The following is a 55,429-nucleotide window of genomic DNA, read 5'->3' as shown; positions in this document are numbered from 1 at the left end:
CGCGGGCAATATTGTCGAACTGCTTGAAGAAATCATAGGAATTCTTGGTCGCACTCGCATCCACAAGAATGTGCTGGCGGCTGATCATCCGATCGAGGCGCAGCCCTCCCGTCGTGCTCTGGACGTTGTCAGAAATCTTCGTCGTACCCAACGCGGCCTGAGCAGCCTCCGGGCTACTTACTCGCAGCAGGTTATCGTCATGCAAATAGTTGTACTGCACATACGGAACAACCACCTGACCGGGGTCTGCCGCGTATGCAAGAGGGCAAGCCACCGACACCATCAGAGCGCACATTTGCACCCGGGTCTTGCGCTTGCTGCTGTTGCGAAACTGCCGTGGCATCACGAATCAGAGCCCTTTCTTTTTTAGTTCTACTTTTAAAACAATGGCAATGTTTGGCGTCCGCATTGCTGCACCGCAACACAGAAAAAATTAGAAGTTATCATGCATGATTTTTCTGAATTAGGCAAAAAAATGTGTAGAAGATTGCCACATAGAAAAGAATCACGTAAGGATACTCGCCACCAAAAACGGGGCAATCAGACAAGAGAGAATGCCCTTGTAGGACAAATGGAGAATTTGTAATTCAACAACATACTCGTCAAATCACATAAACTATTTATATCGCAATGCAACAAAAACTGAACGTTTATCTTGCGACAAGACTCACAGCGCTTTCTCCCTGCCCCGCAAATCGCTAAGATGCCTTGGCGAATCTCCGCCCGCCGCCTCCCCGGCATCCACCACCTTTAACTTCATTGAATGAACTGGCACACCATTACATTTTTCGGCGACAGCACCATGACCATTCCCGGCGCGTGCATCCTGGCACTCTGGCTGGGCATCAACCGCATGTGGCGGCCGATGCTGGCCTGGTTGCTCGCTTTCGGCGCAGCCATGATGATCGTGGTCATCAGCAAGCTGCTCTTCATGGGTTGGGACATCACCCTGCCCATGCTCAACTTCACCGGCTTCAGCGGCCACACGGCCTCTTCCAGCGCCCTGTATCTGTCGATTGCCTTGCTCCTTACTCAGGACAGCAGTCGCTGGCGGCGCGCCCAGGTGCTGACGCTGACCGCGTTCCTGGTCACCGCGGTGGGCCTGTCACGCCTGATGATCAAGGTCCATTCCGAATCCGAAGTGCTGCTCGGCCTGCTGGTGGGCGCCACCGCAGCCTGGGCTTTCGGGCTGTCGCTGCGACAGTCGGCGCCACCCTTGCGCCACCTGCTTCTGCCATTGGGCCTGGCGGTTGCCCTGATGATGACCGGATTCGACAAGCCCGCCCCGACCCAAAGCTTCCTGCAGGAACTGGCGAAGAATCTGTCCGGCCGCACCGAGGTCTACATGCGCCATGAGCCGCTCTGACCCCCTCCCCTCATGAAAAATGCCGTCCAGCGCATGCTGAACGGCATTGGCGATGCCCCGTCGCGCTCCCGGAAATCAGGCGGCCAGCATGCCTGAAGCTGCAACGCGGCGGCGACGCAATGCAGCCGCCCCGACGACGAGCACCAGGCCCGCCACCATCAAGAGGTATTCTTCCGGCTCGGGCACCGGCGCCACTGCAGCCAGGTTGCCCGTAAAGGCTTGCAGGTGGAGCTCGCCATTCTGGGTCAGGCTGTTGACGAACACGCCGCCCTCGATGTTCTGGTTGTTCGTCAGGCTGGCGCGGGTTGCCAGGATGGAGCCGCCGAACTGGTTGTTGATGGTCAGGCTGGTCGCGTTGTAGAAGTTCCAGACAATGGACTTTGCCAGGGATTGTGCCTGCCCACCCAGGAAGTTGGCACCGATGACGGCTGAACTCACGCTCGAATTGATGATGATGGTACTGGCGCCATTGGCAGCAAACGAAAACTCACCCGCCGAAAAGACCGAGGCGCTGGTGATGTTGTTCAGGTCGAATACCGCCACACCCTTGTTGTTGGCCACGGCATTGAAGGTCGCCTTGTTGCCCACGACGGACACCGTGCTGTTGGCCACGGCGCTCTTGAGCGTATTGGACAAGGTGGACAGGGTGGTGCCGAAATTGGTCGAAGCAGCCGCCGATGCGTTGGTCTGGATCAGTGCACTCGGGGTTGATAGCCGGGGACCATTGAAGTTGGTCCCGTTGCTGCCACCCACTACATAGGACGCGCCATTCAGGTTGCTGTTGCCGACCGCCCCACCGATGTAGCTCGAACCGCTGTTGACGGTGGAATTGGTGAAGGATCCACCAATATACGAACCCAATCCGTTGACGTGGACATTGCTGGCGCTGCCCATCACGGTCAGTCCGGCATAGTTGGAGTTCGGCGTGCTGCCGGTATGCTGCACATAGTCGCCGCCACTGACCGAGCCTCCGATCCAGGCGCGACCGTCCACGTGGGAGTTGGAGTTGACATTACCCAGGGTGATCAGGTTGAACTGGTTGAGCGCCTCGGCACCAGTGAGCGGGGAAGTCGCCGCATGGGCAGCTTCGGTCAGCGCCAGGGTAAAGATGGGAAGAACAGCAACGCTGCACAATACCGACTTCGAAAAACGCGACATGAATCGTTACCTCTATAACGGACGCCGCCTGTTGGTGTCGGATCAGGGGCAGGACTGAACGATGGCGTTACACCGACGCAAATCTACACAAATAGTTGTAAATTTTTTATTAATTTTAATGCAACTATTGTTATTTGATCAAGACCAAAGTGCAATTGCGCTGACGTGATATTTTTGCAACACGTATCGCGATTGCCGCCCTATCCAACTGCGGCGATCACCCGTTGAGATTCTTCGTCATGTAGAGGGCATCTTCGCCATAGCTGGCCAGGTGTTCCCGGCCCTGGACCGACACCTGAGCATCGTCCAGAAATCCCGCTGCCCGCCAATAGCCACTGGACCCGTGCACAGCGACCAAGGCCGCCTTGGGCAAGCCATGGGTCTGGCAAAGTTCAGAGAGCGCCTCCACCAAATGGCGACCCAGACCGGAACCCCGCGCTGCAGGCAGCAGCGCCACATCATGCAGATGCAGGCAATCGGCCGCCGGATCCAGTCGCCCCAAGAAGGTGTTGAGGGCCGGAGGAAAACCTTGGCGCGCGGGATGCATGAAGGCATAGCCGATCACCTCTGCCGCCCCCGCCCCTTCCCGACGCACGGCGATAAGGCATCCGGATGCAAACAGTGCGAGGCGCTCCGCGAAGACCTCTTCAGCTTCGAAATAACCGACATGAACTTGTTCGGCAATCGCCATCACATGTGGCAGATCCTCGGCCCGCATGGGGCGCCATTGGTAACGCATCACGATGAGTCCTCTACGCGCCGGTCTGCCGGCATGGCCCGAAAATGAACACGCCACACGGCGGTCACGAAGACCGGCGTGTGGCGCGAAGAATAGGAATCGGAGAAATCGGCCAAGCCTGTGTGGGCTCAGGCAGCGGCCCCCGGCTTGAGCATTTCCAGCACGGCTTGCAACTCCGCGCGCAGCGCATCGATGGCCGCCTCGTCCAGGCTGATGACGGGAGGCTGCGGCTCTTGCGGCTGCTCGGCCTCGTGCGTGCCGTCGAGCTTGTTGCGAGCGCCACTGATGGTGAAGCCTTGTTCATACAGCAGTTCACGGATGCGGCGGATCAACAGCACTTCATGGTGCTGGTAATAACGCCGGTTGCCGCGGCGCTTCACCGGTTTGAGCTGGGTGAATTCCTGTTCCCAGTAGCGCAGCACGTGCGGCTTCACACCGCACAGTTCGCTGACCTCGCCTATCGTGAAATAACGCTTGGCCGGGATGGGCGGCAAGACGATGGCCGCCGGTTTGTTGACACGATCGTTCATAGATTAGACGGACATTTCAACGGCGTCGCCGCTGGAGAGTTCCACCATTTCCTTCAATTTCTGGCTGGCGTGGAAAGTCACGACGCGGCGCGCAGTGATGGGGATTTCCTCGCCAGTCTTGGGATTGCGGCCAGGCCGTTGCGGCTTGTCGCGCAGCTGGAAATTACCGAAGCCGGACAGCTTGACGGCCTCGCCACGTTCGAGAGCGTTGCGGATCTCGTCGAAGAAGGTTTCCACCATGTCCTTGGCTTCGCGCTTGTTCAGACCGACCTGCTCGAACAAAAGTTCGGCCAGCTCGGCCTTGGTCAGCGTCGGCAGGTTCTTGTCGGCCTGCGAACGTGCCTGGGATTCCAGTACGGCACGATGCAGGTCGGCGTCCAGCACGGATTGAAATTCGTTCGAATTCACGTTGTTCATGGCGATGAATGACTGGGCCTCAACCGATTCCGGTCTGTAATTATTTTCGCTCTCGGACATCACATCAGGCACGCAACCTGGCACCGAGCTTGGCGCTCGCCGCGGCCACCAGTGCATTCACCGCAAGGTCAACCTTGTCATCCTGAAGGGTGTTTTGAGTATCTTGCAAGGTGCAGCGGAACGCAAGGCTTTTTTCGTCCGCTTCGAGACCACGGCCTTGATATTCATCAAATAAAACAAGGGCTTGCAAGATGCCGCAGTCCGGATTAGCCTGCTTTTCGGCGGCAAAAACATCCAGCAATTGCTGAGCGCCGACCGACTGTTTCACCACCAGCGCGATGTCGCGGCTGACCGCCGGGAACTTGGAAATTTCCGAGTAGGACGGCAGCTCACGCTCCTGCAGCGCCTCGACATCCACCTCAAAGACCACGGGCGCCAGCGGCAGGTCATACTTCTGCTGCCACTTCGGATGCAGCTCGCCGATCACGCCGACCACCTTCTCGCCCAGCAGTACGTGTGCCGTGCGTCCCGGATGCAGCGCCGGATGTTCGGCCTTGACGAAACGCAGCGCGCGCGGCGCGAACAGCGCTTCGAGGTCGGCCTTGACGTCGAAGTAATCGACGTTGCGGGTCGGCTGGCCCCACTGTTCGTCAGCCACCGGGCCATAAGCCAGCGCGGCTACGCGCTTGGGCTGCTCGAAACCGGCGACGGCCAGCGGGCCGTCGGTGATGGCGGCGTTCTTGTGGAACACGGCACCCGCTTCGAAGACGCGGATACGTGCCGCCTTGCGGTTGACGTTGTAGCGTGCATTGGCGACCAGGCCGGCGATGAGCGAAGAACGCATCACGCTCATCTGGCTGGCGATCGGGTTCAACAGCTTGATGGGGTCGGTGTTGCCGGCGAAGTCGGCTTCCCAGGCGCTTTCCACGAAGCTGAAGTTGACCACTTCCTGGTAGTCCTGATCGGCCAGCAGGCGACGGATGGCGAACAGCGAACGGGTGTTCTCGGGCGCAATGCGCATGGCATTGGCGGCCACCGGCGGCAGCGCCGGGATGTTCTCGAAACCGTAGACGCGGGCGACTTCCTCGATCAGGTCTTCCTCGATCTCGATATCGAAGCGATAGGACGGCGGCGTCACCGAGAACAGCCCAGGCTGGTAGTCGGAAGACAGGCCAAGACGTTTGAAGATATCCGACACCATCTCGTCAGTGATCTCCACGCCAATCACCTTGGCTGCGCGCGCGGTGCGCAGCGAGACCGGTTCGCGCTTGGGCAGGTTGACGATCTGGTCGTCCACCGGGCCCACGCGGGTCTCGGGCGTGCCGCAGATTTCCAGCAGCAGCGCCGTGATGCGCTCGATGTGATCGACCACGGTGGCGAAGTCCACGCCGCGCTCGAAGCGATGCGCGGCATCGGTCGAGAAGTTGTAGCGGCGCGCACGGCCCTGGATCGCCTGCGGGAACCAGAATGCGGCTTCCAGGTAGATGTTGGTGGTCTCCAGCGAGACCGCAGTGGCGTCGCCCCCCATGATGCCGGCCAGGGATTCGATTTCCTTGTCGTCGGAGATCACGCCGACCCACTCATCGACTTCCACGGTATTGCCGTTGAGGAGCTTCAGGGATTCGCCCTTGCGGCCCCAGCGCACGTCCAGGCCGCCATGGATCTTGTCGAGGTCGAACACGTGCGAGGGACGGCCCAGCTCCAGCATCACGTAATTGGAGATGTCCACCAGCGCCGAGATCGGTCGCTGGCCGCTGCGCTCCAGGCGCTGCTTCATCCACTGGGGGGTGGCGGCCTTGGCATTGAGGCCACGGATCACGCGGCCGGCAAAACGGCCGCACAGGTCGGGCGCGGAAATGCGCACCGGCAGCTTCTCGTCCAGGTTGACGGCGGCGGCCTGATAGACCGGGGCCTTCAGGGGCGTGCCCGTGAGCGCAGAAACTTCACGTGCCACACCCAGCACCGACAGGCAGTCCGCCTTGTTGGGGGTCAGCTTGATGGTGAACTTCAGATCGTTCAGTTGCAGGTAGTCGCGGAAATTCTGGCCCACCGGTGCATCGTCGGGCAGCTCCAGCAGGCCGCCGTGATCTTCCGACAGCTTCAGTTCGCGGGCCGAGCACAGCATGCCCTGCGACTCCACGCCGCGCAGCTTGCCGACCTTGATCTCGAAGGGCTTGCCATCGGCACCCGGCGGCAGCACGGCGCCGACCATGGCGCAAGGCACCTTGAGACCAGCGCGCACGTTGGGCGCGCCACAGACGATGTTGAGGATGGTGCCGGTATGAACATTGACGCGGCACACGTTCAGGCGGTCCGCATCCGGATGCTTGGAGACTTCCAACACTTCGCCCACCACCACATTGGTGAAGGGAGGTGCGACCGGTTCGACTTCCTCGACTTCCAGGCCGGACATGGTCAGCAGGTGCGACAGTTCATCCGAGGTCATGGTCGGATTGACCATGGTACGCAGCCAGTTTTCAGAGAATTGCATGATTCAGACTTTCAGCTATCGGCTTTGAGCTATGAGCCGGAGGCACGCCGCGACAGCGCGGCGCCCTGCGTGATCGAATTAATTGAATTGCTTCAGGAAGCGCAGGTCGCCTTCGTAGAACAGGCGCAGGTCGTTGATCCCGTAGCGCAGCATGGTCAGGCGCTCCAGGCCGGAGCCGAAGGCGAAACCGATGTACTGCTCGGGATCTAGGCCCATGTTGCGCACCACCGTCGGATGCACCTGCCCGGCACCGGAGACTTCCAGCCAGCGGCCCTTCAGGGGACCGCTGCCGAAGGCGATGTCGATCTCGGCCGAAGGTTCGGTGAAGGGGAAATACGAGGGACGGAAGCGCACCTGCAGGTCGTCGGTCTCGAAGAAGGCCTTGACGAAGTTGAGGTACACGCCCTTGAGGTCGGCGAAGCTGATGTCCTCGGCAATCCACAGGCCTTCGACCTGGTGGAACATCGGCGAGTGGGTGGCATCGCTGTCGACGCGATAGGTGCGGCCCGGTGCGATGACCTTGATGGGCGGCTTGTTCATGCGGGCGTAGCGCACCTGCATCGGGCTGGTGTGGGTACGCAGCAGCAGCGGCTTGCCCTGGGTGTCGTTGCCTTCGATGTAGAAGGTGTCCTGCATCGAGCGCGCCGGGTGGTTCTCGGGGCTGTTCAATGCGGTGAAATTGGTCCAGTCGGTCTCGATCTCGGGACCGTCGGCGACATCAAAACCGATGGAGCGGAAGATTTCTTCGACGCGCTGCCAGGAGCGCATCACGGGGTGGATGCCGCCCACGCCACGGCCACGGCCCGGCAAGGTGACATCGATGGCTTCCGCATTCAGGCGCGCCTGCATCTGGGCATTGGCCAGTGCATCGCGGCGTGCGGTCAGCGCGGTTTCGATCTGTTCCTTGGCGACGTTGATGATCGCCCCTTGTACCTTGCGCTCTTCCGGCGCCAGCTTGCCCAGTCCCTTCATCTGCTCGGTGATCTGGCCGGTCTTGCCGAGGTACTTGGCCTTGGCGTTTTCCAGTGCGGCGGCGTCGGGCGCGGCGGCGAAATCAGCCTGCGCCTGCGTGACCAGTTGGCCCAGGAGTTGGTCTAGGGGATTCATGCGGTAAGTCTCGCTCCAATCGAAAATCCGACGACGAAGTCGAAAAGGAAAAAAATCCACGAAACCGTGGATCAAAAACATACGGGGCATCGGTGTATCACCTCTGCCCCGCAGGATTTTGCAGCGCCGGCTGCTCGTCTGACTTGCGTCCGATGTTGCGGCCGGCTACCGCAAACACGCTGTCGATTTAGGCGGCAGCGATGTTGGCCTTCACCTGGTTGACGATGGCAGCGAAAGCAGCCTTGTCGGTGACAGCCATATCGGCCAGGACCTTACGATCCAGTTCGATCGCAGCCTTCTTCAGGCCGTTCATGAACACGCTGTAGGTCACGCCGTGCGAACGCGCAGCGGCGTTGATACGGGCGATCCACAGTGCGCGGAACACGCGCTTCTTGTTACGACGGTCACGGTACGCGTACTGACCAGCGCGCATGACTGCTTGCTTGGCGATACGGTAGACGTTTTTGCGACGGCCGCGGTAACCCTTGGCGAGTGCGAGGACTTTCTTGTGGCGGGCACGTGCTGTTACCCCACGTTTGACTCTAGGCATAGTAGCTCCTTAGTGTATGGTGAGGTTAAGCGAACGGCAGCATTGCGCGAACGGAATTCAGGTTCGTCTCATGGACGCCCTCGGTACCGCGCAGTTGACGCTTGTTCTTGGTGGTCTTCTTGGTCAGGATGTGACGCTTGAAGGCTTGACCGCGCTTGACGGTACCGCCCGGGCGGACGCGAAAACGCTTCTTCGCGCTGCTCTTCGATTTCATCTTAGGCATAGCAACTCTGTCCTTTCGGACAGCTCCATTTTTTGATGATTGCAGGTGGCAGCACGCTCGCTGCTCTTGGATGCCTGCTCTCACTTATTTGACAGCGGGTGAACCCGCTGCTTTTGCCTGGCGCAATTGCCTGCGCCCTGCAAATCCTTTGTCGGCCCTACACTGCCGCCACCGCCGGGATTGCCCCGATGGTTTCGGCATGGACGACACCGGAGGGGTGTCGTCGTGATACGGCTAGACTGAAATTGCGACGTACAACCTGGAAAACTGAAAAAAAATATAAACGCTTTAAACGATATAAACGCTATAAACGATTTATTTCTTTTTCTTGGGCGCCAGCACCATGATCATCTGGCGGCCTTCCATCTTGGGAAACTGCTCGACCTGGCCATACGGTTCCAGGTCAGCCTTCAGGCGCTCCAGCACGCGCATGCCGATTTCCTGGTGAGCCATTTCACGGCCGCGGAAACGCAGCGTGATCTTGGTCTTGTCACCCTCTTCCAGGAACTTGGTCAGGTTGCGCAGCTTGATGTTGTAATCGCCATCATCGGTACCCGGGCGGAACTTGACTTCCTTGACCTGGATGACCTTCTGCTTGAGCTTGGCCTCGTGTGCCTTCTTCTGCTCCTGGTACTTGAACTTGCCGTAGTCCATCAGACGGCAGACCGGAGGTTGCGCGGTAGGCGCAATCTCGACCAGATCGACTTCAGCCTCTTCGGAAAGCCGTAAGGCTTCGGCCAGGCTGACAATGCCCAAAGGCTCGTTGTCGACACCAGAAAGGCGCACTTCTGGCGCAGTGATCTCGCGGTTGAGGCGATGCGACTTGTCAGTAGCTATTGCAGTTTCCTTTTAAAATCCAATGAATTAAGCCGTGCTCTTGCGCTGGGAGGAAGCCCTAGGCTTCCCCGTCTCAGGCTTTGGCAGCCACCTCATCCTTGAGGCGTTCCACCAAGGTGTCGATGGACATGACGCCCAGATCGACATTGCCCCGCGCTCGCACGGCCACAGTGTTGGCATCCCGTTCTTTATCGCCGACAACCAGGATATAGGGCGGCTTCTGAATGGAATGCTGCCGTATTTTATAGGTAATCTTCTCGTTGCGCAAATCGGTCTCTACCCTAAACCCTTGTTTTTTCAGCGTTTGTGCAACGTTCTGCACATAATCCGCCTGCGCATCGGAAATATTCAGGATGACAACCTGCGTTGGCGCCAGCCACAAGGGCATGGCACCGGCGTGGTTTTCGATCAGGATGGCGATGAAGCGCTCCAGCGAGCCGACGATAGCCCGGTGCAACATCACGGGCACCTTGCGGTTGTTGTCTTCCGTGACATATTCCGCACCCAGGCGTGCCGGCATGGAGAAGTCCACCTGCATGGTGCCGCACTGCCAGGAACGGCCGATGGAATCCTTCAGGTGGTATTCGATCTTGGGACCATAGAAAGCGCCCTCGCCCGGCAGCTCTTCCCATTCCGAACCGGAGGCGCGGATGGCTTCACGCAGGGCGTTTTCAGCCTTGTCCCAGACTTCTTCCGCACCGATGCGCTTTTCCGGACGCAGGGCCAGCTTCACAGCCACTTCCTTGAAACCGAAGCAGTCGTAGACTTCACGCACCACGCGGTTGAAGGCGGCCACTTCTTCCTGGATCTGGTCTTCGGTACAGAAGATGTGACCATCATCCTGGGTAAAGCCGCGCACGCGCATCATGCCGTGCAGCGCGCCGGAGGGCTCGTTGCGGTGGCACTGGCCGAATTCGCCGTAGCGCAGCGGCAGGTCGCGGTAGCTGTGCAGGCCGGAATTGAAGATCTGGATATGGCCCGGGCAGTTCATGGGCTTCAGGGCATAGGCACGGTTTTCCGACTCGGTCGTGAACATGTTTTCACGATAGTTTTCCCAGTGGCCGGTCTTTTCCCACAGCGAGCGGTCCAGAATCTGCGGCGCCTTCACTTCCTGATAGCCGTTGTCCTGATAGACGCGGCGCATGTACTGCTCCACTTGCTGCCAGATGGTCCAGCCCTTGGGATGCCAGAAGATCAGGCCCGGGGCCTCATCCTGGAAGTGGAACAGGTCCAGCGCGCGGCCCAGCTTGCGGTGGTCGCGCTTTTCAGCCTCTTCCAGCATGTGCAGGTAGGCTTCCTGGTCTTCCTTCTTGGCCCAGGCGGTGCCGTAGACACGCTGCAGCATCTCGTTGTTGGAATCGCCACGCCAGTAAGCGCCAGCCAGCTTCATCAGCTTGAAGACCTTCAGCTTGCCGGTGGAGGGCACGTGCGGGCCGCGGCACAGGTCGGTGAAGCTGCCTTCGGTGTACAGCGACACGTCTTCATTCTGCGGAATCGAGGCAATGATCTCGGCCTTGTAGGCTTCGCCGATGGACTTGAAGTAAGCCACGGCTTCATCACGCGGCAGCACCTTGCGGGTGACGGGCTCATCCTTCTTGGCCAGCTCGGCCATCTTCTTTTCGATGGCTTGCAGGTCTTCCGGGGTGAAGGGACGCTTGTACGAGAAGTCGTAATAGAAACCGTTGTCGATGACCGGGCCGATGGTCACTTGCGCCTCGGGGAACAGCTCCTTGACCGCATAAGCCAGCAAGTGGGCGGTGGAGTGGCGAATCACCTCCAGACCGTCCGGATCCTTGTCGGTGATGATGGCCAGGTCGGCATCCTTGTCGATCAGATAAGAGGTGTCGACCAGCTTGCCATCGACGCGGCCAGCCAGGGCCGCCTTGGCCAGGCCGGTGCCGATGTTGGCGGCGACCTGCGCGACCGTGACCGGGTTGTCAAACTGGCGTTGCGAACCATCGGGAAGACGAACTGAAACCATTGTGCACTCCATGTCGGCAGCCTTGCTGCCTTGCCTGTTGAGGGTAATGTCGGAAAGAAGGACGAAAAAAAACGCGGACCAGCCGCGCTTTTTCAAAGGACGAAAAAGAACCCGACTAGCGTCGCGTGAAAACCTCGGTGGTAGTTCGCGGTGTCATAACCGGTTTGCCTTTCTCGCTCTTACAGATGAGGGGATGAATTCTGGAGGCCGCTGCCAGCAAGGACAGATCAGACCATGGCCGCGCATTATAGCAAACTTTGCACGAACATCGGCAGCGCTCCCGCATGGCACCGCCGGAACCACCGTCGCCACGATCTTGCAGGTCGATACGGCCTCCCGGAAACAGCGATGATTAGCAAGCCCCTTCACTTTCACCAACTCATAAGCGAAGTTTGACCCCCAAAAGCAAAACGGCATCCGAGGATGCCGTTTTTACATTGGGGCCCAACTGCGCCCAAATCCCGACTCAACCGCCGATTACGCGTGGGCCATCGTAGCGCGCCGCGCCAGGATCTTTTCGATCTTTTCCTTCAGGGTGGCCGCCGTAAAGGGCTTGACGATATAGCCATCCGCGCCCGACTGCGCCGCCATGACGATGTTTTCCTTCTTGGCTTCGGCCGTGATCATCAGTACCGGCAAGTGCGCCAGAGAAGGCGTGCCACGGATTTTCTTGAGCAGCGTCAGGCCATCCATGCCCGGCATGTTCCAGTCGGTCAGCACGAAGGTCACCGGCATGGCACCGGCCTCCAGGATCTTCAGTGCGGAAGAGCCATCATCGGCCTCCACCATCTTGGTGTATTCGAGCTCCTTCAGCAGGCCGCTGACAATGCGACGCATCGTCGAAAAGTCATCAACCACGAGGAAATACTGATCATCTGCTGCCATAGGGAAATTCGCTGAACCGTGAAAATGAGGATTGGAGATGTTGTTGCCGAAAAAATTCGACGCAAGTGTAAAGCATTTTTAGATGCTTCCGCGAAACATCTCGCGCATTGCTTCAGGAAATGCGCTTTTTTACACCGACGATTGACCCTTCGCAAAGCCAAGCGCGCAGCCGGAGTGAGGTCCGCGCCAGCTGCAGTCATAACACAGGGGAGGTGAAAGAAATGCAAGAAAAGGAAGGCAGAAAAACAAAAAGGAAGCCGCCAATGCGCTTCCTTTTGTTGATTTCTGCAGATTTCTTCAACCAACCCTTTCACCTCATCACGAAGCAAACGAATTGGTAGGCACGATTGGACTCGAACCAACGACCCCTACCATGTCAAGGTAGTGCTCTAACCAGCTGAGCTACGCGCCTATCGAAGACTGCAAGAACTTGATAAAACAAAAAAGGAAGCCGAGAACGCGCCTCCTTTTGTTTGCTTCGCCCCAACTCACCCATCCCGAACGGGACCAGAAGAATTGGTAGGCACGATTGGACTCGAACCAACGACCCCTACCATGTCAAGGTAGTGCTCTAACCAGCTGAGCTACGCGCCTAACGAAGAAACGAGAGTATAGGAGGCTTTTCAAAATTTGCCAAGGGGTAAATGATGAAAAATTAAAAATAGTTAGCGTATTTCGCCAAGTATCCAGCCTCCCTGCCCTCTCCCGCCTGTACCACCAAACAACTGGGCATTACTGTCGCTTGGCCTCGATCACACCCTTGACCTCGCGAATCACCGTGAGCGCTTTCTGCAATTGCTCGGTCGAGCCGATCTCGGCCGTGAAGGCCATGCGCGCATGCCCCTTCACGCTTTGCGTGCTCACCCCGATCACGTTGATCTTGTCGCGCAGGAAGATATCGGAGATATCCCGCAGCAAGCCCTGGCGGTCACTGGCCAGCACGAAGATGTCGACCGGATACACGGTATCGCGTGCCGGCGCCCCCCAGGTGGTCTGGATGACCCGCTCCGGCGCATGCAAGCTCATCTCGGCGAAGTTCTTGCAATTGACGCGGTGGATGGACACCCCCTTGCCGCGCGTGACAAACCCGGCAATCACATCGGGCGGCGCCGGCTTGCAGCAGCGCGCCAGTTGGGTCAGCAAGCCATCGGTACCGACCACCAGCACGCCCGACTTGGCGCCCTGCACGATGCTCGATGCGCGGCTCTTGCGGGTGATGAGGGCTTCGTCATCGATCTCGGGTTTCTTTTCCTCGCCCTCATGGAGCGCCTGCTCCACGTGCCGCAGGCTGAATTCTTCCTTGGCCAGCGACAGGCAGAGGTCGTCGACCTTGTCGAAGCCCAGCTTCTGGGCCAGTTCTTCCAGGTTGACGGCGGTCTTGCCCTCGCGCTGCAGGGTCTTTTCCAGCAGGCCACGGCCCACGGAAAGCGTCTCCTGCTGCTCGATGGCATTGAACCAGGCGCGAATCTTGGAGCGCGTGCGCGAGCTGGCGGCGTAACCTGCACCCAGCCAATCACGCGACGGCCCGACGCCGGCGCCGCTCTTGGCCGTGATGATCTCCACCGTCTGGCCGTTTTTGAGGGTGGTGTTCAGCGGCACCATCACGCCATCCACGCGCGCCCCGCGGCAGCGGTGGCCGACGTCGCTGTGCAGGTGATAGGCGAAGTCGATGGGCGTGGCCCCGCTGGGCAATTCGATCACCCGCGCCTGGGGCGTGAGCACATAGATGCGCTCATCCAAGGTGGCCGACTTGAGCTTCTGCACCCAATCACGGCGCACTTCTTCCTGGTCCACCACGGCATCGGTGACTTCGTTCTTCCAGGCCAGCAGTTGACGCAGCCAGGCGATTTTCTCGTCATATTTCTGCGCCGAGAAATTGGAGCCGCCACTTTCCTTGTAGCGCCAGTGCGCCGCCACGCCGTATTCGGCGAAGTGGTGCATTTCGTGCGTACGAATCTGCACTTCCAGCGCCCGGCCATCTTCGGCCATGACTACCGTGTGCAGGGACTGGTAGCCGTTCTGCTTGGGACGCGAAATGTAGTCGTCGAACTCTTCGGGAATCGGCGTCCAGATGTCGTGCACGATGCCCAGCACTGAATAACAAGTCTTCACATCATCGACGATGACGCGGAAGGCTCGCACATCGTAGAGCTCGGAGAAATCGATGGACTTGCCGCGCATCTTGTTCCAGATGCTGTAGATGTGCTTGGGCCGGCCACTGACCTCGGCGCGGATATCCTGCGCCGCCATCTCGGCGCGCAAACGCGTGATCGCGTTGGCCACGAAGGCTTCGCGCTCCAGCCGCTTTTCTTCCAGCATCTTGGCGATGCGCTTGTAGGTCACCGGCTCCAGGAAGCGGAAGGACAGGTCTTCCAGTTCCCACTTCAGTTGCCAGATGCCCAGCCGGTTGGCCAGCGGCGCGTAGAGATCGAAGGTCTGGCGCGCATACTGGGCACTGGCTTCATTCTCCTGCTTGGTTTCGGCGAAGTAGCGCAGCGTGGCCACGCGCGAGGCCAGGCGCACCAGCACCGCGCGCATGTCGGTGGCCATGGCCAGCAGCATCTTGCGCAGGGTTTCCACCTGGGCGGCGGCCTGCTGGGCGGCGTTCTTGCCGCGCAAGACTTCCTGGTTCTGGGGCTGGAAGCTCAGGCTGTGAAAACGCATCAGCTGGCGCACATTGCCCACCAGCTCGGCGATTTCCTTGCCGAAGCGCTCTTCCAGCTTTTCTTCCAGCTCGGGGTGCAGCATCTGGGCTTCGAAGGCCAGCCCGGCGATGCGGGTGGCGGCATCGACATTGAGGGCGGTCAGCACGGTGGCCACCGAGACCGCGAATTGCAGCGCGTTCTGCCCGGACAGGATTTGCCTGTCGGCATAGAGCGGTTCGAGTTCGGCCAGCGCCTGCTCGACCCGTGCGACATCGTCAGGACCGAGGCCGGCGGTAATGGCCGCCAGGCCTTCGCCCTGGGTACTTGCTACCGAAACCATAAATTACTTCTGTGCAGCGACGATGATGATTTCCACCAGCAGTTCGGGACGGGCCAGCTTGGCTTCAACGGTGGCGCGCGGGGGCGCATTGCCGGGGGCGACCCACTCGTCCCAGACGGCGTTCATGCCAGCAAAATCCTTCACATCAGAGAGAAAAATCTGGCACGACAGGATCTTGGTCTTGTCACTGCCGGCTTCAGCCAGCAGGCGGTCGATATGGCCCAGCACTTCGCGGGTCTGGCCTTCGATGTTCTGGGTGGCGTCTTCGGCGATCTGGCCGGCCAGGTAGACGGTACCGTTATGAATGGCGGCTTCGGAGAGTCGCTTGCCGACGTGCAGACGTTGTACGGACATGAAATTTCCTTCCTAGTAAAACCCGGCGGCAATGCGCGCCGGTGATGAAAAACGTAATCGGATCGGGAACCGCTCAGCCCAGCAGGAACTGGCGCGCCACCTCGATCTGCGGTGCATGCATGAAGGTGGGAGCGTGGCCGACGTCGGGCAGTTCCACCAGTGTGGCCTTGGGGCCGCGACGGGTCATTTCCTGCGCCACTTCCGGAAGCAGCAGGTCGGACTGGGCGCCACGCACCACCAGGGTCGGACAACGGATCGCGTCATAGGCCGCCCACAGCATCTGCTCGGCCGCGCTGGCCGCTTCCGGCGTAGTCAGTTTGAAGGGGACGGCCAGGCCCAGGTCGTAATGGCGCACCCACTTGCCCTCTTCATTCTGGCGCAGCACATCCCTGGCCAGCTTGTGCCATTCTTCATCGCTGTGCTGACCGAAACTGACGGAAATGGTGCGGATGAACTGGGCCGCTTCTTCGAAGGTATCGAAGCGCACATCCTGGCCGATGTAGTCGCCAATGCGCGCCAGGGCGGCGCCGTTGATGGAAGGGCCGATATCGTTGAGCACCAGGCGGCGGATAGGATTGCCCGGCAGCGAGGCCAAGCCCATGCCGATCAGGCCGCCCATGGAGGTGCCGAACCAGTCGACGATCTCGGCGTCGACCCGCGCCAGCAGGGTCACCATGTCGCTCACATATTGCGGGACTGTATAGAACTGCGGATTGGCCAGGCGTCCTGAACGGCCGCGTCCGACCACGTCGGGGCAGATCACCCGATAGGTATCGCAAAGCTCGCGGGCCATGCGGTCGAAGTCGTCGGAGACCCGCGTGACGCCGTGCACGCACACCAGCACATTGGGATTGCGCGCATCGCCCCACTCCTTGTAAGCCATGGTGTGCAGGCCGGCGGGTGAAATGCACTGCACTGTCTTGACTACCGCTTCAGTCATGGTGAGGGCCTTCCAGATGAAAGAAGTCGTCATTCTACCCTTTCAAGACAGCTTGTCGGCCGGAAATGGCACCCTGGAACAGGAGGGAATGCTGTCTACCGGCGGCAAACGAGGCGCACGACGTGCCGGCCTCCGCCCGCAAGAAAATTTCAGGAATTTCCGCAGGAAAAAACAAATGATGCGGCGCAAGTCGCTGCTATAATGCGTCCCTTTTCCGGCGGCCCTGGCCGGTACCCCTCATGCCCGAGTGGTGAAATCGGTAGACACAAGGGACTTAAACAATTTGAGCCTTCGAGCGGAAACGCCCGAAGTGACGCCCGTCAAATTCGGCGAAAGCCCTCGATGCCCCGCATCGGAGCCAACGCCGAGCCAAGCCCGGCAACAATGGGAAGGTGTAGAGAGCAGACGGCGGGCACCTACGGCCGCAAGGCTATGGTGAAGGCGTGCTCCAGACCACGAACAGCGCATGCGCTGGCGGCGAAAGCCGAAGTGGTAAGAAAATCCCTCGCCGCAAGGCGTGCCGGTTCGATTCCGGCCTCGGGCACCAATCAAAGACCTCCCCTGCTGCGCAGGCCGGAGCATCCACTTGCTCAATGCCTTGCGCAAACGGTGCTGCCAACTTTTCGTCGGCCAGCACGGGGCTCATCCATGGCGTTGAAGCCTGACGCGGCAGCCCTATGCGCATGCATCAAGCCTCAATGTATCGACCGCCCAACGCCAAGCCGACCGAACCAGGGCCTCGCCAATGACGTGCCGCGATTGCGGAGCTGTAGGCGTGGCCAGACTGGACGAAGGCACAGGATTCATGCGGGACTGATTGCTCGCTTTCTTTCCTCCAGGACAGAAAGCAGCATGTGGCCATTAAAAAAACTGGAAGACTTTCACTCGTCTTTGCGTCCGACACCTATAATTATCAATCAAACCATAGAATTAACCGATGCCCCATAGGTTCCGCGCCCAGAACTGCTCGGATCCATACCAGGGCTGCACACCAAACCTCCTGAGGAGTAAGGCCGCCATGGTATCTAAGCCACCAGATCCCGCACGTTCAGCAGAGCGAAGAGAAATCTGGATCGATTACCTCAAGGCAATTGGAATAATTCTGGTCGTCTACGGACATGTCGCCCGCGGCGTGTACAACGCGGCTATCCCGCTGGATCAGCAGCGCTACCAACTGATCGACAGCATCATCTACAGCTTCCACATGCCGCTGTTCTTCTTCGCCTCGGGATTGACCGTGGCCAATTCCCTTGCCAAATATGGCACTGCGGGTTTCATCATGGAGAAGCTGCGAACGCTCGCCTATCCCTATTTCGTCTGGTCGCTGATCCAGGGACTGATCGGCCTGCTGCTCTCCAGGCTGACCAACCGACAACTGGAATTGGCCTCACTCCTGCAGATCCCCTGGCATCCCCAAGACCAGTTCTGGTTTCTTTACGCGCTGCTGCTGATCATGATGGTATTGGCCCTGCTGGTGAACTGGCTGGGACTGCAACGCCGGTACTGGTTGCTGGCGCTCTTCACGGCAGGCTTCATTTTCCATGTGTATTTCCCCTTCACCATGGTAGACGGCTTCGTTCTCTCGTACGGGGTCTATACCGTCCTGGGCCTGTGCTTTGCCGACTTCCGAGGACGCCTCATGCGGCACGCGCACACCCTGGCCCCTTTATTGGTATGCGTGGCGATCATTGCACAATACGTGTTTCATATCAGCTTGCAGCTGCGCACCGATCCGGACCACAAATTCACCTTGCCGCTTGCGGTGGTGTGCATCCTGGCCCTGGTTGCGCTGTCCATGCGAATGGAATTGCTGTCCCGCTGGAATTGGATGCGGGAGATTGGCAGGCTCTCGATGCCGATCTTCCTCATGCATATCCTGTTTGGTAGCGGAGCCCGCATCGTGATGAACAAAGTTCTTCATCTGCAAGATCCCCTCGTCCACTTGATCGTAGGCACGGCAGCCGGGGTGCTGCTTCCAATGGTGGCATATCGCGTATTGATCAACTGCAAGGCTGGCTATCTGTTTGCCCTGCCGGATAGCCCGCAGCATCAACTGCGTCGAAACTAGGTTTAGCTGATGCCATCGCACTCGCAGACTGAAGCTTGCCTGCACCCCAGCATGCCGCACCATCTCTGTCCCTGGCGCGTGCCAGCGCCAACTCGACAGTCGGATGCACCTGGATCGGTTCGGTATTGAGAGGGTGTCGCGCACCGGCGCGGCGCCTTGAAAAGCATCAAGGTACGCGCCCGGAACGACAAGCGCAGCATCCCGCTCAGCGCTTGAGCAACTCCAGCGCATCCTCGGCCACACTGCGCAGGTTGGTGATGGTGGCATTGAGATCGGCCAGCTCGGCCGGAGTGGGCGGCTGGTCCATGCCATTCTTGACCAGCGAGGCCTTGATGATCGTCGCGGCCATCTGCCACGCAGCCTTATTGTGTGCGTCCACCAGTTCCTTCTGGATGCGCTCCAATTCCGCTTTCTGATTTTTGTCCATGTTCCTTGACGAGGCCGTTTGCGAATGTGCCCGGCTTGCCCGGCAGATTCATGATCGTCCCGATGGAAGACCACTCCCTTGAATCTCCTAACATTACTTTCAGTCAGGCAATTCGACAAGTGATTTTACCTTCATGTCGATCCCCTGCGCGCGTCTTCATTCCTGTTCTCATCGGGTGATACGCCATCTGTTACGGATCTTTACCATCCGCCCAAACTCTGAGCTTCCTGAATCCTTTACAATTCACGCCACCTCTCACTGTTGCCGGAGATCCGCTGCATGCCGCGCCCGCGTTTTTCAATTTTCTTGTTGCTCGTCACCGCCGCCAGCCTCGGCCTGACCGCTTGTACCACGGGCAAAACCGCCTTCTATCACCAGGAAGAATTCAACGATACCAGCGCCTTCTCGCGCAGCTTCCCCGGCAGCGAAAAAGCCGTCTGCGAAGCCGCCCGCCGCGCACTGCTGGGCCAGGGCTACGTGATCAACAAATCCACCGACAACACCCTGGACGGCAACAAGAGCTTCCAGCCCGCCAGCGACAAGCACATGGAAATCGCCTTCCACGTGGTCTGTGCCTCCAATGGCAACGGCAAAAGCTCGACCATGTTCGCCAGCGCCACCCAGGATGGCTACGGCATCAAGAAGAGCAACAGCTCGGCCAGCCTGGGCGTGAGCGTGCTGGGGTCGGTGTCGATGCCCTTTGCCGCCAGCGATGACTCAATGGTGCGCGTTTCCAGCGAAACCATCCGCTCGCCGGACTTTTACGATCGCTTCTTCGGTGCGGCTGAACGCTACCTGCTGGTCGATGTCGATGACGACACCACCCCCGCGAAAAAATAAGCCCAGCCCGATGTCAGCAGTGCACAACTGCTGCTCATTGAATGAACGAAAAAATGGCGGCCTTCAAGCCGCCATTTTTCTTGCCTGCTGCCCGGGAATCAACGCCCCCAGTAGCCATAGCCCGGGGGCGGCGGCGGACGATGCCAGTGGCGGTGATGGCCACGATGGTACTCGCGCTCCACATACACCGGCGCCGGTGCGTAATAAACCGGTGCCGGACGCACGTAGACCGGTGCCGGGCGCACATATACCGGCGGCGGCGCATACACGGGGGCCGGCTGTACGTAGACAGGCTGCGGAGCCACGTAAGCGGGCACGCCGATGTTGACGCCGATGGAGACATGTCCGGCCATGGCCGGTGCTGCGGACAGACCGGCAACGGCAGCAAAGACAGCCATGCCGGCAATCAGGGAAATCGACTTTTTCACGATAGCTCCTCGTTGTTCTGAATGACGTAGCGTGACTATATCCCCCGAAACCTGACAACTCTAGGCGAAAGCCGTAAGGGTTGTAAGCAAATGCTTCACAAATGTTAAGCGCAATGTGAAGCAAAATTTGGCTGTCCCCGCGCCCGTCACGGCAGCAGGCGTCAAGCGTCAGGCTGCATTCAGGCTGCGCTGTGCAGTATCGGCTGCACGGACTTCGGCCAACTTGGCGACGGTGGTCGCACATGCGTGTGCGGCTTCACGTCCCTTGACCAGGAAATGCTGGTGGAAGTAATCGTGGTGCTCGCTGTGCGAATGGAAGTGATGCGGGGTCAGCACGGCCGAGAACACCGGCACTTCGGTCTCCAGCTGCACTTGCATCAGTGCCGAGATGACCGATTGCGCCACGAAGTCATGGCGGTAGATGCCGCCATCGACCACCAGGCCGCTGGCGACGATGCCGGCGTACTTGCCAGTCTTGGCCAGGACCTTGGCGTGCAGGGGGATTTCGAAGGCACCGGGCAGTTCAAAAAAGTCGATGCTGGAGGTGGGCCAGCCCAGCTTGGCCATTTCCTCGGTGAAGGCGATGCGGCACTGGTCGACGATGTCCTTGTGCCAGCTGGCCTGGACGAAGGCGATGCGTTGACCGTGATGGGAAGGTACGGCAGACAGATGCGATTGATGCGATTGCGACATGGTTCAGGACTCCTGTTCGATGAATAAACAGGGCGTGGGAATGCGCGGCCGCGCGCACCGCCAGAAAAGCGGCACGACACCGGACATCCCGTTCTCTTTCATCCGGACTATGACCGTCGGCCCCGGAATCACACCAGGTCTGCTGACCCCGGCTCGTCGTGGCGACAGGCCGGGCGCTCGCGGGCTACATGCAACACCGCAAGGCGCCGCCTGATTACCGCCGGTGGGGAGTTTCACCCCGCCCCGAGAACTTGTTGCCGCGCAGCGGACCGAAAGTCCGCCGAGACAGCAGCCGCGACTTTAGCACGTGAAGAAAAATGCTGCAGGCGCGCAGGGCAAATCAAGCCAACCAGCTTCAGGCACCCTGCCCCACTGACTCCAGCATGCCGCGCGCAATCTCGCGCTCGCCCATGATGACGCGCTGGGCACCATGTTTTTCCAGGTGCTCGATCTCGGCATCCGAATGGGCGCGCGCCACCACCTTCAGTCCGGCATTGAGCTCCAGTGCATTTTCGATCACCTGCCCGGCTTCGAACACTTCCGGTATTGCCACCAGCAGCCAGCGTGCGCGCTCCACGGCGGCAGCCTTCAGGAGTTCGCTCTGGGCCGCATTGCCGTACAGCGCCGGCACGCCATCCTGGCGCAGTGCTTCCAGATGCTCGCGCTGCGCCTCGATCACCACGAAAGGCTTGCCCTGCGCGCGCAACTGCTCGCCGATGCCACGGCCGACACGGCCATAACCGACCAGCACCACGTGATCCTGCAGGTCCACCGTGGGTGGCACGTCCTGCACGTCGGCAGGTTTGGCGTGACGCGCTTCGTAGCGATCGAGCAGCGAGAACAGCAAGGGATTGATCAAGATAGACAGAATCGCGCCGCCCAGGATCAGGTCGCGTGCCATCGGCGAGAGCAGGTCCAGCGACAGGCCGAGTGTGGCCAGGATGAAGGAAAATTCACCAATCTGCGCCAGGCTGGCGGAAATGGTGAGCGCCGTCGAATTCGGGTGACCGAATGCGCGCACGATCAGCCAGGCCGCCAGCGACTTGCCGACCACGATGATGAGCACGGTCGCCAGCACCAGCAGCGGTTCGCGCACCAGGATCGACGGATCGAACAGCATCCCCACCGAGACGAAGAACAGCACGGAGAAGGCATCGCGCAGCGGCAGTGATTCTTCGGCGGCACGGTGGCTCAGTTCGGATTCGGACAGGATCATGCCGGCGAAGAAGGCCCCCAGCGCGAAGGACACGCCAAACACATAAGCCGACCCCAGCGCAAAGCCCAGCGCGATGGCCAGCACGGCCAGGCGGAACAGTTCACGCGAGCCGGTATCGGCGATGCGCTCCAGGATCCACGGAATGACGCGGCGCCCGACGATGAGCATCACCGCCACGAAGGCCACCACCTTGCCCAGCGTCAGCCCCAGGGTCAGCAGCACGGCATTGCCGGAGAGTGCCTCGCCCTTGCCGCCCAGGATGCCGGAGAGCGCCGGGATGAGCACCAGCGCCAGCACCATGGCGATGTCCTCGACGATGAGCCAGCCCACGGCGATGCGGCCGCGCTGGGTTTCCACCAGGCGGCGTTCCTGCAGCGCTTTCAACAGCACCACGGTACTGGCCACCGACAGCGCCAGGCCAAACAGGAAGCCCTCGCCGAACGGCCAGCCCAGCAGCCAGCCCAGGCCCATGCCGAGCAAGGTGGCAATGGCGATCTGCGCCACTGCACCGGGGATGGCAATGTTCTTGACCGACAACAGGTCCTTCAGCGAAAAGTGCAGACCGACACCGAACATCAGCAGGATCACCCCGATCTCGGCCAGTTCCTGGGCCAGGTCGGCGTCGCCCACGAAGCCGGGCGTGAACGGACCGATGGCGATACCGGCCACCAGGTAGCCGATCAACGGCGGCATTTTCAGGCGATGGGCCAGGGTCCCGAAGATGAAGGCCAGGACCAGGCCGGCGACAATGGTGGCGATCAGGGGAGTGTGATGGGGCATCAGTCAGGGTTCCTTTCTAAGGTGGATGAATTTGTTGGAGATGACTGTGACACTGGCTGTCTGCCGGCTGCGTGCCTGCGTGCAAACGCAGGCACGAACCTTCACAAAGACTAACACGCGCATGAATACGCGGGCATGACAGCCACTCAGGCGCCGTCGCTGGCGGGCCGTACTTGGCGCGGTGCGGCCCGCCAGCGCGGCATCAGCGTGCAGCCTGCAAGGCGGCGATGCGCGACTCCAGCGGCGGGTGGCTGGAGAACAGGCCCAGCCACGATTCGCGGCCGGAGATGCCGGAAGCCTGCAGGTTCTGCGGCAGGCCATCGGACTGCAGGCCACCCAGGCGGCGCAGCGCATTCATCATCGGCACCTTGGAACCCATCAGGGATGCAGCACCGGCGTCGGCGCGGTATTCGCGCTGGCGCGAGAAGTACATCACGATGATGCTGGCCAGGATGCCGAAGACGATTTCGCAGACGAACACGGTCACCATGTAGCCGATGCCGGGGCCGCTGTTTTCTTCGTTGTTCCTGCGCAGGAAGGAGTCGACGAAGTAGCCGACGATGCGCGCGAAGAACATCACGAAGGTATTGACCACGCCCTGGATCAGGGTCAGCGTGACCATGTCGCCGTTGGCGATGTGGGCCACTTCGTGGGCCAGCACGGCTTCCACTTCTTCCTTGGTCATGCCTTGCAGCAGGCCGGTGGAGACCGCCACCAGCGAATTGCTCTTGCTGGCACCGGTGGCAAAGGCGTTGGGCGGGCCGTCATAGACCGCCACTTCCGGCATGGGCAGCTGGGCGCGGGTGGCCAGGGTCTGGACCGTTTGCAGCAGCCACAGTTCGGTGGAATTCTGCGGCTGCTCGATCACGCGCGCTCCCGTGGACCACTTGGCGATGGTCTTGGACATGAACAGCGAAATGAAGGAGCCGCCAAACCCCATCAGGCCGCAGAACACCAGCAGCATGCCGAAGTTGAGGCCGTTGGCAGTGAGGTAGCGGTTCACGCCGAGCAGGCTGGCAGTGAAGCTCAAGACCAGCATCACGGCCAGGTTGGTGACGAGGAACAGAACAATGCGTTTCATGATTTTTCCTGATGAACGAAAAGGTGCCGTACGCAAGCGCAGCACGGCAGATGCAACGATGGGAGTCAATGGTCAGGCGTGCGCGGCAAGGCAGGACACTGCCGCCGCGCGTGCGCCCTGCCCGCAGCAGGTACGCACGACAGGAGGCTCAGGCCAACGGCGGAGGACGCAACTGGTCGCGCAGGTAGGACGACCAGCTCAGGCTTGACGGAAAGGCGTGGGGAAACGGAAACCAGTGCAGTCCGGGCGTGGCGATGGCCGCCGGCAAGGCAGGATCTTCCAGCTCGCCCTGGGCGCCAGGCTGGTCGTCATCGTCGCTGGCAGGCACCTCATCGCCCGTCAGGCTGCCCGCAGCCAAGGCATCGGCCGCAGCCGGCCAGGAGGTGGCGACGGCGGCCGGGCAGGCATGGCCGCTGCCCTTGGCAAACGCATGCAAGTGCGCAGAGGAAGATGCGGTGGCCGGGGCCTGCAGCTGTTCACGCAACTGTTCGCGCAGCTGCACCTCTCCCGTGGCTGCCAGCAGTTGCAGCGGGATCAGCAGAGTCAGCAGCAGGAGCAGCAGTCGGCGCATCAAACCCTTGGTGAAGAAAAAAGCGAAAAAACATGGTAGACCGGCCAGGAGAGGCCCCCAGGAAAACTACGGGACCTTGCCGGTGCGTCAGGCTTTTGTCAGCATGAACGGATGCGCATTATACGCAAAATCGCCACCCGGACGTGACGGCCGGTTCCCCCCGGAAATCAAGCTACAAGGCAAGTTATCCACAAAAGCTGTGAACAAGCCTGTTGATAAGCAAGCTGCCATTTTCTGACATGCTTGCTCAGCAAGGGTTTCCTATAAATTGCCCTTGAATTGCACAAAAGTGAAGAAATTTCCTTGGGGCATGCCTCCCCCTGGCGGGGTCAATCGGTCGCGACCACCTTGTTGCGCCCGCCCAGCTTGGCGCGGTAAAGCGCCGCATCGGCCGCTGCCATGAGCTGACGTCCATCGGCTTCGCCCCCGACGCAACGCGTACACACGCCCACGCTGATGGTGACGCGATGGGCTACCAGCGATTTGGCGTGCGGTTCGGCCAGCGCGTGAACGCTTTCGCGCAGGGCCTCCGCTGTGTCGGCGGCTTGCGCAGGCGTGAGCCCTTCCATCAGGAGGATGAATTCTTCACCGCCATAGCGTGCCAGCAGGTCAGCCGGCCGCTGCAAGCCGGCCTGCAGCGCTGCGGCCACGCGCTTGAGCACCTGGTCGCCGGGGCCATGGCCGTAATGATCGTTGTACTGCTTGAAGAAATCGACATCCACCATGAACAGCGACAGTGCTGCGCCAGTCGGCCCCACGCGCTGCAAGGTCCGGGCGAAATGTTCATCGAAATGGCGGCGATTGCGAATGCCGGTCAGGCCATCGGTGCCGACCTGGCGCTTGAGCACGTCGGAATGGGACTGCAGCATCTTTTCGCGCCGCACCGAGTTGCTGGCATCGCTGATCTGGATCAGGCAGAGCCGCTCGCCCTCTTCATTGTCGAAAGGCGTCAGGACCACCGATTGCACCATGCGCACCCCACCTGCGGCAGCGGCATGCTCCGGGTACAGCGGCAGCGGCGAGCGGTGCAAGGCGCTGGAGAGCACTGCCGGCAGGCCGTAATGGAGGGTATTGTCGATGGCCCGCAGCAAGGCCGGCGACACCGGCTGGCCGAAGCACGCATCAAAGCGCGCCCCCAGCGCCTGTGCCGCAGGCACCCGGCTACAGCGGGCCACCCAGGCGTTCCAGAGCAGGACATGGCGCCGGGCATCGAGCATGATGAGGCCGCCGTGGAGCTGCTCCAGCACGTCCTCGGCGCGGAAGCGGGGTGCTGCGGCGGTGTTCATGCCAATCCGATCTTGCCCAGGTAGCGCTGCACGTTCTCCACCAAGGCGTGCAAGGAAGAAGAACTGAGCAGGAAGATCAGGTGGCCGTCGGTCTGGTGCTTCTCGATCACCAGGTCGATATGCAGTACCAGCACGTAGCTGTCATCGCTGCCGGTGGCCGCCAGGCGTGCCGAGATGTCTTCCGGGGAAGACACCAGGTATTGCGGCAGCGAACTGTTGAGGGTGATCTCCAGCATGTCGGCCATGGCCGAGAGGCAGGCATTGAGGATGATGTTGCCCAGTTCGCACATGGCTTCGCGCTCGAACTCGGCCAGCTCGTCCAGGCTCATCTGCGAGCCCATCATGTCGCGCACGATGGACAGCGCGCGGTCCTCGGTGAAGAGCAGCACCGCCTCGGCATCGAAGGGGCCGTCAAACTTCTGGCTCACGGTGGCAAAGCGCCCGCGCGTGCGCGGCAGCACCTGCTCGTCGATGGCGGCCGTGCGCAGCACTTCCACCGACGGCACCGACAGGCGCACTTCGTCGCCCACGATTTCCGACAGGCTCTGCGCGGCCCGCCCTGCGCCCACATTGAAGATCTCGGTCAGGGCATCGCGTTCGATCTCATTGAGAATGCTCACAGCGCGCCCCGGAAATGCAGCAGGGCCTGGCCAATCGATTTTTCCGTGACCGGCTTGGCCACGAACAGCGCCCCCAGTTGCTGGGCGCGGGTCTGCACCGCTTCCTGGATGTTGGCCGAGAAAATGGCGATGCGTACCGACGGATGCGCCTGCAGGATCTGCGCGGCGGCATCGGTGCCCAGCATGCCGGGCATGTTGATGTCCATCGTGCAGTAGTCGGGCACGCGCTGCTCTACCTGGGCAATGGCTTCCTCGCCGGTACCGGCTTCCATCACCTGCCAGTCCGGATGCACGGCCAGGACGTTGGCCTTGATCACCATGCGGGAGACTTTGCTGTCGTCGACGATGAGGAGGGTCTTGCCGCTATCGTTGCTTGCCATCTTGAATCACCTTGAACATCAAAAAACTGAAGAATGCTGACATGTTGCCATCTGTTAAAAATGATAATTCAAACGCAACATGCTTCGTATTAGGGAATTCCTGATATGAAATAACCTGCGTCATGGAAACATCACAAAAAAAGAGACCCGAAGGTCTCTTTCTCATTGGCCCATGTCATATTTCCGGGCAGTGGGAACACTGCGTTTTTCAGCAGCACCGCCCCACCCGCCCCTTGCCCCCATAGCGCGCTTCCTGCCGCTCGCGGAAGAATTCTTCATAAGTCATCACGCAGTGATCCGGATGAGAGGCCTTCATGTGGGCCACGTAGTTATCGTATTCGGGCATGCCCACCATCAGGTTCAGCGTGCGGCCGACCTGGCGCCGCCAGGCCATCAGTTGCGCCAGGGCGCCAGGTTTGCTCATGCTGTTCTCCTTGCTGCAAAAAAGTTCACTGCGGGGCTACGGCACTGGCTGGCAGCGCCTGGTAAGCCGATTCCTTGACGCTGGGCTGGTGCGCCGCACGGGCTTTGATCACGGTACGGATACCGAACACCAGCACGCTCACCACCACCAGCATGAACATCGCGGCCAGGCCGGCATCGACGTAGTCGTTGAAGATGACCTGGCGCATCTGCTCAATCGACTTGGCCGGGGCCAGCAGCTTGCCTTCATCCAGCGCTGCCTGGTACTTCTGCGCATGCGCCAGGAAACCCACGCGCGGATTGGCATCGAACACCTTCTGCCAGCCGGCGGTCAGGGTGCAGATCAGCAGCCAGGTGGTGGGCACCACGGTGACCCAGGCAAAGCGGTCACGCTTCATCTTGAACAGCACGCAGGTCGCCAGGATCAGGGCGATACCGGCCAGCATCTGGTTGGAGATGCCGAACAGCGGCCACAGGGTATTGATGCCGCCCAGCGGATCGACCACGCCCTGGTACAGGAAGTAACCCCAGCCGGTCACGCACAGGCCGGTGGCGATCAGGCTGGCTGCCCACGAGTCGGTACGCTTCATCGGCGGGATGAAGGCGCCCAGCAGGTCCTGCAGCATGAAGCGGCCGGCACGGGTACCGGCATCCACGGCCGTCAGGATGAACAGTGCTTCGAACAGGATCGCGAAGTGGTACCAGAAGGCCATCATCGCTTCTCCCGTCACGCCGGAGAGAATTTGGGCCATGCCCACGGCCAGGGTCGGCGCGCCGCCGGCGCGCGAGATGATGGTATGTTCACCCACGGCCTGGGCGGTATGAGTCAGCATCTCGGGGGTGATGTGGAAGCCCCATTGCGAGATCACCTGGGCCACGTTCTCGGGCGTGGTGCCAATGAGCGCAGCGGGGCTGTTCATGGCGAAGTAGATGCCCGGCTCGATGCAGGAAGCCGCAATCAGCGCCATGATCGCCACGAAGGATTCCATCAGCATGGCGCCGTAGCCGATGAAGCGGGCGTGCTTTTCGTTTTCCAGCAGCTTGGGCGTGGTGCCCGAGGAAATGAGCGCATGGAAGCCCGAGACCGCACCGCAGGCGATGGTGATGAACAGGAACGGGAACAGCGAACCCGACCACACCGGACCACTGCCGTCGATGAAGCGGGTCACCGCATGCATCTTCAGGTGCGGGGCGATGAAGATGATGCCCAGTGCCAGCGCCACGATGGTGCCGATCTTCAGGAAGGTGGACAAATAATCGCGCGGCGCCAGCAGCAGCCACACCGGCAACACCGAAGCGACGAAACCGTAGCCGATCAGCATCCAGGTCAGCTGCTTGCCGTTGAAGGTGAACATCTGGCCCAGCACGGCATGTTCCTGCACGTACTGGCCGCCGACGATGGCCAGCATCAGCAGCACGAAGCCGATCCACGAGACTTCACCGATGCGGCCCGGGCGGATGTAGCGCGAATACACGCCCATGAAGAGCGCAATGGGAATGGTCGCGGCCACGGTGAAGGTGCCCCACGGCGACTCGGCCAGGGCCTTGACCACGATCAGCGCCAGCACCGCCAGGATGATGACCATGATCATGAAGGCACCGAAGAGTGCAATCACGCCCGGCACCTGGCCCAGTTCGGACTTGATCAGGTCGCCCAGCGAGCGGCCGTCGCGGCGGGTGGAGATGAACAGCACCATGAAGTCCTGCACGGCACCGGCAAAGACCACGCCAGCCAGGATCCACAGCATGCCCGGCAGATAACCCATCTGCGCGGCCAGCACCGGACCCACCAGCGGACCGGCGCCGGCGATGGCAGCGAAGTGGTGGCCGAACAGCACGTACTTGTTGGTGGGCACGTAGTCCAGGCCGTCGTTGAACTTGTAGGCCGGCGTCATGCGCGCGCCATCCAGGCCCAGCACGCGCTCGGCGATGAATTTGCTGTAGAAGCGGTAGGCGATCAGGTAGACGCACACCGAGGCCACGACCAGCCAGACGGCATTGATCGATTCGCCGCGCTGCAATGCGACGTAGGCGCAGGCCCCGGCGCCGCCCAGGGCGACAGCCAGCCAGCCCAGTCTGGAAACCAAGCGGTTCATTGTTCTCCTCCTTGCGGATATGAATTGTTGTGGGAAATCTTGTTGTCGTCAGTGCGTCGCCGCCCGGGTCCACGTGAAGGAAACCGGGCCAACGGACGCACTGCGCAGGATGCCCGCCAGTATCGGCATGCCCCTGCTGCCCCACAAGCGCAGCACTACGCAGAGCCGCTACGTAGAATTACGCAGGATGAAGGGATTTTCTTTCGGGGTGATAAGCGGCGGACAAACGATATGAAGATTTACGCGGCCGGCCGAAGGCTTTGGGTAGAATCGCGGGCATGAAACTGCGCCAGAAAATCATCTTCCTTGCCATCGTCCCGCTGTGCCTGGCCTTTGCGGCCATCGCGCTGGTGGTGCGCTACCAGGCGGTGGAACTGGCGCGCCAGCAGCGTTCCACCATCGAGGCGGCCTACCTGGCCAGCAAGAATACGGAGCTGCGCCACTATGTGGATCTGGCCCGGCATGCGCTGGCCCATCTCTACGACACCGGGCGCACCGATGACGCCATCAAGGAAGAAGCCCGGCGCATCCTGGCCGACCTGGAGTTTGGGGACGATGGCTATTTCTTCGTCTATGACGACCAGGGCCGCAGCATCATGCATCCGCGCCAGCCGGAACTGGTGGGGCGCGAGATGTGGGACTGGCGCGATGCCTCCGGCAGCCCGACCATCCAGCACCTGATCGAACGCGCCCACCAGGGCGGCGGCTTTGAGCGCTACTTGTGGCGCAAGCCCTCCAGCAAGACGGTGGCGCCCAAGCTGGGCTACGTGATCGCCCTGCCGCGCTGGGGCTGGGTGATCGGCACGGGCATCTACCTGGATGATGTGGAAGCGGCGCTGGCCCAGATCGATCACCAGAATTCCGGCTACCTGCACCAGACCATGCTGCTCATTGCGATCATCGCGTTGTCCAGCGCGCTGGCGGTGGGACTGGCCGGCCTGCTGCTGAACCTGAGCGAGCATCGCGTGGCCGATGCCAAGCTGCGCCAGCTGGCCCAGCGCGTGGTGCGTTCGCAGGAAGAAGAACGCGCGCGCCTCTCGCGTGACCTGCATGACGGCATCAGCCAGTGGCTGGTCTCCATCAAGCTGCAGATCGAAGCCGCGCTGGAACGCCTGCGCGGCACCCCGGAACAAGCGGCAGCCGCCCGCGCCGGCTTTGAAAAGACCGCCACCCAGATCAACGGCGTGCTGGCCGAAGTGCGCCGCATCTCGCACGATTTGCGGCCCGCCATCCTCGATGATCTGGGACTGGCGGCGGCACTGGAGCACCTGTGCGGCGAGTGGCGCGAAAGCAGCCCGCAGACACAGATCGTCTTCGCGCAGGAGGGCCATCACGAGGACGGCGCGGCACTCTCGGACGTGGTCAACACGGTGCTCTTTCGCGTGGCGCAGGAGGCGCTGACCAACATTGCACGGCACGCCAACGCCAGCCAGATCCGCATGCGTCTCTATGACGGCCACAACCTGCTGATGCTGCAGGTGCAGGACAACGGCAGCGGCTTCGATCCCGGCCAGGTGGACGATCATTCGCGCCACGGTATCGGCCTGCGCAACATGCGCGAACGCATGGAAGCCGTTGGCGGCGAGCTGGCCATCGATTCATCGGCTGCCGGCACCAGCATCAGCGCCATCATTCCCCGCTCTTCCCTCTTCCCTTCGCCCCATGTCTGAGACCGCCACGCCCATCGCCCCTGCCACGACGCGCATCATGCTCATCGACGATCATCCGCTGGTGCGCGACGGCTTGCGCGCGCGACTGGAAACCGTGCCCGGACTGGAAGTGGTGGCCGAGGCCGGCAATGCCGAAGAAGCCTTGGCCGCCGCTGCCCGCCATCAGATCGATCTCACGCTGATGGACATCAACATGCGCGGCATCAACGGCATCGAGCTGACGGCGCGCTTTCATGCGCTGCATCCGGAGATTGCGGTGCTGATCCTGAGCATGCATGACAAGGCCGAGTACGTGATGCAATCGATCCAGGCCGGTGCGCGCGGCTATGTGCTCAAGGACGCACCCAGCCAGGACATCGTGCATGCCATCGAGACGGTGCGTTCGGGCGGGATCTACTACAGTGCCGCACTGGCACGCCAGCTGACCCAGCCACTGCCGGTGCGCGAGTTGCTCACGCAGCGTGAACGCGAAGTGCTGCAGCACATCGCCAATGGCGAATCCAACAAGCAGATCGCCCGCGAGCTGGACCTGAGTGTACGCACGGTGGAAACCCATCGGCTCAACATCAAGCGCAAGCTCAATATCGATGGCCAGGCTGAACTGATCAAATTTGCGGTGGAGTCGCGCGGAGCGGGCTAGCGCGTGGGGCTGGCCGAGACGTCCAGCGCAAGCAGGCGAGCATAGGGGATCTCGGCGCGATGGGCTGCGGCGCGCAGGGCGATGTCCCTGAAGTCTGCGACATCGGGACAGACAGCCGCGCCCTGCCCTGCACGCCATGCGGCACAGGCGTGGAGCATGCGGATGGTGCCGGCATGGCAGATCACGATGACGCCCTCGGCGGGCGTGGCCAGCAAGTCGTCGAAGGCTTGCCACATGCGGCTTGCCACGGCGGTCAATGTCTCGCCGCCGCCGGGCGCGTAATGCGCAAGATCGGCATTCCAGGCCTCGACTTCGGCCCAGGGGATGTCATCCCAGGCGCGCAGCTCCCACTTTCCGAAATCCATTTCCTGCAGCCGCGCATCCACATTCGGTGCGGGTCGATGCATGGCCCGCGCAAGCAATTGCGCCAGCTTCGCGCAGCGCTGCAGCGGACTGGTCACCAGCGGCCAATCAGGCGGCAGCGCCTGCAACTGGGGCAACAGTTGCGCCACGCTCTGCGCCAGCATCTCGGGCGCGACCGCGATATCGCTGCGTCCGTAACAGGTGCGCTTGTCCACCAGCGGCTGGGGATGGCGAATCAACTGCAACAGCATGGCTCAGGGATTCCACCAGGAGGGCAACGCGGCAAGCGCACCGAGATAGAAGGCCGTCTCGCTCAACTGCTGGACCGCACCCAGGCAATCCCCGGTATAGCCGCCGAGGCGACGCCGGAAACGCGAGGCCAGCCAGAGCGTCGCCAATGCCGCCAGCAGCGCGCCGGCGGCAATGCGCTGCCATGACATCATGCCCAGCGCGATCACCCCGATCACCGGCAGCACCGCGAAGAAGGTCGCCACCACGAATTCGCCGTGTCCCATCTGCTGCGCCAACGGCTTGACCTTGCCCTCCTCGCGCACGTACTCCATGCGCCAGATGAGGCAAGTGGCCAGCCAGCGCGAGAGCGGATGCGCCATCCCCAGCACGGCCAGCACCTGCAGCGGCAGCAACGCCTGCAAGGCCGCCAGCTTGGCCAGCAACAGCGCGACGATACCGATTACGCCATAAGTGCCCAGGCGCGAATCACGCATGATCTCCAGCGCACGTTCGCGGCTGACTGCCCCCCCGAGGCCGTCGCAGACATCGGCAAAACCATCCTCATGAAAAGCGCCGGTGAGCCAGATCCCGGCCGCGGTGGACAGCAGCACCGCCACCATCTGCGGCCAGAACTGCACGGCCAGCAGGTAGACCAGGGCACAGGCCCAGGCCACGATCCAGCCGACCAGCGGAAAATAGCGCGTGGCGTGTTGCAGCCAGTGCGGCTGGAAGCCTACCCAGCGCGGGATAGGGAGCCGTGTGAAGAACTGCAGCGCCGTGAAGAACAGGCGCAGCTGGTACAGCGCGCCGTCGCTGCGGGGTGGCGGCGGTGAGGTGAAGTCTTTGTCAGACATGCTTTTCGCTGACGCTGGCCGAGGAAAAGGTCGCCATGCGTTCCAGGAAATTGACGGCCGCACGCAGCAGCGGCAAGGCCAGCGCGGCCCCGGTGCCCTCGCCCAGGCGCAGGTCCAGCTGCATCAGCGGCGTGGCCCCCAGGTACTGCAGCATGCGGCGATGGCCGGCCTCATCCGAGCAATGCGAAAACACGCAATATTCCAGCACCGCCGGCTGCAGGGCCGCTGCCACCAGCAGCGCCGAGGTGACGATGAAGCCATCGATGAGGACCACCTTGCGGCGCTGTGCCGCACCGAGCATGGCACCGGTCATGAAGGCGATCTCGAAGCCGCCCAGGGCCGCCAGTCGCTCCAGCGGCGCACTGGCTTGCGCATGCCGGTGCAGTGCGCGTGTCACCGCATCGGCCTTGCGGGCGACGCCCTGGGCATCGAGGCCGGTGCCAGCGCCCACGCACTCTTGCACCGGCAGGCCTGTGAAGGCCGCCATCAACGCGGCAGCGGCGGTGGTATTGCCGATCCCCATTTCGCCGAAGCCCAGCACGTCGGCCTGAAGCGATTCGGCGAACTGGAGGCCGGCCTGCAGCGCGGCCTGGCATTGCTGCGCCGTCATCGCAGGGCCTTCGCAGAAGTTGGCAGTACCGGGGGCGATCTTGCGATCCAGCAGGCCCTCGCGCGGGCCGAAATCGTGATTGACGCCGGTATCGGCGATATACAGCGCACATTCATTCTGGCGGGCGAAGACGTTGATCGCGGCGCCGCCAGCCAGGAAATTCTCCACCATCTGCCAGGTCACGCTTTGCGGGTAGGCCGAGACGCCCTCTGCCGTGACGCCATGGTCCCCGGCACAGACCACGATGGCACTCTGGCGCAGCACCGGATGGTCGCTGCCCTGGATCAGGCCGATCTGGCGTGCCAGGCGCTCCAGCGCACCGAGGCTGCCGAGAGGCTTGGTCTTGTCGTTGATGCGCGCGTCAAGACGAGCGGCCAGGGCGGCGTCGAACGGAGAGGCAATGGCGGGAATGTGCATGGAGAGAGGCTCTGCGCCGCTGGCTGCGGCAGGATCAAGGGAGCGTCAGTATACGAGATCGCCGCTGGCTGCGGCAGGACAGATAACGGCCGAGGACAAAAAGAAAGGGAGCCCGCAGGCTCCCTTCATGGTGATTTCAGCGCGTGTACGTCACGCCTTGGCCGCGGCCTTGTCGAGCACGCCGAAGATGGTCGAGGCCAGTTCGTTGGCTTCGAACTTGGCGACGTAGGCATCCCCACCCACGCTCTTGACGTGGTCCTCGTTGGCCGAACCGGACAGTGAGGAGTGGATGATGACCGGGATGTTCTTCAGGAAATCCTCGCGCTTGATGTTGCGCGTGAGGGTAAACCCATCCATTTCCGGCATTTCCAGATCGGTCAGTACGAAGGAAATCTTGTCAGCAATCGGCTTGCCTTCGGCGCGGGCTTCCTTGGCCAGTTTCTGGATCTTGTCCCAGGCATCCTTGCCGGTGACATGCATCTCGAAAGGAATCTCCATGGCACGCAAGCCCTGCTCGATGAGGGAACGGGCCACCTTGGAATCGTCGGCGGCAATGGCCACCGCACCGGGGCGCATGCCATGGCCGGCGCTCTTTTCCAGGTTTTCCATCTTCATGTTGCGCTCGCTGGGCATGATCTCGTGCAGGATCTGCTCTACATCCAGCACCTGAGCCAGGCGGCTGGTGTCCTTGTCCTGGTCCAGGCGCGCGATGCTGGTGACGAAGGCGCCACCGCTGCTGGTTTCGGCCGAGAGGACCTGGCTCCATTCCAGGCGCACGATCTCGTCCACCGATTCAACCGCAAAGGCCTGGGTACTGCGCGCGTATTCGGTGACCAGCAGGATGTTGAGGCCGGTCTTGGGCACACAGCCCACCACCGCCGGCAGGTCGATCACGGAGATGATCTGGCCACGGATGTTGACCATGCCCAGCATCGGCGAATGGGTGCCCGCCGCCTTGGTCACCGGCGGCATGGGAACGATCTCGCGGATCTTGAAGACATTGATGCCGAACAGCTCGGAACGTTCGCCATGCGGATCCGCCCCCAGGCGGAACAGCAGCAGCTCGAACTTGTTGGATGCGGTGAGATTGGTTCTTTCGTCAATCTCTTTCTGGAAATTGTCCATGCCCCCTCCCCAGGATGCAAATAATGGTGTCAGGCGAAAAGCCTGATTCAGCAATGTAGTAGGGAAAGATGGTCGTGGCAATCAGGCAATTGCCGATAGCCGACATTTTTCATTCTTGCCTTGACGCATGTACCGAAATACCACGCTGCATGACCACAATGAGAGACGCACCGTACCGTCAGGACGGAGAGGCAGACGTTCATCTGGAAGACTGCGTGCGTTTGGATGCGCAAGACGCGCGAAGCTTGAAGAAACGAAAAGGGAATCAGAACGGAGCGCGCACAACATGCAGTGCAGAAATGAAAAGAGGAAGCCCGAAGGCTTCCTCTTTCAATTTGGAGCGGGAGAAGAGTCTCGAACTCTCGACCTATACCTTGGCAAGGTATCGCTCTACCAACTGAGCTACTCCCGCATGGGACTTTTACATCTACTGCCACAGGCTGCCGAAGCTGCCTGGTTTGAAACTGGAGCGGGAGAAGAGTCTCGAACTCTCGACCTATACCTTGGCAAGGTATCGCTCTACCAACTGAGCTACTCCCGCATGGGACTTTTACATCTACTGCCACAGGGAGCCGAAGCTGCCTGCCTTGAATCTGGAGCGGGAAACGAGTCATGCACTAGAGCGCTAAGTCTCTGTTTCCCAATCACTTTCTCCACTGTGGTGATCAGCGAAGAACTCAATTATAGCCTTGTTTTTCGCCCTCGGCAACAAAGTTCATCCAACCACTTCCACCAGCGTCCAAGGATGATCCATCCACCCGTCGTTACGCCTGATGCGTCCAGCTGCTGAGCGGGTTCGCTATCGAACTCCAACTTGCGACGATCATGACTTGCGCTCGCTCCGCAGGCAGCGCGGGGTGGTGTCGCGTGGACTACCTGGCACCTGGACGGCTGTAGGACACAACCGCCGGCATCGGAACACCGCAAGTACTCATCTTTACATCGCTGCGGCTAACTTCGCCGGAGCGCAACGCGGCGCCAGTGTAGTGGCAGCCAGCCTCAACGAAGGCGTGCAGCAATCCGGTTCATCTGCTCGATCTCCGCGCGCTGGCCATCGGAAATCGCTTGGCATAGGTTGACGAGTTCCGGATCTGAGAGCTGCGCCTCGCGGCACATGAGGATCGCTCCCGAATGGTGCGGGACCATAGACGCGATGAACTGTCGATCGCCGATTCCGGTTTGAGCACGGGTAGCGGCAAAAGAACCGAGTGTGAGAACGGCAAACAAGCCGTACAGCACGAGATTGAGCCGCCGGTTTGGAAACATGCCGGGCATTGTCGCTAGCATGAAGATGCCCATTGGCGCCCACATAGTGACCGCCATGTAGAGCATGTTGAGATTGTTTCTGAAGTCCCTGGCGCCGTCGATCATGCTGAACATTACGAAGTACATGACGACGAGGCCCAACACCATGTTCACCCAGAACTTGGCGTATGGTCGGCCGTGCTTACCCATCTGACCGGATGTGTGATGTTGATGTTCATGGGAATGTTCAGCCATCTCCGTCTCCTATGTGCTGGGGCAACCTGGCAGGGTCACTGGTACTGCGGCAGATACTTTGTCGATATATCAGCATGTGGAGCGATGCATCACTAACCGCTGATTTCCAGTCCCCAACTGGACGTAGGGGCGTCGAACGCTTCAACTCGCTGGTCTTGAACCGTCTGGATATCAGACCATACCAAATCGGTCTTGATGGGCTTTGCGCCACCTATGACGCTGGTACCGTGAGCGCCAATATCGAGCTTGCGTCCTCATCGCTCGATGGGCCGGCAACTGATCGATTCTTGCATATCAAGCAAGACAAGGCCACCTGCGGCGGACGCCAATGGCCTCCTCCGCCTTCGCTTAGGGCATCGCCTCAAGCGTCCGTCGCAGGCCATAACGACACAACAGCCCTTGGGCAAGAAAGGAGCCGGTGATGTAGCGCACCCGAAAGGAGACGAAGACATGCACAAGGACATTTCAACATCAAAGGTGTTCTATCGTCCCATCGAGGCGGCCATCCGATGGGCTGGGTTGCTGCGGTATCTCCCGATGATCCTGGCCACGATCGCGTCACCGCGTGTCCTGCCTCGGTCGCTGAACTGCCCTCGATGGAATGAGTGCCGGCTGCACTCGGAACGTATCTATGACGGCATCCTCAACGGAGAGCTGCCCTACGGCAAGAACGGGATCACGCTCAATGATCCGAACCTGCTCAATTCTCTGGATCTGACTGTTCGCCATGTCGATCTAAAACGCTGGATGCGCACCCACTATCCCGAGCACCGGCCAGGATTTCTGTTCAGCCGTGGCGAACGCATGGCGCATCCTTTCATCACCATGGAAACAGGACAGGCGATCCTCGTGGAGCGGCTGGCCCTTCAGGCCGCGCTTGAACAAGCCCGACGTGAGATGCGAGAACTGCAGGAGCAGCACGACACGCTACTCAAGCAATCCTCGGTGCTGTTGGCATCCAAGCAATGCGAGATCAGCGAACGGGCGGAAACGACCTATCTCAACATCATTGGAGGGATGTTGACGCTGATGCTGAGCCAGTCGCCTTCAGGCGTGCCCTATTCCAGCTTCAAAACGCAGGAGGCCCTTGTCTCTGCATTGGTCGCCCACTACGGCGGCACCATGGGCATCACTGAGCGCACCTTAAACGGAAAGTTCGCCAACGCTAAGAGGTACGTTCGTAGCGCAAGCGCATGAGGTTATCCAGCTTGTATGTGCAATCGCGGAGATTGCATTTGCAATGTCTTTCCGCAGCCAGGTCTATTGAATAGAGGTCACGCCAACAAACGCCACCGAGCGTTCAGGAGTGACCGCCATGTCGCAGACCCCTGTACTCCCGCCGAACGAGCGCCGCATCCTGCGGCTCGATGAAGTCGAAGCGAAGTCCGGCTTCAAACGCGCCCACATCTACAACCTGATGAAGAAGCGCCAGTTCCCTCAGGCGCTGCGCCTGGGCGTGCGCGCTGTCGGCTGGGATTCGATCGAAATCGACCAGTGGATCGCCGAGCGCCTCAACCACCGGACCTGACCCGCTCTCCCGCGGACTTCCCATTCCCAGCCGGAGAGCGCCATGCAGGTCGTGTCCATCATTTCAACGAAGGGCGGCGTCGGCAAGACCACGACGGCCGCCAACCTGGGCGGGCTCGCCGCGGACGCGGGCCTGCGCGTGCTGCTGCTCGATCTCGACGTGCAGCCCACCTTGTCCTCCTACTACGAACTGACCCAGCGCGCGCCGGGCGGCATCTATGAGCTGTTGGCCTTCAACGAGCGCGACCTTGGCCAGCTCGTGTCCCGCACGATCATCGCGGGCCTGGACCTGGTGCTGTCCGACGACCACCGGGGCGAGCTGAACACGTTGTTGCTGCATGCGCCGGATGGCCGCCTGCGGTTGCGGCATCTGCTGCCAGCACTTGCTCCCCTCTACGACCTGGTGCTGATCGACACCCAGGGCGCGCGTTCCGTGCTGCTGGAGATGGCGGTGCTCGCCTCCGATCTCGCGCTGTCGCCCGTCACGCCGGAGATCCTCGCGGCACGCGAGCTGCGGCGCGGCACCATGCAGTTGCTCGAAGACATTGCGCCGTACCGGCACCTGGGCATCGAACCGCCGCCGCTGCACTTGCTCATCAACCGCGTCCACCCGGTGTCCGCCAACGCACGGCTGATCCAGCAGGCCTTGCGCGACCTGTTCCAGGACAGCGCCGGCATCCGCGTGCTCGCCACCGACGTGCCGGCCATAGAAGCGTATCCACGTGCCGCAACGCGCGGCCTGCCGGTGCATCGGGTCGAGCACCGCCAGCCGCCCGGCAGAGTCGCCCCTGCCGCGCTCGACACGATGCGCGCGCTCGCCAGCGAGTTGTTCCCGCAATGGCAGGACCGACTGGCTCAAGTATCCGGCCGCCCGCAGCGACCTCTTGATCCTGGGAGGCCCCATGGCGAACGCACATGAGCTGGCCCGCGGCCACAAGCGGCTGCGCGCCCTGATCGAGTTCGCGGTCGGTGAGGGCTGGCACGTCAAGCGCACGCCGGGCGGGCACCTCAAGTTCACCAAGGCCGGCTGCGCGGCGATCTACACGAGTTCGACAGCGAGTGACCACCGGGCCGAATTGAACGCCCGTGCGCAGATCCGCCGCGCCGAGCGAGAGGCCCGCATGGCGCCGGCCGGCGGTCGTGGGGACTGCGAGGGGTGCGGCCATGGCTGACATGACCTCGCAGGACATGGCAGGCAAGCTGCTCGCGGCCGGCTTCGAGCGCAGCGGCCCAGCGGCTACGGCCTTGAGCGACCCGATCGCGGACACGCCCATGGTCGTGACGCTGGACCAGTTGCGGCCCTACGACCATGACCCGCGCATGAAGCGCAACCCGGCTTACGAGGAAATCAAGGCATCCATCCGCGAGCGCGGCCTGGACGCGGCGCCGGCCATCACGCGCAGGCCCGGCGAGGACCACTACATCATCCGCAACGGCGGCAACACGCGACTGGCGATCCTGCGCGAACTCTGGTCGGAGACCAAGGAAGAACGCTTCTTCCGCATATCGTGCCTGTTCCGACCATGGCCGGAGCGCGGTGAAATCGTCGCGCTGACCGGGCATCTTGCCGAGAACGAACTGCGCGGCGGCCTCACGTTCATCGAGCGCGCGCTCGGCGTCGAGAAAGCACGGGAGTTCTACGAGCAGGAGAGCGGCGCCGCCCTGAGCCAGTCGGAACTGGCCCGCCGCCTGGCGGCCGATGGCTTCCCCGTCCAGCGGTCGCACATCACCCGCATGGCCGACGCGGTGCGCTACCTGCTGCCCGCCATTCCCACTGTGCTCTATGGCGGCCTGGGGCGCCACCAGGTCGAGCGGCTGTCGGTCATGCGCACGGCCTGCAAACGCACCTGGGAGCACTACGCCAAGGACCGTTCGCTGCCGCTGGACTTCGACAGTTTCTTTCAGGAGGTGCTGGCGCAGTTCGACACGCAGGGCGACGAGTTCGCGCCGCAGCGCGTGCAAGACGAGCTGATCGGCCAGATGTCCGAGCTGCTGGGCATCGGCTACGACGTGCTGGCGCTGGACCTGACCGAATCGGAAAGCCGCCACCGGGCGCTGGTCAGTGACCCGACGCCACCTGCGGCGCAGCCGGCGTTGCCTTCGCCCACCGCCGGCACGCCGACTCCGCCGGGCGCAGCATCGTCCATCGCCACGCCTGCAGCGGCGGCCGGTCCTCCACCCGCCAGCCCTCCGGCGTCCGAGCCCACCTTGCGCCACGACGACACGGCGGTTGGCGAAGCGGCCACGGGAAGCCAGCCGGCCGCACCGGGCGATCTGCTTCGCGAGCACATCGTCTCGCCAGCACCGACGACAGAACGGCTCCAATCGATCCAGCGCATGGTCGCCGACCAGTTGGGCGATGCGCTGCCGCCCGACTTCTCGGCGAGCGTGCTGCAGTCCATCCCGGTGCAAGCCGGCGGACTCTATCCGATCTCCGACGTCTGGTACATCGACGCCGGCCTGGACACGCCCGATCGGCTGCGCATCCACATCGCGCAGTTCGCGCGCGAGATCGCCGGGGAGGCAGGCCTGGACGAGTGCATCGAGGATCGCGCCGATGGCATCGGGTTTGCGTGCCGCGCCCGCGGCCAAGCCCCGTCGCCGCTCGGCCGCGCGGTGCTGACGCTGCTCACTTCCCTGACGGGTCAGCCCGTCGCCGAAGCGGGCCTGGACGGCGCGCAGCTCGCCGCCGACCTGCCGACCCTGTTGCACGGCCAGAGCCAAGGCCATGGCAGCGGCGCAAGGCGCTTGAGCGACACGGCGTTGGTCAAGCTCTTTCGGCTGCTGCGCCTCGCCCGGCGTCTGCTGGACCTGGAAGCCGGCACCACGGCGCCCGGGACGTGAGCGAGGGAGGCCGCATGTCCACATCGCATCCGCTCAACCAGGCCGTGATTGCCCAGGCGCTGTATGACCTTCGCAACGGCCAACTGCGCCGCTGCAAGGCCATGGGCTTCGGCGAGGCCGAGCTGGATGCGCTCAAGCACCCCGCGCTGATCAGCGTGCTGGCCAACGCCAGCGTCTCGTGGTGCTCGGTCACGGTCAACCGCGAAGTGCTGCAGCGCCTGCTCAACCAGGCACAGGACGTGGAGAAGGAAATCGCCACGGTCGATCGCATGCTGCGGCTGGGGGCCAGCACGGAGATGGTCAGCCGCTTCTATGGCCTGACCCATCAGGAAGTCGCCCTGCGGCGGGAGATCCTCGGCCTGCCCAAGCGCAAGGGGCGCCACCCCGTCCTGGACGAGACCCAGGACACCGAACTGTGGCGGCAATGGAAAGCCGTGACCAGCAGCAGGAACGTCGATCTGGAGGACGAGACCTCGATTCTCGATGCGGCCATGGACCTGGCCGAGGGCATGTCGCTGCCGCTCTCGGTGGTCTGGGCCGCGATCAGGAACTGGGTCGATCAGGGATTGGGCTAGGCCATGGCCGTGGACGACACCGCCCCACGAGCCCAGCGCCCTGGCCCCATCGCACTCGCCGACCTGTTCGACGCTGCGCTGAAGGACCTCGCGCCCAAGTCCAGCTCTGGCGCTCCCGCGTCCCTGCCTGCTCCAACGCCCACGCCTCCTACGTCCGGCGACGCCTTCCTGTTCAGTGGCAATCGGCACGAGAGCGTGCCGCGGCGGCTGTTCCTCGACCGCCGCCTGACACCGCTGGAGCGCAACGCCTGGCAGGTGTTCCGATTGATGCTCAACGACGATGGCGTCACGGCATTTCCCACCTATGAGCAGTTGCGCCCCTGGCTGGCGTCGATGCCCTGCGCAGGCCAGGCCTCCCATGAGACCGTGGCGCGGGCGCTGACGCTGCTGCGCCTGACGCGCTGGCTGAGCCTCGTGCGACGACGGCGCGACCCCAAGACCGGTCGCATCCTCGGCAACCTCTACGTCCTGCACGACGAACCGCTGACGCCGTTCGAGGCGATGCAACTCGACGCCGACTACCTGGCCCTGGTCAGCCAGTCGCTGGGGCATTCGGCCAAGGCCGTCCAGGTGGTGGGACTCAACACCCTCCAGGAGATCGCGGACGACCCGATGCTGTCCGGACGCACCTTGCCGTCGCGGCTGCAAGTGCTCGCCGAGCGCCTGGCCGACCAGGGCATCACCGCCTCCGAAAGTTATCCACAGGAGGATGCGGTCCACGATTCCGAAGAAGGGCCCGCGAGCCTTCTTCGGAATGGCGATCGCCCATCTTCGGAATCCGAAGCAGGGCCGAAACCCGCGCCAGACGGCGCTCTTCGGAATTCGAAGCAGGACCGTACAGTACGTAGTAGTCGTATTGATGAAGTACGTACTACCGCGCAGGCGCGTGCGCTGGGCGACCTGCAATGGCCCAAGCGCTTCGCGGAACTGAAGGCGGAACAGCAGGCCGGAGCCAAGATGGCGTTGCAGCAGGTGGACGCTGCCCTGCGGCAGGCCGTGCTGGACGAATGGGCCGCACGGTGCGGCAAGCATGGCATCCGCAACCCCGCCGGTTATCTGTTCGGCATCATCCAGCGCGCCATGCGCGGCGAGTTCAATGCCTGGGCCAAGCAGACCGGCCCGGCACCGCCAACACCATCGGCGGCGCGAGCGCCACCAACCGAGCCGCCGCGCAACGTCGTGCCGCCCGAGGTGGCCCGGCAGCACATCGAGCGCCTGCGCGATCTGCTGCGCAAATCCTGAGCACAGGGCTTGTCAAAGCCGTGAAGTAGATCTCCATGGCGGTCGGCAGAAACGGTCCCCTGGGGACGGCTGTGCGGTGAAGCGCCGGGCGACGGCGCGACATGCTGCGCAAAACCTGAGTAGAGCGCATGCAAGACCATGAAGCAGACCTCCATGGCGCTCAACGGAACGGTCCCCTGGGGACGGCTGCGCGGCGAAGGATCGTGTCGAACGGCAGCGCGACGTGCGGTGCAGCACGCATACCGTCAACAACCGAGGACGGGAACGCCGATGTGAGTGCCCATCTGCGGAGCGGTCCCCAGGGGACCGTTGCGCGCTGCGCCGCCAGCGCGCACAGAACCGGGGGTCGGCTCATTTCGGTTTGTTGACTGACTGCCTTCCGCTGCATGCGGATGCTGGCGGCTCCCTGTCCACCAGCGAGCGATCACCATGGCAACCAGCAACGAACCATTGCAACTCAACCTCGGCTCCCTGCGCAGCGCGATGTCGCTGACGCTGCACACCCACCACGCCTCGCGCATCTGGCATGGCCGCGCCGCCGCCGAGGGGCGACCCGGCATCGTCGGCCTGAACGGCTACATCGCCGTGATGAACAAGATGAAGCGCGGCTCGGAGCAGGACGACCCGTACAGCGACTGGTGGATGTTGCGCATCGAGGAAAAGCTCGACCAGACCAGGACCACGTTGCAATCGCTGCGCGAGCAGGTTGACCAGGCACTGGCCGGCGTGCCTGCGGCGTTGAGCCTGGGTGAGAACCTCAACGTGCAGCCGGTGAAGCTCCCCTTGTTCGTGAACGCGCAGCTCGGCTTTGCCGCCGTCTATCTGCTGGCCGACTACGACGACATCGCCCGCAAGCTGATCCTCGCCCACCACACCGCGCTGATCGATCGCTCGACGTTGGAGCGCTGGCTCAACGAAGGTGCCCACGCGCTGCGCAGCCTGTTCAGCCTGGCCCAGCAATACCGCTACTCGGGCTGCACCCGCGACGACTTCGCGGCCAAGAACGCCGCAGCTCGGGCAGCATTGGAGAAGTTCGGCGAACTGCCGCAGGACGTGCTCGAAGGCATGCGCCGCTCGAAGTTTGCGCCGCCCGTCGTGCGCCGTGGTCTGCAACAGCGTGGTGATAGCGCTGCCGCAGCCGCATCTCCCACCGACGAAGGCGCTGCCGCCGATTCGGCCGAGGCCAAGTCCACAGCCGCCGGCGAGGACGAACCGGCATGAGCGACCCGAACCGCGAACCGCGCTACTTCCGTCGTCTGGAACAGCCAGCCTTCATGCGGCTGGAACACGCGGCCTCTCTAAAAGGCCTTTTAAAGCCTTTTAAAGGTAAAGGGGACTTCGAGGCCTGGGCCAGCCAGTGCTTCGCCATGCGCGACGAGTTGATTGCCCTGGCGCAGCGACAGGTGCTGCCACAGGCGTGCGGGCATCCCTTCCACCTGCTTCCCGTCGAGCTGGCCCAGCAGACCACTGGCGCAGGCACGACCTTTCTTCGCTGGCGCAAGCACGATCGATCGGCCATGGGCGTGGCGTTGTGGCAGGAGCTGATGGCGAGCCCCAGCACGCCGGTCAACCTGCTGCACGACCTGCACGAGATCGAACTGCAGCGCGTCATGCTGAACATGCAGATCAGCCTGCTGCACACCCTGGGCAGGCAAGCACAGGAATGCGCCAGCAAGGCCGCGCAGGCGGACAACACCTACCTGCGCCGGCTCGCGTCCGTTCCTGCCGCAGTGCGCGATCGGTGATTGCGCCTGCCATCCGAGCACGCGCCCGAGCCCAACGAGGCACGGGTATTTCAACCACCACGGAGATTCCAACATGAGCACACAATTCATCGGCGAGGGCAACATCGGATCGCCTCCCGAGTACCGCGAATTCCCCAATGGCAACGACGATCCTCGCCGGTTGCTCCGGCTGAACGTGTACTTCGACAACCCCGTCCCCACCAAGGGCGGCGAGTTCGAGGACCGCGGCGGCTTCTGGGCGCCGGTGGAACTCTGGCACCACGACGCCGACCGCTGGCAGCAGCTCTACCAGAAGGGCATGCGGGTGCTGGTCGTCGGCCGCATGGAGCGCGACCCCTGGACGGACAACGAAGATCAGCCGCGTGAGACTTGGCAGGTCAACGCGCGCAGTGTCGGCATCCTGCCGTACCGCATCGAGTCTGTGGCCCTCAGCCCGAAGCCACAGGAGGCAGAGCCGAAGCCCCAGGCCACCCAGGAATCGACGGCGCCGAAAGAGACCAAGCGCAGGAAGTGATCGGGCATGGAGGGCGGCTGCCGCAGTGCTTCGCCGCCCTCCATGCGCTGCGAATTATCCCCAGGGGATAGCTCCACCAACGTCCACCGAGTTCCACGCGCGCTCCCGGAAATCGCGGCTCTCGGCCCGCACACTTCCGGCCACGCACCTTCCCCGCACTCGCCATTTCATCGGCGTGAAAGCGGTCGCTGCCGCATGCGGCTTGTTTGCTGCTGCCAGGGGCTGCGCTCGGCATCCTCGATCCCAGCAACTCCATGAACAACAGGAATCGGGATGGACGGATATGCGGCTGTTCTTGTGCGAGAAGCCCTCCCAGGGCAAAGACATTGGCCGGATTCTCGGCGCCACGCAGCGCGGTGAAGGCTGCCTCAACGGTTCCGGCGTCACGGTCACCTGGTGCATCGGCCATCTCGTGGAGGCGGCGCCGCCCGAGGCCTACGACGAGCAGCTCAAACGATGGTCCGTTGAGCAGTTGCCCATCATTCCCCAGCACTGGCGGGTCGAGGTCAAACCGAAGACCGCCACGCAATTCAAGGTCGTCAAGGCGCTCTTGGCGAAGGCGACTCACCTGGTTATCGCCACCGATGCCGACCGCGAGGGCGAATTGATCGCCCGCGAGATCGTGGAGCTTTGCGGCTACCGCGGCCCCATCGAACGCCTGTGGCTGTCGGCGCTCAACGATGCGTCCATTCGGGCGGCACTGGGCAAGCTGCGGCCTTCGGCCGAGACGCTTTCGATGTACCACTCGGCGCTGGCGCGCTCCCGTGCGGATTGGCTCGTGGGCATGAACCTGAGCCGGCTGTTCACGGTGCTGGGGCGACAGGCGGGTTACGACGGCGTGCTGTCGGTCGGCCGCGTACAGACCCCGACGCTCAAGCTCGTTGTGGACCGCGACCGCGAGATCGCGCGCTTCGTGTCCGTACCATACTGGGCCATCGCCGTGTCCCTGTTCGCAGGCGGTTCGACTTTCGCCGCGCAATGGGTTCCACCCGATGCGTGCACCGACGACGCAGGCCGCTGCCTGCGGCAGCCGGTCGCACAGCAGACCATGCAGCAGATCCGCGCTGCGGGCAGTGCCCACGTCGTGTCGGTGGAGACTGAGCGTGTCCGCGAAGGCCCGCCGCTGCCGTTCGACCTGGGCACCTTGCAGGAAGTGTGTTCCAAGCAGCTTGGGCTGGACGTGCAGGAAACCTTGGAGATTGCCCAAGCCCTGTACGAGACGCACAAGGCCACGACGTACCCCCGCTCGGACTCCGGCTACCTGCCCGAGAGCATGTTTGCCGAAGTGCCCACCGTTCTCGACAGCCTGCTCAAGACCGATCCCTCGCTGCGCTCGATCATGGGCCAGCTCGACCGCTCGCAGCGCTCGCGCGCCTGGAACGATGGCAAGGTCACGGCGCACCACGGCATCATCCCGACGCTCGAACCGGCGAAGCTCTCCGCCATGAGCGAGAAGGAACTGGCCGTGTACAGGCTCATCCGGTCGCATTACCTGGCGCAGTTCCTCCCTCACCACGAGTTCGACCGCACTGTGGCCAAGTTTTCGTGCGGGGGGCAGAACCTGGCGGCCACGGGCAAGCAGGTTGTCATCCCGGGTTGGCGCCAGGTGCTCGCCGAGCCGCAGGCCGAAGACGGTGATGGCGAGGGCGATACTGCGGTCCGCGCCCAGGTGCTGCCCGCGCTGCCGAAACTGTATGAGGGCCTGGCATGCCAGGTGGCCGACGTCGATCTCAAGGCACTCAAGACGCTGCCGCCCAAACCGTACACGCAAGGCGAGTTGGTCAAGTCCATGAAAGGCGTCGCCAAGCTGGTGTCCGATCCCCGCCTGAAGCAGAAGCTCAAGGATACGGTTGGCATCGGCACCGAAGCGACGCGGGCCAACATCATCGGCGGCCTGATCGCTCGCGGCTACCTCGTGAAGAAGGGGCGCGCCATCCGCGCCTCGGATGCGGCTTTCACTTTGATCGATGCCGTGCCTGCGGCGATTGCCGACCCTGGCACCACCGCCGTCTGGGAACAGGCGCTCGACATGATCGAGGCCGGACAGCTCACCCTGGACGTGTTCATCGGCAAGCAGGCCGCGTGGATTTCGCAGTTGATTGCGCAGTACGGCAGCGCCTCCCTGTCCATCAAGGTTCCCCAAGGGCCGGCATGCCCGCAGTGCGGCGCACCCACGCGCCAGCGCAGCGGCAAGAGCGGCCCGTTCTGGTCGTGCAGCCGCTACCCGGACTGCAAAGGCACGCTGCCAGTCGAATCCGGCAGCTCCAAGCGCGGCGCCTCGCGCCCGCGCCGTAGCGGCCGCAAAGGCTCCTGACCGCCCCCGTTCCCCGTGAGCCGTGCCCGCCTTCGGCGGCGTGGCCCCTGTCCCGCACTCCGCCGCATGCCCTGCGGGACGCCCAGCGCGCAACGCCTTCTTGATCCGTGTGCGCGTCCCGCCCAGCCGTCCCCGGCCGCGGGACCTGAAGGTAGCTTCTCTGCGAGCCGCACCACGCGCGTTCTGTTGATCTGCGTTTCTTCCGCCCTCTGCGAAGGGTCTCCCGGTGGCTTGCCAGGCTGCACGAGCCACCGGGAGACCCTTCGTGGTCAGCGGTAATCGGTGCCGGTGCCCGCCGGTGCAAAAACGGGCTCCCTTTGTGCGCGGATGTGCGCCAGACGATGCCGGCCCCAGCCACGACATGGGCCGGGTGTGATTGCTTGATGAGCAGACGGTTCTAGCGACGACCGGGCCTGCCAATCAGCCCACGGGTGGTTCCTCTTTTCTCCCGAGCCGAAGGCCGTTGGGCCTTCGGCGCCATTCTCCTGCCCATCAACGTCCCGGCCCGGCCATTGGCCTGGGCCACACGAACAGGAGAGACGACATGCACCCTCAACCTTGCGCACCGCTGCTGTACGGCAGACGGAGGTCGAGAACGGCATGCCCGCCTATCGCGCGGCCATCGCCAATGGTACGCTCGGCTGCAGCCGAGGCCGTAGCCCAAAGGCTGGACTACCTCTTTTGCAGAGGTAAACCTCGGGATGAACTGGGCGAAAACATGCCTTATGTGCCCGCCTTACGGCGAGCTGTTTCCGATGCTTCGCGCAGGATTTCCCGCCCCCCATTCGCTGCGATTGCGGCCACGATGACGCCCAGCACCAGATCCGGGATGTTCGACCCGAACCCCATCACCAGCACCCCGGACAGCACAATCGCACCATTGACGATGGAGTCGTTGCTGGTAAAGATCGCTGACGCCTTGAAGTTCACATCTTCCCCGCGATGGCGGCGCAGTAGTCTGAGGCACACTAGGTTCAAAGCCGCGTTCAGCGCGGCCATGGCCATCATGGCTGGGCCGACAGGCTCTTCCCCTCCAGCGAAGCGGCGTAGGACTTCCAACAGCAGCAGCGCGGCCAGGCCGATTAGCAAGAAACCCGACAAGCGGGCCGCGCCCACCTTGACCGTTGCCGCACGACCGACGGCATACAGGCTAACCGCATAGACCGACGCATCGGCGAGGTTGTCCAACCCGGCGCCCATCAGCGCCGTAGAGCCAGCCCAGATGCCAAGGGCAATGCCGGCGGCGGACTGCGTCAGGTTGATCAGCAACACAGTCAGAAGAATCTTTCGGTCCTTCGCATCGCTCGCATCTAGGCGGCCCAACTCGTCGTTTTCGTGATTTCTGTGGTTTTCAGCCATGCATTGTTCCTTCCAAATCGATGGATGCTGAAGCCTGTAGCGGCTGGAGAGTCAAGGCGCAGATGCAACGAACTTGCCACAGGGTCTTCCCGGACGCCCTTGACTCTACCGTAGCTAGAAGGTTTTCCAATCCAGTCAGAGCTTTAGGACAGAACAGATGAGCACCAATGCGCCCCCTTCATTGCGACTGTCATCCGGTATGGCTGCTATCCACTGATCCGTGGCGCCACTGCGGTTGTGCTCTTCGGCGAGCTCGCGACCGGCCGGCCGTCTTTTCCGACGGAGCTACTCACAGTGATCGTCGCGCTCGCTTGTGCCGCCTTGCTAGAGGGCGGGCGGCCTTTCCACTCCCCGTTGAGCCAGTAGCGGCGTTCCAAGCTGTGGTTGGCCGTCGGCGCATGGCTCGGCTTCTTGGTCGTGCATCTGGCCTTCCAGCACTCCAATCTGGGATACCGGGTCGGGCCGTTGGGATTGTTGATCGGGGTGGCTGAAGCCCATCGCTGGCATCACAAGCGTGAGCACGAAGACGCCCAAGTCAACTACGGCGATTTCTGGATGCCCGGGGGCCACTTGTTCAGCGCTTTCCGGTCGCAAAAGCACACGCTGGGCGCCAAAGAGTGACACTCAAGAAAGATGGACTTTCCAATGGACTACGGCCCGCAGCTTGTCTATCCCTTCCGGAGCCGGCCAGCAGCGGCAAACGCTTGCGCTGCTGGCTATACGATCTTGCCCACGTCGCATTCTTGCGCGAGTCGGGCCTTGCGGCTTCTTGCGAAGCGATCGCGAGTTGCGTGGCGTGCCCATGAGTCGGGCCGCGTCGTGGCGCACTGCTACCTTGGCCTGCACCTGCACCTGCGCAGCCACGCCGCGATGCTCGGTCTGGCCTGGAGAACCCGTAAGGTGGCGGAGATTGCGGCGCGCAGGTCGTCCGGCTCGCGCTGGCTCCTGTGGGCCACGCCCTCGGTCGCACGCCGTCTCAAAACGTCAGAATCGCGCGCTTTCGCATGATGGAGCGCGGCACGTGGCTCTCAGAACTGGACCCGATCACTTCCAGCACCGATGACACGCTCGAGCTTCAGGCGGGCTCGGCCAAGCTGTTGAGAATGCCGCACTCGCGCGAGGTTCGGGCGCTATCGCAGGAGCGTCGCAGATCCATTAACTCGCGCTCCAAGGCGCGCAATTCCTTCATCTTGGTCCGCACTTGCGCGATATGAGCGTCGACCAGCGCGTTCACCTCGCCGCAGCCCAACTCTGGCCGATCCCGTAAGTTCAGCAGTTGACGGATCTCATCCAGCGTCATGTCCTTCGCCCGGCAGCGGCGGATGAACAGCAAGCGCTGCAAATGGACTTCGTCATAGAGCCTGAAGTTGCCCTCGCTACGTGCAGGCTCGGGCAGCAAGCCTTCTGACTCGTAAAAGCGCACGGTCTGCACCAAGCAATCTGCCTTCTTGCCCAGTTCACCGATCCGCATCATGGTTGCTTCCTATAAAAAACTTGACTCTATATCTACTAGAGGTTTTCTAATGATGGCATCCGGGGAAAACCTTGTCAATGAAGAGCGATCTATGAACAAAGAACCTTCCAGCCCATGCGCCTGCTCCGGCGGCAATGGCCAACAGACGGCGTGCGCCAGTGAGCAGGCCAGCACTGAAACCACCGTTTTCCACGTGAGCAACATGGATTGCCGCAATGAGGAAGCACTGGTGCGGCGAACGCTGGAGGGCATGCCCGGTGTCGAGCGGCTCCTGTTCGATCTTCCGCAGCGTTTGTTGACCATTTCGCACCGCGAAGTCTCGGCCGATGCCTTGGAGCAAGCGCTGAATTCGGTGGGCATGAAGGCTCAGGCTGTCCGAGACGCCGCCGTGTCGACCACCTACCGCATCGAGAACATGGACTGCCCGAGCGAGGAGAAACTCATCCGCTCGCACCTCGGGGCAGTCGAGGGAATTCAGGACCTCGACTTCGACCTCGCTGAGCGCACCCTGTCGGTGAAACACCTCGCTCAGGCACGCGCGCAGATGGAGCAGGTCCTGGCCTCGATCGGCATGCGCGCCAAGGAGCAGACCTTCGGCCACACGGGGCCGATCGAAGCCGCGGCTGTGATCCCATCCTCGGCCCTGCAGCAGCAACCAACCGCTGCCGTTTCCGCGCCGCCGATCGGCGAGCGGGTGACGTACCGGATCGAGAACATGGATTGCCCGACGGAAGAAGCGCTGATCCGCGACCGGCTGGGCAAGCTGCCGGGTGTGACCGCGCTCGACTTCAATCTGATGCAGCGTGTGCTGGGAGTCCAGCACACGCTGGCGACCTCAGCGCCGATCGAGAAGGCGCTTGCTTCCATTGGAATGCAGGCTGCGCGGCAGGACATGCAGACAGCCACCACGGTACTTCGCATCGCGAAGATGGACTGTCCGACCGAGGAAAGTCTGATCCGCGGCAAGCTGCAAGGCATGCCGGGCGTGCAGGGAATGGATTTCAACCTGATGCAGCGCACGCTCACGGTTCGGCACACACCCGACGCGATCAAGCCGGCAGTCGAAGCCATCGAATCGCTGGGCATGGAAGCCGAGGTCCAGAGGACTGATGAGCCGCGCGATGCCCCGGTGGCCGCGCACAAGACCAATTGGTGGCCGATGGCGGTTTCGGGCGTTGCGGCGGTGGCCGCCGAAGGCGTGTACTGGGTCAACGACGGCAATCATTGGGCCGTGATCGTGCTGGCACTGGTTTCGATCTTCACCGGCGGCCTCAGCACCTACAAGAAGGGCTGGATCGCGCTGAAGAACCTCAACCTGAACATGAACGCCCTGATGGCCATCGCGGTCACCGGCGGCATGGCGATCGGCCACTGGCCGGAGGCCGCCATGGTCATGTTCCTGTTCGCGTTGGCGGAAGTGATCGAGGCGAAGTCGCTGGACCGCGCCCGCAACGCCATTCGGGGGCTGATGGACTTGGCGCCCGAGACCGCGACCGTGCGGCAGGCCGATGGCTCATGGACAGAGCTGCCGGCCAAGGAGGTCGCAAAGGGCGCGGTGGTCCGCGTGCGTCCTGGCGAGCGCATCGCACTGGACGGCCTGATCACCTCGGGTCGATCGGCCATCAACCAGGCGCCCATCACCGGCGAGAGCCTGCCCGTCGAGAAGGCCGAAGGTGACCAGGTCTTCGCCGGAACCATCAATGAGACCGGCTCTTTCGAATACAAGGTGACCGCAGGCGCCAGCGACTCGACGCTCGCGCGCATCATCCATGCCGTGGAGTCCGCGCAGGGCAGCCGTGCGCCCACGCAGCGCTTCGTCGACCAGTTCGCCCGCGTCTACACGCCGGCGGTGTTCGCGGTGTCCGTGCTGGTTGCCGTCGTGCCGCCGCTCGCCTTCGGCGGCGCATGGTTTGACTGGGTCTACAAGGCCCTGGTACTGCTGGTGATCGCCTGCCCCTGCGCTCTGGTCATCTCCACGCCGGTCACCATCGTCAGCGGCTTGGCCGCTGCCGCCCGACGCGGCATCCTGATCAAGGGTGGCGTCTACCTGGAGGGCGGGCGCAAGCTCAAGGCGTTGGCCCTGGACAAGACCGGCACACTCACACATGGCAAGCCCGAGCAGACCGACTTCGTGCCGCTGATCGGCGAGGCGCAGGAAGTTGCCGCCTGGGCCGCAAGCCTCGCGGCACGCTCGGACCATCCTGTGTCTCAGGCCATCGCCCGCAAGGCGAACCGTGACGGCATCGCGCTGCACGAGGTCGACGACTTCGCGGCGCTGCCTGGCCGCGGCGTGCGCGGCCGCGTCGCCGGGCGCATGTTGCACATGGGCAACCACAGGCTCGCCCAGGAGCTGGGCCTGAGCGAAGCGACGCTCCAGGCTCGGCTGGAGACCCTGGAGCGCCAAGGCAAGACAGCGATCCTGCTGATGGACGATGCGACCGTGCTCGGCATTTTTGCAGTGGCCGACACCGTGAAGGAAACCAGCCGTGAGGCGGTGGCCGACCTGCAGGCGCTGGGTGTGCGCACGCTGATGCTGACGGGGGACAACCAGCACACGGCCGCGGCCATCGCTGCCCAGGTCGGAATCTCTGAAGCCCGTGGTGACCAACTGCCCGAAGACAAGCTCAAGACCATCGAAAGCCTGGTCGGCGGCGAGGGCCAGGTGGGCATGGTGGGCGACGGCATCAACGATTCGCCCGCGCTCGCCCGTGCCGACATCGGCTTCGCCATGGGCGCGGCCGGCACCGACACCGCGATCGAAACAGCCGACGTCGCCCTGATGGACGACGACCTGCGCAAGATCCCCGCCTTCATCCGGCTGTCGCGTAGCACTGCGGCGATCCTCACGCAGAACATCGTTCTGGCCCTTGGCATCAAGGCGGTGTTCCTTGCGTTGACGTTCACAGGGCATGCCACCATGTGGATGGCTGTGTTCGCTGACATGGGGGCAAGTCTTTTGGTTGTCGTCAATGGGCTGCGCCTCCTGAAGTTCAAGGCGGCATGAACAATGGATGAACCATCTCTTCGCAAGACGCAGTGGTACTCACTCGCGATCGTTATATTCGCCGGCGATCAGGCAGCTAAGAGCTACATTGACGCGACAACTCCCTTGGGTTGGTCGCACGAGGTGGCGTCATTCTTCAACCTAGTTCACGCTCTCAATCCCGGCGCGGCGTTCAGCTTCCTTGCTGGCGCGGGCGGCTGGCAGCGGTGGTTTTTTCTGGCGATCGCGTTCGCAATATCGGCATGGCTCGCATGGCTGCTCTCCCGGCCGCTGCGCAAAACGGAAGGCCTTTCGTACAGCCTCATTCTGGGCGGCGCATTGGGCAACGCGTTCGACCGCGCCACGCGCGGGCACGTTATCGACTACATCGACTTTCACCTGCACGGCTGGCACTGGCCCGCCTTCAACATCGCTGACATGGCCATCGTGGGCGGGGCGATCGCGCTGGTGGCCCAGTCGTTCATGAGCGTGGAGAACCCGGCCGCCACAAAGGAGTCCCAGTGACATTGGGACGATCCGGAAATTCGCAATGCACACGGTGCAGGACACCAATCTGAAGAGAACGGCCCCCAGCATGAGCGGCCGCGGCTTGGCCCTCATGCTAGCGCCCACCGCCGCTTTTGCTGCAACGCCCTGTTGCGATGGCGGCGATTGCTGCAACGACGTCGCAATGCCTTGCTGTGAATAAACAGCACGCAAGCCAGTTGACCTGGCAATTATGAAAGTCCATCACGGCGATGCTGGCCTTTTTCGTTCCAATGAGCCGTCACGGAGAGGTGATGATGAAGCTATGCCGGGATCCTGCAAGCTTTAGGACGGTCTTCTTTACCGCATAGCGATATGCTGATGTCACCCGTTCGCCTCGCCTGGCAAGTACAAGTAGTTCGTCGCGGTTTTCTGGCCGTGTCCGCCCGCTTCGCTGGCCCTTTTGCCCCAAACAAGCGCAATCATGCCTGCGTTACCACCAAAGTTCGCCCCCGCCAGTTGCTGTTCCTAAAGGGCATCAAGCTCAACGCCATCGCCGACCGGCCAGCGTATTTCGCATCGCTGCGTGCCCGTCGGGGCCAGCCCATCGTCATCCTCGCAGAGCTGGGACCGGACGAGGCATTCGCCCTGTGGAAGCAGCATGTACTGGGCGACAGGCCTCGCTGACCCAGTTTCGCCTCATCCTCCTGACAGCCCCGCACTTATTGCGGGGCTTTCTTTTTTCCGCGTTCGCCAATCGGGGCTGTTGCAAATGCCGATTTCCGGCTGACGCGGCTCGCCTCGCGCATGAAGCTGCCCGCATGTGTCGCTGATTCGTCAGCACCATGCCAGCAGCCAGAGTTTCCAGGCTGCCGCGGATTCTTTCCGCGCTACCCGCCAGTCCGCCATCGCATCGAGTCTGCGGACGCGCGTCACCCGTGACGCCGATGCTTTTTTCTCAACCGCGTGCGGGAGCTGCCATCCCGTGAGGGACGAGGCCCCGCTTTTTCCAAGGAGCCCGTCCATGTCCCAGCAAGCCTCTTTCGGCCAGTTGGCCTTGATCCATTGCGGCAAGTTCCTGCCGCTCGAAATCCTGCATAGCGCCGCCGGCCACTACATCGGCACGCGCGATACAGAAGGTCCCGTTTCGCGGGAATCCTGCCAGTACTTCCGCAGCTATGCCGCGGCTCAACGTGCCCTCGAAAGAGGCGGCTGGTCCCAGCTCGCCACACCCTGATCCAACTGGAGGAACCACGTCATGAACCAGCTTTTGCCCCAGGAAGTCGTCGATCAGATCATGCGGGAAGAGCAGCATTTCGCCGCCGCGCCCCAAGCCTTCTTCGAGGTCTGGAAGCGCGGCGTCGAGATCGCAGGCCCGCAATGGTTTGGCGACGGCACGCGCGAAGGCCTGAACCAGGCAAAGAGCAAGTGGGATCTGCGTCCCGACATGCTGCGTGCCAACGACGCACTCGGCGTCCTGAGCA

The 55,429-nt window shown here is 62.3% G+C and carries 57 protein-coding genes, 4 tRNA genes and 1 riboswitch (2 of these 62 only partly in view); of the genes, 24 read left to right on the top strand and 37 right to left on the bottom strand.

Annotated elements, in window-relative coordinates; translation table 11 throughout:
* Window positions 1-343 carry the 5' end (the start) of an XrtB/PEP-CTERM-associated polysaccharide biosynthesis outer membrane protein EpsL gene (epsL, locus tag ACLRDN_RS10520; RefSeq protein WP_413459971.1) on the bottom strand. The gene continues 896 nt to the left of window position 1, outside the view, so the window shows 343 of its 1,239 coding nt (coding positions 1-343); its start codon is at window positions 341-343; its stop codon lies beyond the left edge, outside the window.
* Window positions 344-802: 459 nt separating this feature from the next.
* Between epsL and ACLRDN_RS10515 the strand changes: the two genes are divergently transcribed.
* Window positions 803-1,366 (top strand): phosphatase PAP2 family protein, encoded by a 564-nt coding sequence (locus tag ACLRDN_RS10515; protein ID WP_413459970.1) that lies wholly within the window; start codon window positions 803-805, stop codon window positions 1,364-1,366.
* 75 nt (window positions 1,367-1,441) lie between these two features.
* Here the strand turns inward: ACLRDN_RS10515 and ACLRDN_RS10510 are convergent, their stop codons facing one another.
* The 16 genes from ACLRDN_RS10510 to ACLRDN_RS10435 form a co-directional block, all read right to left on the bottom strand.
* On the bottom strand, window positions 1,442-2,524 hold the full coding sequence (locus ACLRDN_RS10510; protein ID WP_413459969.1) for a choice-of-anchor A family protein: 1,083 nt from the start codon (window positions 2,522-2,524) through the stop codon (window positions 1,442-1,444).
* Between the two features lie 217 nt (window positions 2,525-2,741).
* A complete protein-coding gene (locus ACLRDN_RS10505) occupies window positions 2,742-3,263 on the bottom strand; it encodes a GNAT family N-acetyltransferase (protein WP_413460380.1) in 522 nt (173 codons plus the stop codon).
* 128 nt (window positions 3,264-3,391) lie between these two features.
* Window positions 3,392-3,793, bottom strand: coding sequence for a MerR family transcriptional regulator (locus ACLRDN_RS10500; RefSeq protein ID WP_413459968.1), 402 nt, complete (start codon window positions 3,791-3,793; stop codon window positions 3,392-3,394).
* A gap of 3 nt (window positions 3,794-3,796) precedes the next feature.
* Window positions 3,797-4,210: an integration host factor subunit alpha gene (locus ACLRDN_RS10495; RefSeq protein WP_051057415.1), complete on the bottom strand. Its 414-nt coding sequence runs from the start codon at window positions 4,208-4,210 to the stop codon at window positions 3,797-3,799.
* Between the two features lie 64 nt (window positions 4,211-4,274).
* Window positions 4,275-6,701 carry a phenylalanine--tRNA ligase subunit beta gene (gene pheT, locus ACLRDN_RS10490; RefSeq protein ID WP_413459967.1) on the bottom strand — a complete coding sequence of 809 codons (2,427 nt, stop codon included), beginning with the start codon at window positions 6,699-6,701 and terminating at the stop codon, window positions 4,275-4,277.
* A gap of 78 nt (window positions 6,702-6,779) precedes the next feature.
* Window positions 6,780-7,808: a phenylalanine--tRNA ligase subunit alpha gene (pheS, locus tag ACLRDN_RS10485; protein ID WP_034331543.1), complete on the bottom strand. Its 1,029-nt coding sequence runs from the start codon at window positions 7,806-7,808 to the stop codon at window positions 6,780-6,782.
* Window positions 7,809-7,995: 187 nt separating this feature from the next.
* Window positions 7,996-8,358 (bottom strand): 50S ribosomal protein L20, encoded by a 363-nt coding sequence (gene rplT, locus ACLRDN_RS10480; protein ID WP_006712690.1) that lies wholly within the window; start codon window positions 8,356-8,358, stop codon window positions 7,996-7,998.
* A gap of 25 nt (window positions 8,359-8,383) precedes the next feature.
* Window positions 8,384-8,581, bottom strand: coding sequence for a 50S ribosomal protein L35 (gene rpmI, locus ACLRDN_RS10475; protein ID WP_006712688.1), 198 nt, complete (start codon window positions 8,579-8,581; stop codon window positions 8,384-8,386).
* Window positions 8,582-8,896: 315 nt separating this feature from the next.
* Entirely contained in the window at window positions 8,897-9,418 is a 522-nt protein-coding gene (gene infC, locus ACLRDN_RS10470) for a translation initiation factor IF-3 (RefSeq protein ID WP_083859511.1), read from the bottom strand.
* Between the two features lie 73 nt (window positions 9,419-9,491).
* Window positions 9,492-11,399 (bottom strand): threonine--tRNA ligase, encoded by a 1,908-nt coding sequence (thrS, locus tag ACLRDN_RS10465; RefSeq protein ID WP_039786292.1) that lies wholly within the window; start codon window positions 11,397-11,399, stop codon window positions 9,492-9,494.
* A 477-nt stretch (window positions 11,400-11,876) separates the two neighbouring features.
* A complete protein-coding gene (locus tag ACLRDN_RS10460; protein WP_413459966.1) occupies window positions 11,877-12,284 on the bottom strand; it encodes a response regulator in 408 nt (135 codons plus the stop codon).
* Between the two features lie 335 nt (window positions 12,285-12,619).
* Window positions 12,620-12,696 (bottom strand) — tRNA-Val (locus tag ACLRDN_RS10455).
* Between the two features lie 105 nt (window positions 12,697-12,801).
* Window positions 12,802-12,878: transfer RNA gene (locus tag ACLRDN_RS10450), tRNA-Val, on the bottom strand.
* Window positions 12,879-13,016: 138 nt separating this feature from the next.
* The gene (locus ACLRDN_RS10445; protein ID WP_413459965.1) at window positions 13,017-15,269 is read right to left on the bottom strand and encodes a RelA/SpoT family protein; all 2,253 of its coding nucleotides are present in this window, start codon (window positions 15,267-15,269) and stop codon (window positions 13,017-13,019) included.
* Window positions 15,270-15,272: 3 nt separating this feature from the next.
* Window positions 15,273-15,623, bottom strand: coding sequence for a RidA family protein (locus tag ACLRDN_RS10440; protein WP_145602532.1), 351 nt, complete (start codon window positions 15,621-15,623; stop codon window positions 15,273-15,275).
* A 73-nt stretch (window positions 15,624-15,696) separates the two neighbouring features.
* The gene (locus ACLRDN_RS10435) at window positions 15,697-16,563 is read right to left on the bottom strand and encodes an alpha/beta fold hydrolase (RefSeq protein ID WP_413460379.1); all 867 of its coding nucleotides are present in this window, start codon (window positions 16,561-16,563) and stop codon (window positions 15,697-15,699) included.
* A gap of 16 nt (window positions 16,564-16,579) precedes the next feature.
* Here ACLRDN_RS10435 and ACLRDN_RS10430 point away from each other — a divergent pair, with 16 nt between their 5' ends.
* Entirely contained in the window at window positions 16,580-16,765 is a 186-nt protein-coding gene (locus ACLRDN_RS10430; RefSeq protein WP_413459964.1) for a hypothetical protein, read from the top strand.
* Window positions 16,766-17,581: 816 nt separating this feature from the next.
* Window positions 17,582-18,631, top strand: a complete 1,050-nt coding sequence (locus tag ACLRDN_RS10425; protein WP_413459963.1) for an acyltransferase family protein — start codon at window positions 17,582-17,584, stop codon at window positions 18,629-18,631.
* A 205-nt stretch (window positions 18,632-18,836) separates the two neighbouring features.
* Here the strand turns inward: ACLRDN_RS10425 and ACLRDN_RS10420 are convergent, their stop codons facing one another.
* Entirely contained in the window at window positions 18,837-19,010 is a 174-nt protein-coding gene (locus tag ACLRDN_RS10420) for a hypothetical protein (RefSeq protein ID WP_227022621.1), read from the bottom strand.
* A 327-nt stretch (window positions 19,011-19,337) separates the two neighbouring features.
* Here ACLRDN_RS10420 and ACLRDN_RS10415 point away from each other — a divergent pair, with 327 nt between their 5' ends.
* On the top strand, window positions 19,338-19,898 hold the full coding sequence (locus ACLRDN_RS10415) for a DUF2242 domain-containing protein (RefSeq protein WP_413459962.1): 561 nt from the start codon (window positions 19,338-19,340) through the stop codon (window positions 19,896-19,898).
* A 98-nt stretch (window positions 19,899-19,996) separates the two neighbouring features.
* Here the strand turns inward: ACLRDN_RS10415 and ACLRDN_RS10410 are convergent, their stop codons facing one another.
* The 10 genes from ACLRDN_RS10410 to ACLRDN_RS10365 all read right to left on the bottom strand — a co-directional run bounded on the left by ACLRDN_RS10410 (window position 19,997) and on the right by ACLRDN_RS10365 (window position 29,472).
* Window positions 19,997-20,326: a hypothetical protein gene (locus ACLRDN_RS10410; protein ID WP_088753687.1), complete on the bottom strand. Its 330-nt coding sequence runs from the start codon at window positions 20,324-20,326 to the stop codon at window positions 19,997-19,999.
* Between the two features lie 168 nt (window positions 20,327-20,494).
* On the bottom strand, window positions 20,495-21,019 hold the full coding sequence (locus tag ACLRDN_RS10405) for a 6,7-dimethyl-8-ribityllumazine synthase (protein ID WP_413459961.1): 525 nt from the start codon (window positions 21,017-21,019) through the stop codon (window positions 20,495-20,497).
* Between the two features lie 86 nt (window positions 21,020-21,105).
* Window positions 21,106-21,274: riboswitch (FMN riboswitch) on the bottom strand.
* 100 nt (window positions 21,275-21,374) lie between these two features.
* Complete coding sequence (gene ybaL / locus ACLRDN_RS10400) at window positions 21,375-23,015, bottom strand: YbaL family putative K(+) efflux transporter (RefSeq protein WP_413459960.1); 1,641 nt, start codon at window positions 23,013-23,015, stop codon at window positions 21,375-21,377.
* 202 nt (window positions 23,016-23,217) lie between these two features.
* Window positions 23,218-24,096 carry a protease HtpX gene (gene htpX, locus ACLRDN_RS10395; protein ID WP_413459959.1) on the bottom strand — a complete coding sequence of 293 codons (879 nt, stop codon included), beginning with the start codon at window positions 24,094-24,096 and terminating at the stop codon, window positions 23,218-23,220.
* A gap of 148 nt (window positions 24,097-24,244) precedes the next feature.
* Window positions 24,245-24,667: a hypothetical protein gene (locus ACLRDN_RS10390; RefSeq protein WP_413459958.1), complete on the bottom strand. Its 423-nt coding sequence runs from the start codon at window positions 24,665-24,667 to the stop codon at window positions 24,245-24,247.
* Window positions 24,668-24,996: 329 nt separating this feature from the next.
* On the bottom strand, window positions 24,997-25,953 hold the full coding sequence (locus ACLRDN_RS10385) for a diguanylate cyclase (protein ID WP_413459957.1): 957 nt from the start codon (window positions 25,951-25,953) through the stop codon (window positions 24,997-24,999).
* The gene (locus tag ACLRDN_RS10380; protein WP_413459956.1) at window positions 25,950-26,573 is read right to left on the bottom strand and encodes a chemotaxis protein CheC; all 624 of its coding nucleotides are present in this window, start codon (window positions 26,571-26,573) and stop codon (window positions 25,950-25,952) included. The genes ACLRDN_RS10385 and ACLRDN_RS10380 overlap by 4 nt, the downstream gene beginning before the upstream one ends.
* Window positions 26,570-26,953: a response regulator transcription factor gene (locus ACLRDN_RS10375; protein ID WP_413459955.1), complete on the bottom strand. Its 384-nt coding sequence runs from the start codon at window positions 26,951-26,953 to the stop codon at window positions 26,570-26,572. Before ACLRDN_RS10375 ends, ACLRDN_RS10380 begins: the two co-directional genes overlap by 4 nt.
* 208 nt (window positions 26,954-27,161) lie before the next feature.
* Complete coding sequence (locus tag ACLRDN_RS10370; protein ID WP_413460378.1) at window positions 27,162-27,347, bottom strand: YbdD/YjiX family protein; 186 nt, start codon at window positions 27,345-27,347, stop codon at window positions 27,162-27,164.
* Between the two features lie 55 nt (window positions 27,348-27,402).
* Complete coding sequence (locus ACLRDN_RS10365) at window positions 27,403-29,472, bottom strand: carbon starvation CstA family protein (RefSeq protein WP_413459954.1); 2,070 nt, start codon at window positions 29,470-29,472, stop codon at window positions 27,403-27,405.
* 278 nt (window positions 29,473-29,750) lie between these two features.
* Here ACLRDN_RS10365 and ACLRDN_RS10360 point away from each other — a divergent pair, with 278 nt between their 5' ends.
* Together ACLRDN_RS10360 and ACLRDN_RS10355 are read left to right on the top strand one after the other, a co-directional pair.
* Complete coding sequence (locus ACLRDN_RS10360; protein WP_413459953.1) at window positions 29,751-31,142, top strand: cache domain-containing protein; 1,392 nt, start codon at window positions 29,751-29,753, stop codon at window positions 31,140-31,142.
* Window positions 31,135-31,782 (top strand): response regulator, encoded by a 648-nt coding sequence (locus tag ACLRDN_RS10355; protein WP_413459952.1) that lies wholly within the window; start codon window positions 31,135-31,137, stop codon window positions 31,780-31,782. The genes ACLRDN_RS10360 and ACLRDN_RS10355 overlap by 8 nt, the downstream gene beginning before the upstream one ends.
* Here ACLRDN_RS10355 and ACLRDN_RS10350 read toward each other — a convergent pair.
* The 7 genes from ACLRDN_RS10350 to ACLRDN_RS10320 all read right to left on the bottom strand — a co-directional run bounded on the left by ACLRDN_RS10350 (window position 31,779) and on the right by ACLRDN_RS10320 (window position 36,882).
* On the bottom strand, window positions 31,779-32,396 hold the full coding sequence (locus ACLRDN_RS10350) for a histidine phosphatase family protein (RefSeq protein WP_413459951.1): 618 nt from the start codon (window positions 32,394-32,396) through the stop codon (window positions 31,779-31,781). The genes ACLRDN_RS10355 and ACLRDN_RS10350 overlap by 4 nt on opposite strands.
* A 3-nt stretch (window positions 32,397-32,399) precedes the next feature.
* The gene (locus tag ACLRDN_RS10345) at window positions 32,400-33,230 is read right to left on the bottom strand and encodes an adenosylcobinamide-GDP ribazoletransferase (RefSeq protein ID WP_413459950.1); all 831 of its coding nucleotides are present in this window, start codon (window positions 33,228-33,230) and stop codon (window positions 32,400-32,402) included.
* On the bottom strand, window positions 33,223-34,257 hold the full coding sequence (gene cobT / locus ACLRDN_RS10340) for a nicotinate-nucleotide--dimethylbenzimidazole phosphoribosyltransferase (protein ID WP_413459949.1): 1,035 nt from the start codon (window positions 34,255-34,257) through the stop codon (window positions 33,223-33,225). The genes ACLRDN_RS10345 and cobT overlap by 8 nt, the downstream gene beginning before the upstream one ends.
* Window positions 34,258-34,407: 150 nt before the next feature.
* Window positions 34,408-35,382 (bottom strand): chemotaxis protein, encoded by a 975-nt coding sequence (locus tag ACLRDN_RS10335; RefSeq protein ID WP_413459948.1) that lies wholly within the window; start codon window positions 35,380-35,382, stop codon window positions 34,408-34,410.
* Window positions 35,383-35,718: 336 nt separating this feature from the next.
* Window positions 35,719-35,794, bottom strand: a tRNA-Gly gene (locus tag ACLRDN_RS10330).
* Window positions 35,795-35,847: 53 nt separating this feature from the next.
* Window positions 35,848-35,923 (bottom strand) — tRNA-Gly (locus ACLRDN_RS10325).
* Window positions 35,924-36,381: 458 nt separating this feature from the next.
* Entirely contained in the window at window positions 36,382-36,882 is a 501-nt protein-coding gene (locus ACLRDN_RS10320; protein ID WP_003098996.1) for a DUF305 domain-containing protein, read from the bottom strand.
* 450 nt (window positions 36,883-37,332) lie between these two features.
* Between ACLRDN_RS10320 and ACLRDN_RS10315 the strand changes: the two genes are divergently transcribed.
* The 11 genes from ACLRDN_RS10315 to ACLRDN_RS10265 all read left to right on the top strand — a co-directional run bounded on the left by ACLRDN_RS10315 (window position 37,333) and on the right by ACLRDN_RS10265 (window position 47,643).
* Window positions 37,333-38,079 (top strand): hypothetical protein, encoded by a 747-nt coding sequence (locus ACLRDN_RS10315; RefSeq protein WP_003098991.1) that lies wholly within the window; start codon window positions 37,333-37,335, stop codon window positions 38,077-38,079.
* Between the two features lie 118 nt (window positions 38,080-38,197).
* Window positions 38,198-38,410, top strand: a complete 213-nt coding sequence (locus tag ACLRDN_RS10310; protein WP_003090093.1) for an AlpA family transcriptional regulator — start codon at window positions 38,198-38,200, stop codon at window positions 38,408-38,410.
* 42 nt (window positions 38,411-38,452) lie between these two features.
* Window positions 38,453-39,328, top strand: coding sequence for a ParA family protein (locus tag ACLRDN_RS10305; protein WP_003098988.1), 876 nt, complete (start codon window positions 38,453-38,455; stop codon window positions 39,326-39,328).
* Window positions 39,312-39,581: a hypothetical protein gene (locus ACLRDN_RS10300; protein WP_003050422.1), complete on the top strand. Its 270-nt coding sequence runs from the start codon at window positions 39,312-39,314 to the stop codon at window positions 39,579-39,581. The genes ACLRDN_RS10305 and ACLRDN_RS10300 overlap by 17 nt, the downstream gene beginning before the upstream one ends.
* Window positions 39,574-41,253 carry a ParB family protein gene (locus ACLRDN_RS10295; RefSeq protein ID WP_004350508.1) on the top strand — a complete coding sequence of 560 codons (1,680 nt, stop codon included), beginning with the start codon at window positions 39,574-39,576 and terminating at the stop codon, window positions 41,251-41,253. Before ACLRDN_RS10300 ends, ACLRDN_RS10295 begins: the two co-directional genes overlap by 8 nt.
* 14 nt (window positions 41,254-41,267) lie before the next feature.
* The gene (locus ACLRDN_RS10290; RefSeq protein WP_003090097.1) at window positions 41,268-41,828 is read left to right on the top strand and encodes a DUF2857 domain-containing protein; all 561 of its coding nucleotides are present in this window, start codon (window positions 41,268-41,270) and stop codon (window positions 41,826-41,828) included.
* A gap of 3 nt (window positions 41,829-41,831) precedes the next feature.
* Window positions 41,832-43,070 (top strand): STY4528 family pathogenicity island replication protein, encoded by a 1,239-nt coding sequence (locus ACLRDN_RS10285; protein ID WP_003116837.1) that lies wholly within the window; start codon window positions 41,832-41,834, stop codon window positions 43,068-43,070.
* 429 nt (window positions 43,071-43,499) lie between these two features.
* Window positions 43,500-44,291, top strand: a complete 792-nt coding sequence (locus ACLRDN_RS10280; protein ID WP_003116836.1) for a PFL_4669 family integrating conjugative element protein — start codon at window positions 43,500-43,502, stop codon at window positions 44,289-44,291.
* Window positions 44,288-44,815: a DUF3158 family protein gene (locus tag ACLRDN_RS10275; RefSeq protein ID WP_003098978.1), complete on the top strand. Its 528-nt coding sequence runs from the start codon at window positions 44,288-44,290 to the stop codon at window positions 44,813-44,815. The genes ACLRDN_RS10280 and ACLRDN_RS10275 overlap by 4 nt, the downstream gene beginning before the upstream one ends.
* A 73-nt stretch (window positions 44,816-44,888) precedes the next feature.
* The gene (locus ACLRDN_RS10270) at window positions 44,889-45,329 is read left to right on the top strand and encodes a single-stranded DNA-binding protein (protein WP_003098976.1); all 441 of its coding nucleotides are present in this window, start codon (window positions 44,889-44,891) and stop codon (window positions 45,327-45,329) included.
* Window positions 45,330-45,612: 283 nt separating this feature from the next.
* Window positions 45,613-47,643, top strand: a complete 2,031-nt coding sequence (locus ACLRDN_RS10265) for a DNA topoisomerase III (RefSeq protein ID WP_003116834.1) — start codon at window positions 45,613-45,615, stop codon at window positions 47,641-47,643.
* Between the two features lie 723 nt (window positions 47,644-48,366).
* Here the strand turns inward: ACLRDN_RS10265 and ACLRDN_RS10260 are convergent.
* On the bottom strand, window positions 48,367-49,002 hold the full coding sequence (locus tag ACLRDN_RS10260) for a cation transporter (protein WP_003098972.1): 636 nt from the start codon (window positions 49,000-49,002) through the stop codon (window positions 48,367-48,369).
* 384 nt (window positions 49,003-49,386) lie between these two features.
* Here ACLRDN_RS10260 and ACLRDN_RS10255 point away from each other — a divergent pair, with 384 nt between their 5' ends.
* Both ACLRDN_RS10255 and ACLRDN_RS10250 read left to right on the top strand, forming a co-directional pair.
* The gene (locus tag ACLRDN_RS10255; protein WP_003098970.1) at window positions 49,387-49,623 is read left to right on the top strand and encodes a hypothetical protein; all 237 of its coding nucleotides are present in this window, start codon (window positions 49,387-49,389) and stop codon (window positions 49,621-49,623) included.
* Between the two features lie 12 nt (window positions 49,624-49,635).
* Window positions 49,636-50,010: a DUF3703 domain-containing protein gene (locus ACLRDN_RS10250; protein ID WP_011516992.1), complete on the top strand. Its 375-nt coding sequence runs from the start codon at window positions 49,636-49,638 to the stop codon at window positions 50,008-50,010.
* A 67-nt stretch (window positions 50,011-50,077) separates the two neighbouring features.
* Here ACLRDN_RS10250 and cadR read toward each other — a convergent pair whose 3' ends face one another.
* Window positions 50,078-50,476 carry a Cd(II)/Pb(II)-responsive transcriptional regulator gene (gene cadR, locus ACLRDN_RS10245; protein WP_003098965.1) on the bottom strand — a complete coding sequence of 133 codons (399 nt, stop codon included), beginning with the start codon at window positions 50,474-50,476 and terminating at the stop codon, window positions 50,078-50,080.
* A gap of 91 nt (window positions 50,477-50,567) precedes the next feature.
* Here cadR and ACLRDN_RS10240 point away from each other — a divergent pair, with 91 nt between their 5' ends.
* From ACLRDN_RS10240 to ACLRDN_RS10220, 5 genes are all read left to right on the top strand, one after another.
* Window positions 50,568-53,480, top strand: a complete 2,913-nt coding sequence (locus ACLRDN_RS10240) for a heavy metal translocating P-type ATPase (RefSeq protein WP_003098961.1) — start codon at window positions 50,568-50,570, stop codon at window positions 53,478-53,480.
* Between the two features lie 3 nt (window positions 53,481-53,483).
* Window positions 53,484-53,984: a signal peptidase II gene (gene lspA, locus ACLRDN_RS10235; RefSeq protein WP_003098955.1), complete on the top strand. Its 501-nt coding sequence runs from the start codon at window positions 53,484-53,486 to the stop codon at window positions 53,982-53,984.
* Between the two features lie 336 nt (window positions 53,985-54,320).
* Window positions 54,321-54,632 (top strand): hypothetical protein, encoded by a 312-nt coding sequence (locus tag ACLRDN_RS10230; RefSeq protein WP_003108988.1) that lies wholly within the window; start codon window positions 54,321-54,323, stop codon window positions 54,630-54,632.
* 337 nt (window positions 54,633-54,969) lie between these two features.
* On the top strand, window positions 54,970-55,182 hold the full coding sequence (locus ACLRDN_RS10225) for a hypothetical protein (RefSeq protein WP_003116833.1): 213 nt from the start codon (window positions 54,970-54,972) through the stop codon (window positions 55,180-55,182).
* A gap of 21 nt (window positions 55,183-55,203) precedes the next feature.
* On the top strand, window positions 55,204-55,429 hold the 5' portion of the coding sequence (locus ACLRDN_RS10220) for a hypothetical protein (protein WP_003116832.1). It continues 167 nt past the right edge of the window; 226 of the gene's 393 nt are visible here — the first part of the coding sequence; its start codon is at window positions 55,204-55,206; its stop codon lies beyond the right edge, outside the window.

Origin of the sequence: Herbaspirillum huttiense, assembly GCF_047300815.1 — a bacterium.
Classification (GTDB): Bacteria; Pseudomonadota; Gammaproteobacteria; order Burkholderiales; family Burkholderiaceae_D; genus Herbaspirillum; species Herbaspirillum huttiense_A.
This window is presented reverse-complemented; position numbering and strand designations above follow the sequence as displayed.

Bases quoted from the DNA above. Each gene is read 5' to 3' on its own strand.
- ACLRDN_RS10505 (WP_413460380.1), bottom strand. From the start codon at position 3,263: ATGCGTTACCAATGGCGCCCCATGCGGGCCGAGGATCTGCCACATGTG.
- ACLRDN_RS10240 (WP_003098961.1), top strand. From the start codon at position 50,568: ATGAACAAAGAACCTTCCAGCCCATGCGCCTGCTCCGGCGGCAATGGC.
- pheT (WP_413459967.1), bottom strand. From the start codon at position 6,701: ATGCAATTCTCTGAAAACTGGCTGCGTACCATGGTCAATCCGACCATG.
- pheS (WP_034331543.1), bottom strand. From the start codon at position 7,808: ATGAATCCCCTAGACCAACTCCTGGGCCAACTGGTCACGCAGGCGCAG.
- ACLRDN_RS10225 (WP_003116833.1), top strand. From the start codon at position 54,970: ATGTCCCAGCAAGCCTCTTTCGGCCAGTTGGCCTTGATCCATTGCGGC.
- cobT (WP_413459949.1), bottom strand. From the start codon at position 34,257: ATGCACATTCCCGCCATTGCCTCTCCGTTCGACGCCGCCCTGGCCGCT.
- thrS (WP_039786292.1), bottom strand. From the start codon at position 11,399: ATGGTTTCAGTTCGTCTTCCCGATGGTTCGCAACGCCAGTTTGACAAC.
- ACLRDN_RS10390 (WP_413459958.1), bottom strand. From the start codon at position 24,667: ATGCGCCGACTGCTGCTCCTGCTGCTGACTCTGCTGATCCCGCTGCAA.
- ACLRDN_RS10265 (WP_003116834.1), top strand. From the start codon at position 45,613: ATGCGGCTGTTCTTGTGCGAGAAGCCCTCCCAGGGCAAAGACATTGGC.
- ACLRDN_RS10365 (WP_413459954.1), bottom strand. From the start codon at position 29,472: ATGAACCGCTTGGTTTCCAGACTGGGCTGGCTGGCTGTCGCCCTGGGC.
- ACLRDN_RS10460 (WP_413459966.1), bottom strand. From the start codon at position 12,284: ATGGCAGCAGATGATCAGTATTTCCTCGTGGTTGATGACTTTTCGACG.
- ACLRDN_RS10300 (WP_003050422.1), top strand. From the start codon at position 39,312: ATGGCGAACGCACATGAGCTGGCCCGCGGCCACAAGCGGCTGCGCGCC.
- rplT (WP_006712690.1), bottom strand. From the start codon at position 8,358: ATGCCTAGAGTCAAACGTGGGGTAACAGCACGTGCCCGCCACAAGAAA.
- ACLRDN_RS10405 (WP_413459961.1), bottom strand. From the start codon at position 21,019: ATGTCGCAATCGCATCAATCGCATCTGTCTGCCGTACCTTCCCATCAC.
- ACLRDN_RS10355 (WP_413459952.1), top strand. From the start codon at position 31,135: ATGTCTGAGACCGCCACGCCCATCGCCCCTGCCACGACGCGCATCATG.
- ACLRDN_RS10515 (WP_413459970.1), top strand. From the start codon at position 803: ATGACCATTCCCGGCGCGTGCATCCTGGCACTCTGGCTGGGCATCAAC.
- lspA (WP_003098955.1), top strand. From the start codon at position 53,484: ATGGATGAACCATCTCTTCGCAAGACGCAGTGGTACTCACTCGCGATC.
- ACLRDN_RS10295 (WP_004350508.1), top strand. From the start codon at position 39,574: ATGGCTGACATGACCTCGCAGGACATGGCAGGCAAGCTGCTCGCGGCC.
- ACLRDN_RS10370 (WP_413460378.1), bottom strand. From the start codon at position 27,347: ATGGCCTGGCGGCGCCAGGTCGGCCGCACGCTGAACCTGATGGTGGGC.
- ACLRDN_RS10375 (WP_413459955.1), bottom strand. From the start codon at position 26,953: ATGGCAAGCAACGATAGCGGCAAGACCCTCCTCATCGTCGACGACAGC.
- ACLRDN_RS10230 (WP_003108988.1), top strand. From the start codon at position 54,321: ATGCTGATGTCACCCGTTCGCCTCGCCTGGCAAGTACAAGTAGTTCGT.
- ACLRDN_RS10280 (WP_003116836.1), top strand. From the start codon at position 43,500: ATGGCAACCAGCAACGAACCATTGCAACTCAACCTCGGCTCCCTGCGC.
- rpmI (WP_006712688.1), bottom strand. From the start codon at position 8,581: ATGCCTAAGATGAAATCGAAGAGCAGCGCGAAGAAGCGTTTTCGCGTC.
- ACLRDN_RS10425 (WP_413459963.1), top strand. From the start codon at position 17,582: ATGGTATCTAAGCCACCAGATCCCGCACGTTCAGCAGAGCGAAGAGAA.
- ACLRDN_RS10430 (WP_413459964.1), top strand. From the start codon at position 16,580: ATGAAAGAAGTCGTCATTCTACCCTTTCAAGACAGCTTGTCGGCCGGA.
- ACLRDN_RS10445 (WP_413459965.1), bottom strand. From the start codon at position 15,269: ATGGTTTCGGTAGCAAGTACCCAGGGCGAAGGCCTGGCGGCCATTACC.
- ACLRDN_RS10415 (WP_413459962.1), top strand. From the start codon at position 19,338: ATGCCGCGCCCGCGTTTTTCAATTTTCTTGTTGCTCGTCACCGCCGCC.
- ACLRDN_RS10440 (WP_145602532.1), bottom strand. From the start codon at position 15,623: ATGTCCGTACAACGTCTGCACGTCGGCAAGCGACTCTCCGAAGCCGCC.
- ybaL (WP_413459960.1), bottom strand. From the start codon at position 23,015: ATGCCCCATCACACTCCCCTGATCGCCACCATTGTCGCCGGCCTGGTC.
- ACLRDN_RS10275 (WP_003098978.1), top strand. From the start codon at position 44,288: ATGAGCGACCCGAACCGCGAACCGCGCTACTTCCGTCGTCTGGAACAG.
- ACLRDN_RS10310 (WP_003090093.1), top strand. From the start codon at position 38,198: ATGTCGCAGACCCCTGTACTCCCGCCGAACGAGCGCCGCATCCTGCGG.
- ACLRDN_RS10290 (WP_003090097.1), top strand. From the start codon at position 41,268: ATGTCCACATCGCATCCGCTCAACCAGGCCGTGATTGCCCAGGCGCTG.
- ACLRDN_RS10510 (WP_413459969.1), bottom strand. From the start codon at position 2,524: ATGTCGCGTTTTTCGAAGTCGGTATTGTGCAGCGTTGCTGTTCTTCCC.
- cadR (WP_003098965.1), bottom strand. From the start codon at position 50,476: ATGATGCGGATCGGTGAACTGGGCAAGAAGGCAGATTGCTTGGTGCAG.
- ACLRDN_RS10285 (WP_003116837.1), top strand. From the start codon at position 41,832: ATGGCCGTGGACGACACCGCCCCACGAGCCCAGCGCCCTGGCCCCATC.
- ACLRDN_RS10335 (WP_413459948.1), bottom strand. From the start codon at position 35,382: ATGGACAATTTCCAGAAAGAGATTGACGAAAGAACCAATCTCACCGCA.
- ACLRDN_RS10385 (WP_413459957.1), bottom strand. From the start codon at position 25,953: ATGAACACCGCCGCAGCACCCCGCTTCCGCGCCGAGGACGTGCTGGAG.
- ACLRDN_RS10360 (WP_413459953.1), top strand. From the start codon at position 29,751: ATGAAACTGCGCCAGAAAATCATCTTCCTTGCCATCGTCCCGCTGTGC.
- ACLRDN_RS10270 (WP_003098976.1), top strand. From the start codon at position 44,889: ATGAGCACACAATTCATCGGCGAGGGCAACATCGGATCGCCTCCCGAG.
- ACLRDN_RS10500 (WP_413459968.1), bottom strand. From the start codon at position 3,793: ATGAACGATCGTGTCAACAAACCGGCGGCCATCGTCTTGCCGCCCATC.
- ACLRDN_RS10435 (WP_413460379.1), bottom strand. From the start codon at position 16,563: ATGACTGAAGCGGTAGTCAAGACAGTGCAGTGCATTTCACCCGCCGGC.
- ACLRDN_RS10260 (WP_003098972.1), bottom strand. From the start codon at position 49,002: ATGGCTGAAAACCACAGAAATCACGAAAACGACGAGTTGGGCCGCCTA.
- ACLRDN_RS10345 (WP_413459950.1), bottom strand. From the start codon at position 33,230: ATGTCTGACAAAGACTTCACCTCACCGCCGCCACCCCGCAGCGACGGC.
- ACLRDN_RS10315 (WP_003098991.1), top strand. From the start codon at position 37,333: ATGCACAAGGACATTTCAACATCAAAGGTGTTCTATCGTCCCATCGAG.
- ACLRDN_RS10350 (WP_413459951.1), bottom strand. From the start codon at position 32,396: ATGCTGTTGCAGTTGATTCGCCATCCCCAGCCGCTGGTGGACAAGCGC.
- ACLRDN_RS10320 (WP_003098996.1), bottom strand. From the start codon at position 36,882: ATGGCTGAACATTCCCATGAACATCAACATCACACATCCGGTCAGATG.
- ACLRDN_RS10305 (WP_003098988.1), top strand. From the start codon at position 38,453: ATGCAGGTCGTGTCCATCATTTCAACGAAGGGCGGCGTCGGCAAGACC.
- ACLRDN_RS10495 (WP_051057415.1), bottom strand. From the start codon at position 4,210: ATGAACAACGTGAATTCGAACGAATTTCAATCCGTGCTGGACGCCGAC.
- ACLRDN_RS10250 (WP_011516992.1), top strand. From the start codon at position 49,636: ATGGACTTTCCAATGGACTACGGCCCGCAGCTTGTCTATCCCTTCCGG.
- htpX (WP_413459959.1), bottom strand. From the start codon at position 24,096: ATGAAACGCATTGTTCTGTTCCTCGTCACCAACCTGGCCGTGATGCTG.